The organism is Streptomyces sp. 1331.2 (genome assembly GCF_900199205.1).
Taxonomy (GTDB): Bacteria; Actinomycetota; Actinomycetes; order Streptomycetales; family Streptomycetaceae; genus Kitasatospora.
In genome coordinates this window covers 7,173,559-7,229,890 of sequence record NZ_OBMJ01000001.1, presented here as the reverse complement: position 1 = coordinate 7,229,890, position 56,332 = coordinate 7,173,559, and the positions used below count along the sequence as shown (strand labels likewise).

General features: G+C 73.2%; 51 protein-coding genes and 1 pseudogene. 26 read left to right on the top strand and 26 right to left on the bottom strand.

The annotated features are described in order from the left end of the window. Positions 1-30: 30 nt before the first annotated feature. Positions 31-1,062 (bottom strand): LacI family DNA-binding transcriptional regulator, encoded by a 1,032-nt coding sequence (locus CRP52_RS31395; RefSeq protein WP_257032948.1) that lies wholly within the window; start codon positions 1,060-1,062, stop codon positions 31-33. Between the two features lie 613 nt (positions 1,063-1,675). On the opposite strand from CRP52_RS31395, the gene chvE reads away from it, so the two are divergent. The 3 genes from chvE to mmsB all read left to right on the top strand — a co-directional run bounded on the left by chvE (position 1,676) and on the right by mmsB (position 5,706). Further along, a complete protein-coding gene (gene chvE / locus CRP52_RS31390) occupies positions 1,676-2,770 on the top strand; it encodes a multiple monosaccharide ABC transporter substrate-binding protein (RefSeq protein ID WP_097239482.1) in 1,095 nt (364 codons plus the stop codon). A gap of 149 nt (positions 2,771-2,919) precedes the next feature. Then, positions 2,920-4,467, top strand: a complete 1,548-nt coding sequence (gene mmsA / locus CRP52_RS31385) for a multiple monosaccharide ABC transporter ATP-binding protein (RefSeq protein ID WP_097239481.1) — start codon at positions 2,920-2,922, stop codon at positions 4,465-4,467. Between the two features lie 3 nt (positions 4,468-4,470). Beyond that, positions 4,471-5,706: a multiple monosaccharide ABC transporter permease gene (gene mmsB / locus CRP52_RS31380; RefSeq protein ID WP_097239480.1), complete on the top strand. Its 1,236-nt coding sequence runs from the start codon at positions 4,471-4,473 to the stop codon at positions 5,704-5,706. Positions 5,707-5,784: 78 nt separating this feature from the next. Here mmsB and CRP52_RS31375 read toward each other — a convergent pair whose 3' ends face one another. Further along, positions 5,785-6,147, bottom strand: a complete 363-nt coding sequence (locus CRP52_RS31375; RefSeq protein ID WP_097240485.1) for a DUF1304 domain-containing protein — start codon at positions 6,145-6,147, stop codon at positions 5,785-5,787. Between the two features lie 632 nt (positions 6,148-6,779). Here CRP52_RS31375 and CRP52_RS31370 point away from each other — a divergent pair. From CRP52_RS31370 to CRP52_RS31345, 6 genes are all read left to right on the top strand, one after another. Continuing rightward, on the top strand, positions 6,780-7,826 hold the full coding sequence (locus tag CRP52_RS31370; RefSeq protein ID WP_097239479.1) for an expansin EXLX1 family cellulose-binding protein: 1,047 nt from the start codon (positions 6,780-6,782) through the stop codon (positions 7,824-7,826). A gap of 131 nt (positions 7,827-7,957) precedes the next feature. After that, positions 7,958-8,485 (top strand): SigE family RNA polymerase sigma factor, encoded by a 528-nt coding sequence (locus CRP52_RS31365; protein WP_097239478.1) that lies wholly within the window; start codon positions 7,958-7,960, stop codon positions 8,483-8,485. Between the two features lie 2 nt (positions 8,486-8,487). Beyond that, positions 8,488-9,285, top strand: a complete 798-nt coding sequence (locus CRP52_RS31360) for a hypothetical protein (protein ID WP_097239477.1) — start codon at positions 8,488-8,490, stop codon at positions 9,283-9,285. A gap of 237 nt (positions 9,286-9,522) precedes the next feature. Further along, on the top strand, positions 9,523-9,873 hold the full coding sequence (locus CRP52_RS31355) for a hypothetical protein (RefSeq protein ID WP_143685870.1): 351 nt from the start codon (positions 9,523-9,525) through the stop codon (positions 9,871-9,873). Positions 9,874-10,074: 201 nt separating this feature from the next. Next, a complete protein-coding gene (locus tag CRP52_RS31350; protein ID WP_097239475.1) occupies positions 10,075-10,665 on the top strand; it encodes a carbonic anhydrase in 591 nt (196 codons plus the stop codon). A 98-nt stretch (positions 10,666-10,763) separates the two neighbouring features. Next, a complete protein-coding gene (locus tag CRP52_RS31345) occupies positions 10,764-12,227 on the top strand; it encodes a SulP family inorganic anion transporter (RefSeq protein WP_257032947.1) in 1,464 nt (487 codons plus the stop codon). Between the two features lie 155 nt (positions 12,228-12,382). On the opposite strand, the gene CRP52_RS31340 is transcribed toward CRP52_RS31345, so the two are convergent. The 3 genes from CRP52_RS31340 to CRP52_RS31330 all read right to left on the bottom strand — a co-directional run bounded on the left by CRP52_RS31340 (position 12,383) and on the right by CRP52_RS31330 (position 16,242). Next, entirely contained in the window at positions 12,383-14,407 is a 2,025-nt protein-coding gene (locus tag CRP52_RS31340; RefSeq protein ID WP_097239473.1) for a PTS fructose transporter subunit IIABC, read from the bottom strand. Positions 14,408-14,524: 117 nt separating this feature from the next. After that, a complete protein-coding gene (gene pfkB / locus CRP52_RS31335) occupies positions 14,525-15,484 on the bottom strand; it encodes a 1-phosphofructokinase (RefSeq protein WP_097239472.1) in 960 nt (319 codons plus the stop codon). Continuing rightward, on the bottom strand, positions 15,481-16,242 hold the full coding sequence (locus CRP52_RS31330) for a DeoR/GlpR family DNA-binding transcription regulator (protein ID WP_097239471.1): 762 nt from the start codon (positions 16,240-16,242) through the stop codon (positions 15,481-15,483). The genes pfkB and CRP52_RS31330 overlap by 4 nt, the downstream gene beginning before the upstream one ends. 358 nt (positions 16,243-16,600) lie before the next feature. Here CRP52_RS31330 and CRP52_RS31325 point away from each other — a divergent pair, with 358 nt between their 5' ends. Together CRP52_RS31325 and ptsP are read left to right on the top strand one after the other, a co-directional pair. Continuing rightward, the gene (locus CRP52_RS31325; protein WP_097239470.1) at positions 16,601-16,873 is read left to right on the top strand and encodes an HPr family phosphocarrier protein; all 273 of its coding nucleotides are present in this window, start codon (positions 16,601-16,603) and stop codon (positions 16,871-16,873) included. Further along, positions 16,870-18,531 (top strand): phosphoenolpyruvate--protein phosphotransferase, encoded by a 1,662-nt coding sequence (gene ptsP, locus CRP52_RS31320; RefSeq protein ID WP_097239469.1) that lies wholly within the window; start codon positions 16,870-16,872, stop codon positions 18,529-18,531. The genes CRP52_RS31325 and ptsP overlap by 4 nt, the downstream gene beginning before the upstream one ends. A gap of 107 nt (positions 18,532-18,638) precedes the next feature. On the opposite strand, the gene CRP52_RS31315 is transcribed toward ptsP, so the two are convergent. From CRP52_RS31315 to CRP52_RS40935, 6 genes and pseudogenes are all read right to left on the bottom strand, one after another. Then, the gene (locus CRP52_RS31315) at positions 18,639-19,601 is read right to left on the bottom strand and encodes a Gfo/Idh/MocA family protein (RefSeq protein ID WP_097239468.1); all 963 of its coding nucleotides are present in this window, start codon (positions 19,599-19,601) and stop codon (positions 18,639-18,641) included. 2 nt (positions 19,602-19,603) lie between these two features. Further along, on the bottom strand, positions 19,604-20,935 hold the full coding sequence (locus CRP52_RS31310; RefSeq protein ID WP_097239467.1) for an amylo-alpha-1,6-glucosidase: 1,332 nt from the start codon (positions 20,933-20,935) through the stop codon (positions 19,604-19,606). Next, positions 20,922-22,199 carry an MFS transporter gene (locus tag CRP52_RS31305; protein WP_097239466.1) on the bottom strand — a complete coding sequence of 426 codons (1,278 nt, stop codon included), beginning with the start codon at positions 22,197-22,199 and terminating at the stop codon, positions 20,922-20,924. Before CRP52_RS31305 ends, CRP52_RS31310 begins: the two co-directional genes overlap by 14 nt. Continuing rightward, positions 22,196-23,377 carry a zinc-dependent alcohol dehydrogenase gene (locus tag CRP52_RS31300; RefSeq protein WP_218893141.1) on the bottom strand — a complete coding sequence of 394 codons (1,182 nt, stop codon included), beginning with the start codon at positions 23,375-23,377 and terminating at the stop codon, positions 22,196-22,198. The genes CRP52_RS31305 and CRP52_RS31300 overlap by 4 nt, the downstream gene beginning before the upstream one ends. Before the next feature lie 238 nt (positions 23,378-23,615). Beyond that, the gene (locus CRP52_RS39980) at positions 23,616-24,068 is read right to left on the bottom strand and encodes a GntR family transcriptional regulator (RefSeq protein WP_257032946.1); all 453 of its coding nucleotides are present in this window, start codon (positions 24,066-24,068) and stop codon (positions 23,616-23,618) included. 66 nt (positions 24,069-24,134) lie between these two features. Further along, positions 24,135-24,329, bottom strand: a pseudogene (locus CRP52_RS40935) (GntR family transcriptional regulator); the annotation flags it as partial. A 270-nt stretch (positions 24,330-24,599) separates the two neighbouring features. Between CRP52_RS40935 and deoC the strand changes: the two are divergent. From deoC to CRP52_RS31275, 4 genes are all read left to right on the top strand, one after another. Beyond that, entirely contained in the window at positions 24,600-25,292 is a 693-nt protein-coding gene (gene deoC, locus CRP52_RS31290; protein ID WP_097239463.1) for a deoxyribose-phosphate aldolase, read from the top strand. Positions 25,293-25,373: 81 nt separating this feature from the next. Continuing rightward, complete coding sequence (locus CRP52_RS31285) at positions 25,374-26,357, top strand: aldo/keto reductase (RefSeq protein WP_097239462.1); 984 nt, start codon at positions 25,374-25,376, stop codon at positions 26,355-26,357. A 203-nt stretch (positions 26,358-26,560) separates the two neighbouring features. Further along, positions 26,561-27,646 (top strand): cobalamin-independent methionine synthase II family protein, encoded by a 1,086-nt coding sequence (locus tag CRP52_RS31280; RefSeq protein ID WP_097240484.1) that lies wholly within the window; start codon positions 26,561-26,563, stop codon positions 27,644-27,646. A gap of 120 nt (positions 27,647-27,766) precedes the next feature. After that, a complete protein-coding gene (locus CRP52_RS31275) occupies positions 27,767-28,297 on the top strand; it encodes a GNAT family N-acetyltransferase (protein WP_097239461.1) in 531 nt (176 codons plus the stop codon). A gap of 123 nt (positions 28,298-28,420) precedes the next feature. On the opposite strand, the gene CRP52_RS31270 is transcribed toward CRP52_RS31275, so the two are convergent. The 9 genes from CRP52_RS31270 to CRP52_RS39975 form a co-directional block, all read right to left on the bottom strand. Beyond that, the gene (locus CRP52_RS31270) at positions 28,421-29,185 is read right to left on the bottom strand and encodes a maleylpyruvate isomerase family mycothiol-dependent enzyme (RefSeq protein WP_097239460.1); all 765 of its coding nucleotides are present in this window, start codon (positions 29,183-29,185) and stop codon (positions 28,421-28,423) included. 65 nt (positions 29,186-29,250) lie between these two features. Further along, on the bottom strand, positions 29,251-30,558 hold the full coding sequence (locus tag CRP52_RS31265; protein ID WP_218893140.1) for an aldehyde dehydrogenase family protein: 1,308 nt from the start codon (positions 30,556-30,558) through the stop codon (positions 29,251-29,253). A gap of 145 nt (positions 30,559-30,703) precedes the next feature. Beyond that, positions 30,704-31,003, bottom strand: coding sequence for a hypothetical protein (locus CRP52_RS31260; RefSeq protein WP_179852982.1), 300 nt, complete (start codon positions 31,001-31,003; stop codon positions 30,704-30,706). A 96-nt stretch (positions 31,004-31,099) separates the two neighbouring features. Beyond that, positions 31,100-33,097, bottom strand: a complete 1,998-nt coding sequence (locus CRP52_RS31255) for a GDSL-type esterase/lipase family protein (protein WP_179852981.1) — start codon at positions 33,095-33,097, stop codon at positions 31,100-31,102. Positions 33,098-33,222: 125 nt separating this feature from the next. Further along, on the bottom strand, positions 33,223-34,446 hold the full coding sequence (locus tag CRP52_RS31250; protein ID WP_097239457.1) for an ATP-grasp domain-containing protein: 1,224 nt from the start codon (positions 34,444-34,446) through the stop codon (positions 33,223-33,225). 5 nt (positions 34,447-34,451) lie between these two features. Next, positions 34,452-35,513 carry a phosphotransferase family protein gene (locus tag CRP52_RS31245; protein WP_097239456.1) on the bottom strand — a complete coding sequence of 354 codons (1,062 nt, stop codon included), beginning with the start codon at positions 35,511-35,513 and terminating at the stop codon, positions 34,452-34,454. Positions 35,514-35,551: 38 nt separating this feature from the next. After that, entirely contained in the window at positions 35,552-36,697 is a 1,146-nt protein-coding gene (locus CRP52_RS31240; protein WP_097239455.1) for a glycine amidinotransferase, read from the bottom strand. Between the two features lie 151 nt (positions 36,698-36,848). Then, complete coding sequence (locus CRP52_RS31235; RefSeq protein WP_143685869.1) at positions 36,849-37,946, bottom strand: ATP-binding protein; 1,098 nt, start codon at positions 37,944-37,946, stop codon at positions 36,849-36,851. Further along, entirely contained in the window at positions 37,943-38,233 is a 291-nt protein-coding gene (locus CRP52_RS39975) for a hypothetical protein (protein WP_097239453.1), read from the bottom strand. Before CRP52_RS39975 ends, CRP52_RS31235 begins: the two co-directional genes overlap by 4 nt. Before the next feature lie 457 nt (positions 38,234-38,690). Between CRP52_RS39975 and CRP52_RS31225 the strand changes: the two genes are divergently transcribed. From CRP52_RS31225 to CRP52_RS31195, 7 genes are all read left to right on the top strand, one after another. Further along, positions 38,691-39,989 carry an MFS transporter gene (locus tag CRP52_RS31225; protein WP_179852979.1) on the top strand — a complete coding sequence of 433 codons (1,299 nt, stop codon included), beginning with the start codon at positions 38,691-38,693 and terminating at the stop codon, positions 39,987-39,989. Beyond that, positions 39,986-41,083 carry an SGNH/GDSL hydrolase family protein gene (locus tag CRP52_RS31220; RefSeq protein WP_097239451.1) on the top strand — a complete coding sequence of 366 codons (1,098 nt, stop codon included), beginning with the start codon at positions 39,986-39,988 and terminating at the stop codon, positions 41,081-41,083. The genes CRP52_RS31225 and CRP52_RS31220 overlap by 4 nt, the downstream gene beginning before the upstream one ends. A 185-nt stretch (positions 41,084-41,268) precedes the next feature. Beyond that, positions 41,269-43,173, top strand: a complete 1,905-nt coding sequence (locus CRP52_RS31215) for a carbamoyltransferase family protein (protein WP_097239450.1) — start codon at positions 41,269-41,271, stop codon at positions 43,171-43,173. A 40-nt stretch (positions 43,174-43,213) separates the two neighbouring features. Then, positions 43,214-43,414, top strand: coding sequence for a hypothetical protein (locus CRP52_RS31210; protein ID WP_097239449.1), 201 nt, complete (start codon positions 43,214-43,216; stop codon positions 43,412-43,414). 33 nt (positions 43,415-43,447) lie between these two features. Further along, positions 43,448-44,629 (top strand): cytochrome P450, encoded by a 1,182-nt coding sequence (locus CRP52_RS31205; protein WP_097239448.1) that lies wholly within the window; start codon positions 43,448-43,450, stop codon positions 44,627-44,629. Then, positions 44,626-46,209: an FAD-dependent monooxygenase gene (locus CRP52_RS31200; RefSeq protein ID WP_097239447.1), complete on the top strand. Its 1,584-nt coding sequence runs from the start codon at positions 44,626-44,628 to the stop codon at positions 46,207-46,209. The genes CRP52_RS31205 and CRP52_RS31200 overlap by 4 nt, the downstream gene beginning before the upstream one ends. Beyond that, entirely contained in the window at positions 46,206-46,967 is a 762-nt protein-coding gene (locus CRP52_RS31195; protein WP_097239446.1) for an SDR family oxidoreductase, read from the top strand. The genes CRP52_RS31200 and CRP52_RS31195 overlap by 4 nt, the downstream gene beginning before the upstream one ends. Positions 46,968-47,012: 45 nt before the next feature. On the opposite strand, the gene CRP52_RS31190 is transcribed toward CRP52_RS31195, so the two are convergent. Both CRP52_RS31190 and CRP52_RS31185 read right to left on the bottom strand, forming a co-directional pair. Beyond that, positions 47,013-47,654, bottom strand: a complete 642-nt coding sequence (locus CRP52_RS31190) for a DUF4360 domain-containing protein (RefSeq protein ID WP_097239445.1) — start codon at positions 47,652-47,654, stop codon at positions 47,013-47,015. Between the two features lie 244 nt (positions 47,655-47,898). Then, entirely contained in the window at positions 47,899-48,387 is a 489-nt protein-coding gene (locus tag CRP52_RS31185) for a hypothetical protein (protein WP_179852978.1), read from the bottom strand. A 201-nt stretch (positions 48,388-48,588) separates the two neighbouring features. On the opposite strand from CRP52_RS31185, the gene CRP52_RS31180 reads away from it, so the two are divergent. Beyond that, on the top strand, positions 48,589-49,410 hold the full coding sequence (locus tag CRP52_RS31180) for a hypothetical protein (RefSeq protein WP_097239444.1): 822 nt from the start codon (positions 48,589-48,591) through the stop codon (positions 49,408-49,410). Positions 49,411-49,442: 32 nt separating this feature from the next. Here CRP52_RS31180 and CRP52_RS31175 read toward each other — a convergent pair whose 3' ends face one another. Both CRP52_RS31175 and CRP52_RS31170 read right to left on the bottom strand, forming a co-directional pair. Beyond that, on the bottom strand, positions 49,443-50,171 hold the full coding sequence (locus tag CRP52_RS31175; protein ID WP_257032945.1) for a hypothetical protein: 729 nt from the start codon (positions 50,169-50,171) through the stop codon (positions 49,443-49,445). Between the two features lie 298 nt (positions 50,172-50,469). Next, positions 50,470-51,606, bottom strand: coding sequence for an FAD-dependent oxidoreductase (locus CRP52_RS31170; protein WP_097239443.1), 1,137 nt, complete (start codon positions 51,604-51,606; stop codon positions 50,470-50,472). 197 nt (positions 51,607-51,803) lie between these two features. Between CRP52_RS31170 and CRP52_RS37810 the strand changes: the two genes are divergently transcribed. Both CRP52_RS37810 and CRP52_RS31155 read left to right on the top strand, forming a co-directional pair. After that, complete coding sequence (locus CRP52_RS37810; protein WP_143685868.1) at positions 51,804-52,745, top strand: hypothetical protein; 942 nt, start codon at positions 51,804-51,806, stop codon at positions 52,743-52,745. Continuing rightward, complete coding sequence (locus tag CRP52_RS31155) at positions 52,742-53,245, top strand: GNAT family N-acetyltransferase (protein WP_097239440.1); 504 nt, start codon at positions 52,742-52,744, stop codon at positions 53,243-53,245. The genes CRP52_RS37810 and CRP52_RS31155 overlap by 4 nt, the downstream gene beginning before the upstream one ends. Positions 53,246-53,353: 108 nt before the next feature. Here the strand turns inward: CRP52_RS31155 and CRP52_RS31150 are convergent, their stop codons facing one another. Beyond that, positions 53,354-53,995, bottom strand: a complete 642-nt coding sequence (locus tag CRP52_RS31150) for an L-threonylcarbamoyladenylate synthase (protein WP_097239439.1) — start codon at positions 53,993-53,995, stop codon at positions 53,354-53,356. A gap of 220 nt (positions 53,996-54,215) precedes the next feature. Here CRP52_RS31150 and CRP52_RS31145 point away from each other — a divergent pair, with 220 nt between their 5' ends. Further along, positions 54,216-54,557 (top strand): hypothetical protein, encoded by a 342-nt coding sequence (locus CRP52_RS31145; protein WP_097239438.1) that lies wholly within the window; start codon positions 54,216-54,218, stop codon positions 54,555-54,557. Positions 54,558-54,568: 11 nt separating this feature from the next. Here the strand turns inward: CRP52_RS31145 and CRP52_RS31140 are convergent, their stop codons facing one another. Beyond that, positions 54,569-56,026 (bottom strand): threonine/serine ThrE exporter family protein, encoded by a 1,458-nt coding sequence (locus CRP52_RS31140; protein WP_257032944.1) that lies wholly within the window; start codon positions 56,024-56,026, stop codon positions 54,569-54,571. Positions 56,027-56,332: the final 306 nt, after the last annotated feature.

Here is a 56,332-nt window from a genome sequence, read left to right as displayed (position 1 = left end):
GGCAGCGCCGTCGGCGGCCCCGACGGCCGTTCAACGCCCGGAGACGGGGGCCGCGCTGCGCCGCAGCACCATCTCCGGAGTGATCTGCACATGGGCCGGGGAGGGCGCAGTGCCCTCCAGCGCCCCGACGAGCATCTCCAGGGCCCGTCGGCCGAGTTCGGCGAAGTCCTGCCGCATGGTGGTCAGCGGCGGAGTGAAGTAGGCGGCCTCCGGGATGTCGTCGAAACCGACCACGCTGATCTCCTCCGGGACCGACCGGCGGGCCTCGTTCAGGGCGCGCAGCAGCCCGAGCGCCATGTGGTCGTTGGCGCAGAACACGGCGGTGACGTCGCGCAGTTCCAGCAGCCGCAGCCCCGCCTGGTAGCCCGAGCGAGCGCTCCAGTCGCCGCGCTGCACCTCCGGCACGGGGGCTCCGGCCGCCAGCAGCGTGCGGCGCCACCCTTCCTCGCGGTCCTGGCTCTCCAGCCAGTTGGCCGGCCCGGCCACGTGGTGCACGGTGCGGTGGCCCAGGTCGAGCAGGTGCCCGGTGGCCTCTCCGGCACCGAAGCGGTTGCTCACCGACACCATGGGCACCTGGCTCTGGTTGCCCGAGCCGACCGCGACCACCGGCACCGAGCTGGAGAGCCGGGCCACCGCGCTGACGGAGGAGGTCTGCGGCGCGATCACCACGACGCCCTCCACCCCCTGGTCGCGCAGCCGGTCGACGGCCTCCTGGACCGAACGGCCGTCCAGCGAACGCAGACTGGACACGCTCACGAAGTACCCGGCGCTGCGCGCGGCCTGTTCGATGCCGTCCAGCATCGAGGCCGGCCCGTAGAGCGTCGACTCGAAGCTGACCACGCCGAGGGTCTGCGAGCGGCGGGTGACCAGGGCCCGGGCGGCGGAGTTGGGCCGGTAGTCCAGCTCCCGGATGGCGGCCAGCACCCGGTCCCTGGTGTCCGGCCGGACGTGCGGGGCGCCGTTGAGCACCCGGGACACCGTCTGATGGGACACCCCCGCCAGTTTCGCCACGTCCGCCATCACTGGCTGGCGCTGTTCCGTCCCGGCGTTCTCGGTTCCCACGCGTAGTCCCCTCCTCGGCTGCCGACCACAGTACGCGACCGGGTCCGGGCCGATCCGTCACCCTCGGTCCATCGGGCGGCTACCTTCTTACCAGCCGTTCACGCCGGCCACATGTGGCCATTGCGGTAGGTGAGCGCTCACCGGTTCGCCCGAACCGCCAAATGGACCCGGCCCGGACGTCGCGGACCCGCTTGCTCCCGACACTCCGACGCCTTCCCGGCCGTTGACCGGATCACACCGTCGGAGGCCGGGTCACACCGTCGAGGGCGGGGGCCGAGGGCCGCATACCCACTCCGGGCCCGACCGGAACCCGGCGTTCACCGACGGTTCACCGCGCCCTCGCCTCCCGGACCCCGGCCGGACCTCCCGTTCGGGTGGAGTGCGTCCAGCCGCACCGGGTGCAGGGCACCGGCCGCACACCGCTATCCAACAGTGATCCAAGGGCTCTTGACGCCACCCTTGTTAGCGTTAACACTTCATTTCACGCCAGGCCAGAGCTACTGCCGCCCCGACGTTCCACAGCGCGAGGGAGCGCTCCGGCCGGCCCGCTCGACCGCTCCCGGCCGCCCAGCAGGGGCGCCGGACCCGGTCGCGGAACATCACTGGAGGAACTGTGCGGAAGATTTCGGCGGGCCTCGTCGCCGCGGGCCTGGTGCTCTCGCTGGCGGCATGCGGCCAGAGCGCCAACGGTGCCGGTGACGGCCCCGCCAAGGGCGACGCCAAGGGTGGTCTGGTCGGCATCGCGATGCCGACCAAGTCGTCGGAGCGCTGGATCAACGACGGCAACAACATGGTCAAGGAGTTCCAGGCCAAGGGCTACAAGACCGACCTGCAGTACGGCGACAACGTGGTGGAGAACCAGGTCTCCCAGGTGGAGAACATGATCACCAAGGGCGCCAAGCTGCTGGTGATCGCGGCCATCGACGGTTCCTCCCTGACCAACGTGCTGCAGAAGGCCGCCGACGCCCACATCCCGGTGATCTCCTACGACCGGCTGATCAAGGGCACGGCCAACGTCGACTACTACGCGACCTTCGACAACTACAAGGTCGGCGTCCTCCAGGGCAGCTACATCGCCGACAAGCTCGGCCTCAAGGACGGCAAGGGCCCGTTCAACATCGAGCTGTTCGCCGGTTCGCCGGACGACAACAACGCCACCTTCTTCTTCAACGGCGCGATGAGCGTCCTCAAGCCGTACCTCGACCAGAAGAAGCTGGTCGTGCAGAGCGGGCAGACCGAGTTCAACCAGGTCGCCACGCTGCGCTGGGACGGCGGTGTCGCCCAGTCCCGGATGGACAACCTGCTGAGCAAGGCCTACACCTCCGCCCACGTCGACGCCGTGCTCTCCCCGTACGACGGCATCTCGATCGGCATCCTCTCCTCGCTCAAGGGCGTCGGCTACGGCACCGCCAAGTCGCTGCCCGTCGTCACGGGCCAGGACGGCGAGCTGGCCTCGGTGAAGTCGATCATCGCGGGCGAGCAGACCCAGACCGTCTACAAGGACACCCGCCAACTCGCGAAGGCCGCCGTCCAGATGGGCGACGCGGTGCTGACCGGCGGGAAGCCCGAGGTCAACGACACCAGCCAGTACAACAACGGCGTGAAGACCGTTCCGGCGCAGCTGCTCCAGCCGGTCAGCGTCGACAAGGACAACTACCAGAAGGTCCTGGTCGACAGCGGTCAGTACACCGCGGACCAGCTCAAGTAGCCCGCGGGGCCCGGTCGACGGGCCCCGCGCCGAACCGGCGGTGCGGAACCCCGGGCCCCACGGACCGGGGCCCACGGAACCCGGGCTCCCCGGAGCCCGGGGCCACCTCTCCCCCACTGCACCGCCCCGAACGATACGGACGCACACCCATGGCTGGACCCGTTCTCGAAATGCGGTCGATCAGCAAGTCGTTCCCCGGCGTCAAGGCGCTCTCCGAGGTCAACCTGACCGTCGCCGCCGGCGAGGTGCACGCCATCTGCGGCGAGAACGGCGCCGGCAAGTCCACCCTGATGAAGGTGCTCAGCGGCGTGTACCCGCACGGCGCCTACGAGGGCGAGATCCTCTTCGAGGGCGAGCCCTGCCGGTTCAGGGACATCCGGGCCAGCGAGCAGCGCGGCATCGTCATCATCCACCAGGAACTGGCGCTGGTGCCGTACTTGTCCATCGCCGAGAACGTCTTCCTCGGCAACGAGCACGCCTCGCGCGGCATCGTCAGCTGGCACCGGACGCTCACCCACGCCGCCGAACTGCTGCGCCAGGTCGGTCTCGACGAGAGCCCGCACACCCGGATCGCCGACCTCGGCGTGGGCAAGCAGCAGCTGGTCGAGATCGCCAAGGCGCTGGCCAAGAAGGTCAAGCTGCTCATCCTGGACGAGCCGACCGCGGCGCTGAACGACGAGGACAGCCGCAAACTGCTCGACCTGATCCTCGAACTCAAGGCGCAGGGCATCTCCTGCATCATCATCTCGCACAAGCTGAACGAGATCGCCCGGGTCGCGGACTCCGTGACCATCCTGCGCGACGGGCGGACCATCGAGACCATCGCGATCGGCCCCGGGGGCATCTCCGAGGACCGGATCATCCGTGGCATGGTCGGCCGCGACCTGGAGCACCGCTACCCCGAACGCACCCCCGAGATCGGCGAGGTCGCCTTCGAGGTCGAGGACTGGAGCGTGCGGCACCCGATCGACCAGCAGCGCATGGTGGTCGACGGCGCCTCGCTGAACGTGCGACGCGGTGAGATCGTCGGCATCGCCGGCCTGATGGGCGCCGGCCGCACGGAACTCGCGATGAGCGTCTTCGGCCGCTCGTACGGGCGGTGGGCAGCGGGCCGGGTACGGCTGCACGGCCGGGAGATCCGTACCCGGACGGTGCCCGAGGCGATCGGGCACGGCATCGCGTACGTCACCGAGGACCGCAAGCAGCTCGGCCTCAACCTGATCGACGACATCAGCCGGAACATCTCGCTGAGCGCGCTCGGCAAGGTCGCCCGCTACGGCCGGGTCGACCGGCACGCGGAGACCAAGGTCGCCGAATCGTTCCGGCGCACCATGAACATCAAGGCACCGACGGTGTTCACCCGGACCGGCACGCTCAGCGGCGGCAACCAGCAGAAGGTCGTCCTCAGCAAGTGGATCTTCGCCGAGCCGGAGGTGCTGATCCTCGACGAGCCCACCCGCGGCATCGACATCGGCGCCAAGGCGGAGATCTACACGGTCATCGCCGAGTTGGCCGCCCAGGGCAAGGCCGTGCTCGTCATCTCGTCCGAACTCCCCGAACTCCTGGGCCTGTGCGACCGGATCTACACCATGGCCGAAGGCCGGATCACCGGCGAGGTCGCCCGTGCCGACGCCACCCAGGAATCCCTCATGCGGCTCATGACCATGAGCACCGCATCCAGCAACGAGCAGGTGTGAGGCATGGCCCAGACCGAGATCATCCCGGATTCGTCCCCGAAGGCCCCGCAGGCCGGCCAGGGCACCTCCCTCGGCGGCGTGCTGGCCCGCGCGCTGCGCGGCAACGTGCGCCAGTACGGCATGCTGGTCGCCCTCGCGCTGATCGTGCTGCTGTTCCAGATCTGGACGGACGGCATCCTGCTCCAGCCGCTCAACATCACCAACCTGATCCAGCAGAACGGCTACATCCTCATCCTGGCGATCGGGATGATGATCGTCATCATCGCCGGGCACATCGACCTCTCGGTCGGCTCGCTGGCCGCCTTCGTCGGGGCCGCCGCCGCGGTGATGATGGTCAAGCAGCACCTGCCGTGGCCCGTGGCGATGCTGGTCGCGCTGGTGATCGGCGCCCTCGCCGGCGCCTGGCAGGGCTTCTGGATCGCCTACCTCGGGATCCCGTCCTTCATCGTCACCCTGGCGGGCATGCTGCTGTTCCGCGGCGGCACCCAGATCCTGCTCCAGGGCCAGTCGGTGGCGCCGTTCCCCAAGGGCTTCCAGAGCATCAGCAGCGGCTTCCTCCCCGAGGTCGGACCGCACACCAACTACCACAACCTCACCCTGCTGATCGGTCTCGGCGTGCTGGCCGTCGCGGTCCTCCAGGAGGTGCGCGGCCGGCGGCAGACCGCCTCGTACGGACTGGAGGTGCTCCCGCTCCCGCTGTTCCTGACCAAGCTCGCCGTGATCACCGCGGCCGTGGTCGCCTTCACCCTGCTGCTGGCCAGCTACCACGGCGTGCCGATCGTGCTGCTGATCCTCGGCGGGCTGCTGGTCGGCTTCGGCTACCTGATGCGCAACTCGATCATCGGGCGGCACACCTACGCCATCGGCGGCAACGAGGCGGCTGCCAAGCTGTCGGGTGTGAAGAGCAAGCGGGTCGTCTTCCTCGCCTTCACCAACATGGGCGTCCTCGCGGCGCTGGCCGGACTGGTCTTCGCCGCGCGGCTCAACGCCGGCACGCCGCAGGCCGGCATCAACTTCGAGCTGGAGGCGATCGCCGCCGCCTTCATCGGCGGCGCCTCCGCCAGCGGCGGTGTGGGCACCGTGATGGGCGCGATCATCGGCGGCCTGGTGCTCGGCGTTCTGAACAACGGCATGTCGTTGGTGGGCGTCGGCACCGACTACCAGCAGGTGATCAAGGGCCTGGTGCTGCTCGCGGCCGTCGGCTTCGACGTCTACAACAAGCGCCGGGCCGGTTCCTGACCCTGACCGGTCGTGCACCGGTAGTACGAGGACGGGCGCGGTGTTCCCAACACCGCGCCCGTCCTGCCGTGTCCGGGGTCAGCGGGCCAGCAGCACCAGGACGAGCACGACCAGGGCCGGCACGGTCTGCACGAACAGGATCTTCCGGGAGGACGTCACCGCGCCGAACAGGCCGGCGACGGCGACGCAGGACGTGAAGAAGACCCGCGTCTGGAACCCGACCGGGTCGGCGGCGAACGCGCCCCAGAGCAGCCCGGCCGCCAGGAAGCCGTTGTACAGGCCCTGGTTGGCGGCCAGCGCCTTGGTCGAGACCGCGAACTCCGCGGAGGTGCCGAAGGAGGCCCGGGCCCGCGGAGTCGTCCAGCGGAACATCTCCAGGACCAGGATGTAGACGTGCAGGAGGGCGAGCGCGACAACCGCAATCACGGCAACTGTGGACATGGCGGGCATGTTACGCGTCAGCGCGAGCCCGAAGCGGGCAGGGCCGGAGTGCGGGTGAAGCGTGGACCGGCATTTTGTTCAGGCCCTGTCCTTACCGTCAAGTCCGGGCCCGGGCCGCGTGAACCGCGATCGAGACCACCAGCTGCCGGGGGCGGCGGACGTGGACGAGGAGCTCGTCGGCGAGCTCCCGGACCCGGCGGGCCGTCGCCCCCGAGGCGGCCCGCCGTCCGTCGCCGTCGGACCGTTCGGGACCCTGGAGACGGTGGACACGTCCAGGCCCAGTTGGTCGGCGATCACCCTCAGCGTCACCGGGCGGCTCTCGACACCCACGACCGACTCCTTCTCCTCCACGACCGCCCCTTGCGCGCGACCACCGCACCGGCTCCGCACGACGGCCGCCCGGGGCCGGGACGCACCTCGAAAAAAGTTCTCCCGGAACGCGGCAACCCTTCTGCCGGCGGCGGCAACTGACGGGTGACACCGAGGGGCGAGGCGCCGACAGGGCCCACGCCCCCACGGCGCCTCGAAGAAAAAAGCCCGTGCCGGAGCGGCAACCTTTCCGGCTCCGGCGACCACTGGTCAGCGCAACGTCGAGTCGATCCACCGAGGTCGACCTACCGAAACGGACGCGAATGAAGGCAACGAAGCACGCCGCCCCACCGCCGAACCGCAGGCGCGGGCTAGGGCCTGTCCTGGGCATACCGCTGGCGCTGGTCGCGGTCGGGGTCCTGGTCTGCCTGGCCTTCGCCCTCCTGCCGGGCGGCGGGGGCGGCACCGGCGCCGCGGAGCCGGCCGCCGCCTCCGTCGCGGCCACCGAGCCGAGCACACCGGCCGCCACCGGTGCCCTGACCGATCCCACGCCCTCGGCGGCCTCGCCGTCGGCCGCCGGCGCCACGCCCTCGGCCACCGTCACCCCGTCGCCGTCCGCCACCCCCACGCCGAAGCCGTCCGCTCCCGGCGCCACGACCGCCGGCAGGGCAGGAACGTCCCCATCGGCCGCCCAGGCCGCCGCCGACGGTGCCGGCTCCGGCTCCGGCTCCGCGCAGACCACGGCGTCCCTGGCCGGGCGGATCAAGCCCGGGACGAACTACCAGGGCGTCGCGACCTCCTACGACGCCGCCGACGGCAACGGCGCCTGCTCGTTCGGCCCGTCCGCCGACCTCATGGTCGCGGCGATGAACCACACCGACTACGAGACGTCCAGGGCCTGCGGGGCGACCGTGCTGGTCCGCGCCGCCAACGGGGCGAGCATCACGGTGCGGATCGTCAACGAGTGCCCGCTGCCCTGCGCTCCGGGCCAACTCGATCTCAGCCACGAGGCCTTCGCCAAGCTGGCCGACCTCTCGGTGGGCCGCCTCCCGATCACCTGGACGGAGCTGAGCCCCGGCTCGGCGCCCGCCGCCGTGTCGATCCGGTACAAGACCGGGTCCAGCCAGTGGTGGTGCGGAATCCAGGCGATCGGTCACCGGAATCCGGTGGCGACCCTGGAGGTCCGGGCCGGAGGCGGCTGGCGGCAGCTGACCCGCACCGACTACAACTACTTCCTCTCCCCCGACGGCAGCGGGTGCGGCGGATCGATCAGGGTCACCGACGTCTACGGGGAGCAACTGACCGTCGACGGGCTCGCGGTGAAGCCGGACGTCGTCCAACCCACCCACGTCCAGTTCGCCCGGCATTGATCGCGCCGCTCGCCCGCCGCTCGGCGGTGGTCCCGCTCCGGGGCGACCACCGTCCCGGCCCGGATCCGGGCACTGCTAGGCTCACGCCTATTGTTAACGCTCACATTGCAGGGAGAGGGCGACCGGGGGAAATGCTCCTCGATGACACGTCCGCGGAGTTCCACGACTTCTTCGAACGCCACTACGCCGAACTCGCCCGCTTCGCCCACCTCCTGACCGGCGAAGCGGACGCGGCCGACGACCTCGCCGCGGACGCCCTGATCGCCCTGTGGCAACGCTGGGACCGCCTCCGCACGGCCGACCACCCGATCGCCTACGCCCGCGGGGTGGTCGCCAACATGGCCCGGGCCCGGATCCGCAGCGCGGTCCGCGAACGGCGCCGGGTCCTGCTCTTCTGGTCCCGCGCCCCCGAGAGAACCGACGGCACGGACGTACCCGCCGTGCTGGACGTCCGTGCGGCGCTGGCCCGGCTGCCGTTCCGCAAGCGGGCGTGCGTGGTGCTGCGTCACGCCTTCGACCTCTCGGAGAAGGAGACCGCCGCGGCGCTGGGCGTCTCGGTCGGTACGGTGAAGAGCCAGACCTCGAAGGGCATGGCCGAACTGCAGCGCGTCCTCGGGGCACGTGCGGTCGGCGAACTGGCGACAGGAAGGAGGAAATAACGGTGAACGACCACATCACCCGGCAGCTGCGCGAGGCCGCCGAAGCCCATCAGCCCGACCGCGCACGGATCCTGGCCCGCGTCGAACGCGGCGCGGCCGGCCCTCCCGTCCGCCACCGCACCCCGCCGTTCGCGCGGTCCTGGCCCAGGGCCGTCCTCGGCGGCCTCGCCGCCGCCGGCATCCTGGCGACCGGCGGCCTCGCCGTCGCCGCCATCGTCGGGACGCAGGCCCCGTCGGACACCGTCACCACCGCTCCGGCCGCGCCCTCCCCGACGGCCGCCGAGACGGCCACACCGTCGCCGGCCCGGCCGGCTCCCCCCGTCTCCGCCGCCCCGGCGCCCACGGCCGCGCCGACCACCGCGGCTCCGACGAGCCCGCGACCGACGCCCACGGCGAGCGGCCGGCCCCAGAACGGTCCGCTGTGGTCGGACGGTTCGGTCGACCCGCACACCACGATCTACTGGGGCCAGGACAACCTGGTGCTCAAGACCACCCAGCCGCTCACCTCGCTCACCGTCGAGATGCGCGTCGCCCAGACCGGCGAGGTCCGCGACACCGGCAAGTGGCACACGCTTCCGGGCGACGACTTCACCGTCACCGTCCAGGAGTCCGGCGGCGCGCTGGTGTACCGCTGGGTCCTCAAGCCGGGCCGCACGGTGCCGGTCGGGCAGTACGAGTTCGCCGACCAGTTCAACCACGCCACCGGCGCGCGCAGCACGGCCGGCGACAGCTACCGCGTCGACGCGCAGTCGGCCGGCGGCCCGGCCTCGGTCTGGGGGGACATCGGCCCGACGAGGTGACGCCCGGGAGCGCCCGGCGGCAACGCCCGGGGAATCCGTCGTGGATTCCCCGGGCGTTGCCGCATCACAAACAATTCACCGTTCTCCCGCATTCGGAATGATCTCCGGGAGATCATCAACGGTTCTGCCAAGACAGTTAACATATTGTTTACGGAATTTCGGAACTCCCCGACATGACAACTCGTCAGGATTCATGAGAGTCCCAAGAAGGCGTCAAAGCAGGGAAAGGAACGGGCAATGTCTCCGGTCACGAGGATGGTCGGCGCCGTCGCCGTGACCCTCGTGGCCGTGCTGGGCCTGCTGGCGCTGTCCCAGTCGGTGGCCGCATTCACCCGGGAGAGCAACTGCCGGTCCGTGGCCGCGGAGGCGAAGCTCGTCGAGGAGACGGCACCTCCCGAGATCGCTCCAGGTCTCTGCTCGCCCCGGGCCCGGACCGTCGAAGTCCCACGCCGGCGGCCCGAGTTGATCCCGGCCCTGCTCGACGACGCTCCGGCCGTCACCCACCCGTCCCCGGCCGGTGACCCCGAGGCGCCGCACGGGGCGCTCAGACGGTGCAGAGCGGCGGCCCTCCAGGTGTTCCGCTGCTGATCGGCGCCGATCGCGCCCGCACGCTCGTCGACGGCAGCGGACCCCGACTGTGCCGCCCCCGCACCCGGCGATTCACGACGGCTCACGGCAGTGATTTTCCCTGCCACCGCCGCCGCGCTCCGTGCTGCCTTCTTCCGCATCGAGCGGGCTCGAACCCGAAGTCTCATTCCGACACGACTCCGAAAGGACCGAGGCATCGACATGCAAGCATTCATCGACCACGCCCGCACCTTCCGCCGCCGTGCCGCGCAGGACTCGGACGCCTTCGGGCGACTGGCTGCCGGTCAGAACCCGCAGGCGCTGTTCATCACCTGCTCGGACTCCCGCGTCATCCCCGCCGCCGTCACCGGCGCCCGGCCCGGGGACCTCTTCGAGATGCGGACCGCCGGCAACATCGTCCCGCCGTACCGGCCGGACGTCCCGTCCGCGGAGGCCGCGACCATCGAGTACGCCGTCGAGGTCCTGGAGATCGCCGACATCGTGGTGTGCGGCCACTCGCACTGCGGCGCGGTGGGCGCCGTCGTACGGGGCGACGACCTCACCGGCGTGCCCGCGGTGCGCGACTGGCTCGCCGACGGCACCGCGCTGACGCCGGACGGGGAACCGAGCCACGACCTGGCCGGCCCGGTCCAACGCCACGTCCTGGACCAGCTCCAGAGGCTGCGCACCCACCCGAGCGTCGCGCGCCGGATCGACGAGGGGCGGCTCGGACTGCACGGCTGGTTCTACGAGGTGCACACCGGCGCGGTCCACACCCACCGCCCCGGCACCGACGTCTTCCTGCCGCTGTGACGCCGCGACCCGCCGTGAAACGGCGACCAGCCGTGAACCCCCGGCCCGCTGTGGACCCGCGGCCGGCCACCCCCGAACGTCCCCGGATGAGGGCTCCCATGCGCTTTCCCGCACTCAAGTACGACCTGACCGCCTCGCTCGTCGTCTTCCTCGTCGCGCTCCCGCTGTGCGTCGGCGTCGCCGTCGCCTCGGGCGTACCCGCCGAACTCGGCCTGATCACCGGCATCGTCGGCGGCCTGGTGACCGGTGCGCTGCCCGGCAGCAGCCTCCAGGTCAGCGGCCCGGCCGCCGGGCTGACCGTCCTGGTCGCCGAGACCGTGCAGCGGTTCGGACTCCCGGCGCTGGGTGTCGTGGTCGCCGCCACCGGCCTGCTCCAACTGCTGCTGGGCGCGCTGCGCTGGGGCCGGTGGTTCCGTGCCATCTCCGTCGCCGTGGTCGAGGGCATGCTGGCCGGCATCGGCCTGGTGATCATCGCCGGCCAGCTCTACGCGATGGCCGACCGGCCGGCGCCCGCGAGCGGGATCGACAAGCTCCTCGGCCTGCCCGGCCTCCTCGCCCGGCTCGTCTCCTCACCGGCCGCCGGCCTCTCCTTCGCGATCGGCGCCGGCACCATCGCCGTGATCGTGCTGTGGCAGCGGCTCCCGGCCAGGCTGAGGGTCGTCCCGGGCGCGCTGGTGGCCGTCCTGCTCGCCACCGCCGCGGCCTGGCTGCTCCCCCGTCCGGTGAAGAAGGTCGAGGTCAAGGGCCTGCTGGAGGCCGTCCAGCCGCCGGGCAGCGGCGTGCTCGACCAGGTCACCCCGGCGCTGCTGGTCACGATCCTGGCCTTCACCCTGGTCGCCTCCGCCGAGAGCCTGTTCAGTGCGGCGGCCGTCGACCGGCTCCACGACGGGCCGCGCACCGACTACGACAAGGAGCTCATGGCCCAGGGGGCGGGCAACACCCTCTGCGGCGTCCTCGGCGCCCTGCCGATGACCGCGGTCATCGTCCGCAGCGCCGCCAACGTGCAGGCCGGCGCCAGGACCAAAGCGTCCCGCGTGCTGCACGGCGGATGGCTGCTGCTCTTCGCCGCCCTGCTCCCGGCCGCCCTCGGCGTCATCCCGGTCGCGGCGCTCGCGGGTGTGCTGGTGCACGCCGGGTTCAAGCTCCTGCCGTTCAAGCAGCTCGGACCGCTGTGGCGCGAGCACCGCTCCGAAGCGCTCGTCCTCGCGGCCACCGCGGTGGCCATCGTCACGGTCAACATGTTCGAGGGCGTGCTGATCGGTCTGGGCCTGTCGATCCTCAAGACCGCCTGGGAGACGTCCCGGCTGCACGTGGAGACGGAGGAGCTGCCCACCGGCACCATCCGGGTCCGGCTGACGGGCAACGCCACCTTCCTCCGCTTGCCCAAGCTCCTCGACGCCCTGGAGGCCCTGCCGACCGACCGCGTCCTGGAGCTGGACCTCTCGGAGCTGCGCCATCTCGACCACGCCTGCCAGACCGCGCTGACCACCTGGGTCGAGCGCCACAACGCGAGCGCCCCCGAGGCCGTCCGGCTGATACCCGCCCTGGCCGGCCGGGCCTGATCCCGGCACCGCCGGGCCCGGTCCTTCGGAGGACACGACTCGGCGAACACGTCTCGGCGGACACGACGGGGCGCCCGCTCGAACGAGCGGGCGCCCCACGCCGGTTCGGATTCCGGCTGGTCGGCTGGTCCGGGAGCCGCCCGACAGCCGACGGGTCAGACGGCGGCCGGCTGCTTCACGGCGACGGCGGAGGCCGCAGCCGGCTCGGCGGCGGGCTTGCGCATCCCCTTGAGCAGCACCACCACCGCCGTGGTGACCGCCGTGCCCGCCGCGACCGCGACCAGGTACAGGAAGGGGCTGCCGATCAGCGGGAGCACCCAGATCCCGCCGTGCGGGGCCCGCAGGGTGGAGCCGAAGGCCATCGTCAGGCCGCCGGCGGTCATGCTGCCGGCGATGCCCGCCGGGATGACCCGCAGCGGGTCGGCCGCCGCGAACGGGATCGCGCCCTCGGTGATGAAGGAGGCACCGAGCACCCAGGCGGCCTTGCCGTTCTCCCGCTCGTCGGGGGTGAACAGCCTGCGCCGGACGACGGTCGCCAGGGCCATGCCGAGCGGCGGGGTCATGCCGGCGGCCATCACGGCGGCCATCACCTTGAGGCTGCCGGCGTCCGGGGTGGTCCCGGCGGTGGTGAGCGCACCGGCCGCGAAGGTGTAGGCGACCTTGTTGAGCGGACCGCCCATGTCGAAGGCCATCATGGCGCCGAGCAGCGCGCCGAGCAGGATCGCGTTGGAGCCGGAGAGGCCGTTCAGCCAGTCGGTCAGGCCGCTCATCGCCGAGGCGATCGGCGAGCCGACCACCACGAACATCAGGAAGCCGACCGCCGCCACCGACAGCAGCGGGATCACCACGACCGGCATGATGCCCCTGATCGCCCGGGGCACGTTCCAGCGGATCATCCACAGCACCAGGAAGCCCGCGGCCAGGCCCGACACGATGCCGCCGAGGAAGCCCGCGCCGACCGCCACCGAGACGGCGCCACCGGCGATGCCGGCGGCCAGTGCCGCCCGGTCCGCGATCGCCCAGGCGATGTACCCGGAGAGGACCGGGACCAGGAAGCCGAAGGAGGTCTTGCCGGTCTGGAACAGCATCGCCGCCCAGCTGTGCGAGGAGGTCCAGTCGAAGTGGCCCAGCACGGAGGGCGCGGAGGCGATCTGGTAGCCGCCGATGGCGAAGGCGAGCGCGATCAGCAGACCGCCGGCCGCGACGAACGGGATCATGTAGCTGACGCCCGTCATCAGGTAGGTGCGCAGCCGCTGGGCCCAGTGCTCGCCCGTCGGTGCGGCCACCGGGGCGGCCGGGGCGGTGGCGGGACGTGCGCCGCCGGCGTCGGCCACCAGCCCGGCGGCCTGGGCGATCAGCTCGTCGGCGCGGTTGACGCCGGCCTTGACACCCACGTCCACGGTCGGCTTGCCGGCGAAGCGGGCCCGGTCCCGGATCTCGACGTCATGGGCGAAGATCACCGCATCGGCTGCCGCGATCACCTCGGGGGCGAGCGGCGTCGTCCCGGCCGAGCCCTGGGTCTCGACCTGGATCCGGGCGCCCGCCCGGGCGGCGGCCAGCTCCAGGGCCTTGGCGGCCATGTAGGTGTGGGCGATGCCGGTCGGGCAGGAGGTCACGGCGACCAGCCGCAGCCCGCTGTCGGCGGAAGCAGGCTCCGCGGCGGCGGCCGGCTCCGGAGCGGCGGTCGGCTCCGGAGCGGTGGCCGGCTCCGGAGCGGTGGCCGGCGGTTCCTCGCCGTTGATCCTCGCCGCGACCGCGCTCGGGCTCTCGGCGTCGCGCAGGGCGCCGGTGAAGGTGGGGTCCATGAGCCGGCGGGCCAGCGCGGCGAGGATCTGCAGGTGGGTGTCGTCCGCACCGGCCGGTGCCGCGATCATGAAGACCAGGTCGGCGGGCCGTCCGTCCGGGGCGTCGAAGTCCACTCCCCTGGCGCTGCGGCCGAAGGCCAGGGACGGCTGCGTGACGTGGGGTGATCTGCAGTGCGGGATACCGATCCCGTCGCCCATCCCGGTCGGGGCCTGGGCCTCGCGGGCGGCGATGTCGGCGAGGAAGCCGTCGAGGTCGGTGACCCGGCCCTCGGCGACCAGCCGCTGGGCGAGGGCGCGCAGCGCTTCGTTCTTCTCCTCGGGGGCGAGGTAGAGGTCAACGAGTGCGGGTGTGATCAGTCCGCTGGTGTCGCTCATCGTGTCGGTCCTTCGACTGGTTCCTGACAGTGTCCCTTGCCCCCGGGTATGTGCGCCCTTCCCGTCCCACACGGTCGGGCGGTGCGGTCTCCGGCGCGGGACGCCGGAGACCGTTTCTCAACCGCGGAGCGGTCGTTCGAGCGGGAGGTCCGCCGTCACGACCACCGCGGCCGGGTCCAGATCGGCCGGGGTCGGCATGACGCTCCCCGGCAGTTGTACGGCGGCGGCGCCGTGCGCCAGCGCCGCGGCGAGCGCCCCGGGGCCGGTGCCGCCGGCGCCGAGGAAGCCCGCGAGGGAGGCGTCGCCCGCGCCCACGTCGCTGCGGACGGCGGCTACCGGCGCGCTGCCGTACCAGCTCCCCTCCTCGGCGATCAGCAGCATTCCGTCCGCACCGAGGCTGGCGAGGACCTGCTGGGCGCCGCGTTCGCGCAGTTCCACGGCTGCGGCCACGGCGTCGCCGACGGTGTGGACCGGGCGGCCCACGGCCTCGGCGAGTTCCTCCCGGTTGGGCTTGACCACGTCGGGGCGGGCCGAGAGCGCGGCCAGCAGCGCGGGGCCGGAGGTGTCCAGGGCGATCCGGGCGCCGCCCGAGTGCACCTGGGCGACCACCTCGGCGTACCACTCGGGTGCCAGTCCGCGCGGCAGGCTGCCGCAGCAGGCGAGCCAGTCCACGTCGTTGCCGGCGCCCCGTCCGCTCTTCTGGGCGTCGCGGACCAGCGCCAACAGTGCGGCCGACTCGGCGGCGCTGAGCTCGGGGCCCACCGCGTTGATCTTCGTGAGGCTGCCGCCGTCCTCGGCGATCGAGACGTTGATCCTGGTGTCGCCCGCGATCGCGACCGCGCCGACCTCGATGCCCTGGCGGCGCAGCAGGTCGGCGAGCAGTTGCCCCGAGAGGCCGCCCAGGGGGAGGAGGGCGCTGGTGCGGTGGCCGGCGGCGGTGAGCGCGCGGGAGACGTTGACGCCCTTGCCGCCCGGGTCGAGCCGGTCGTGCGCGGCCCGGTTGACCTCGCCCGGGACGAGGACGCCCAGTTCGTAGGTGCGGTCGAGGCTGGGGTTGGGGGTGATGGTGACGATCATGCGCGGATGACTTCCGGTCCGTGGTTCTCGATCTCGGCGGTCTGCTCGTCGGTCAGCCCGGTGTCCGTGACCAGCACGTCCACCTGGTCCAGCGAGCCGAAGCGGGCGAAGTGGCGGGCGCCGTACTTGGAGGAGTCGGCCACCAGGACCACCCGCCGGGCGCCGGTGAGCATGGCCCGTTTGACGGCCGCCTCGGCGAGGTCCGGGGTGGAGAGGCCGCCCTCCGGGGAGAAGCCGTTGGTGGCGACCACCGCGACGTCCGCGTGGATGTCGGCCAGGTCGCGCAGTGCCCAGGCGTCGACGGCGGCCTGGGTGCGGTGCCGCAGCCGGCCGCCGATCAGGTGGAGGGCGAGTCCGCGGTGGTCGGCCAGCCGGGCGGCGACCGGGAGGGCGTTGGTGACGACGGTCAGCGTGCAGTCGGCGGGCAGCAGGCCGGCGAGGCGGGAGACGGTCGTCCCGGCGTCCAGGATGACGCTGCCCTCGCTGGGCAGCAGGGCCAGGGCCGCCTTGGCGATGCGCTCCTTCTCGGCCGCGGCCGTGGAGTCGCGCTCGGCCAGGCCGGGCTCCAGGTGGAGGGCGCCGGCGGGCAGCGCGCCGCCGTGCACCCGGTGCAGCAGGCCGGCCCGGTCGAGGGCGCTCAGGTCACGCCGGATGGTCTCCTGCGTGACGCCGAAGTCCTCGGCCAGCGTCGGCACGTCCACCCTGCCCTGTTCCTGGGCGAGGCGGAGGATCTCTTGCTGCCGCTCGGGTGCGTACATGTGGGTTTGGGTCCGTTTCATGTCTGTTCACGCTTGGTTCAGGCCGACCATACGCCTTCCGGCCGGAAAAGCAAGAGGTCGGACGGGCTTTCGCGGGCATCTTCGGGGATCTTTGAATTTGCCCGAATGTGTTGACACCGCTCGGCGATCGGACGTAGAACCAATCGAAACAACACGCCAACGGGCGTGAAACCACGGTCGGTCCCGGCCCCCGCCACTGCCCCCGTACCGCCGGAGGCCGGTTCCGACCACGGCGGCCCGCGCCCCACCCCTTCGCGCGGGCCGCCGTACCCCTCCCCCGTCGACCCGGCTCCCACCCGGGTCGGCGGCTCCTCATCCACTCCTCCAAGGACCTCCCATGCACTCGATCCAGGTCACCGTCGGCTCCAGCAGCGGCCTGCACGCCCGCCCGGCCTCGCTGTTCGTCCAGGCCGCCGCCCGTCAGCCGGCCAAGGTCACCGTCGGCCGCCCGGGCCAGGCCCCGGTCGACGCCCGCAGCCTGCTCTCCGTGCTCGCCCTCGCGGCCGGCCACGGCGAGACCCTGGAGCTCACCGCGGTCGGTGAGCAGGCCGAGGACTCGCTGACGGCGCTCGCCGAGCTGCTCGCCACCGACCTCGACGCAGCGGCATGAGCGGTCCGATCCACGGGATCGGCGTCGGCACCGGCAGCGCGGCGGGCCCGGTCGCCCGGATGGCGCCCGCACCCGCGCTGCCCGCCCCGAGGGCCGTCACCGACCCGGCGGCCGAGGCGGCAGCGGTCCGCGCCGCCCTCGCCGCGGTCGTCACCGACCTGACGGAGCGGGCCGCGCGCGTGCACGGCCCCGGCTCCGACGTGCTCGCCGCGCAGGCCATGATGGCCGCCGACCCGGTCCTCGCCGACGAGGCGGCCGCCCTGGTCGAACGGGGCACCGACGGCGCCCACGCGCTCGCCGGTGCCTTCGACGGCTTCCGCGCCGCGCTGGCCGCCGCCGGCGGTCACTTCGCGGAACGCACCGCCGACCTGGACGACCTGCGCGACCGCGCGGTGGCGCACCTGCTCGGCCTGCCCGTGCCCGGCCTGCCCGACCCGGGACACCCGTACGTCCTGGTCGCCGAGGACCTGGCGCCCGCCGACACGGCGCTGCTCGACCCCGCCCGGGTGCTGGCCCTGGTCACCGTCCGCGGCGGGCCGACCAGCCACACCGCGATCCTCGCCAAGGCGCTCGGCGTGCCCGCGGTGGTCGGCTGCGCCGGCGCCGTGGAGCTGTCGGACGGCCGCCCCGTCCTGGTGCACGGCGCGGACGGCCTGGTCGAGCCGGACCCGAGCCCGGAGGCGGTCGAGCGGGCCGCCGAACGGGAGCGCCACCGCCACGAGCTGGCGGCCGGGGTCCGTGGGCCGGGCCGTACGGCGGACGGCCGTCCGGTCGCGCTGCTGGTCAACCTCGGTGCGCCGCACGAGCTGGCCGGTGCGGCCGCCGCCGACGCCGAGGGCGTAGGCCTGTTCCGCACCGAGTTCCTCTTCCTGGACCGTACCGAGGCACCCGGTCGCGCCGAACAGGCCGCCGCCTACCGGAAGGTCTTCGCGGCCTTCGCCGGCCGCCGGGTGGTCGTCCGCACCCTCGACGCGGGCGCGGACAAACCGCTGCCCTTCGCCACGGCCGCCGACGAGGAGAACCCGGCCCTGGGCGTGCGCGGCCTGCGGACGGCCGTCCGCGACCCCGGGCTGCTGGAGACCCAGCTCGCCGCGATCGCCGAGGCCGCCGAGGCCGAGACCGCGCAGGTCTGGGTGATGGCCCCGATGGTGTCCGTCCCGCGCGAGGCCGCCGAGTTCACCGCCCGGGTCCGCGCGCACGGCCTGCCGGTGGCCGGCGCGATGATCGAGGTCCCGGCGGCCGCGCTGCGCGCCGACCGCTTGGCCGAGGTCTGCGACTTCTTCAGCGTCGGCACCAACGACCTGGCGCAGTACGCCTTCGCGGCCGACCGCACGCTCGGCTCCCTGGCCGAACTGCTCGACCCGTGGCAGCCCGCCCTGCTCATGCTGGTCGCAGCCGCCGCGCGCTCTGCGGCCGCGCACGGCCGTCCGATCGGCGTGTGCGGAGAGGCCGCCGCCGACCCGGCGCTCGCCCTGGTGCTGGTCGGTCTCGGGATCACCAGCCTGTCGGCCGCGCCCGCCGCGCTCCCCGAGGTGCGGGCGGCGCTGGCCGCCCACACCCTCGCGCAGTGCCGCGAACTCGCCGAGCTGGCCCTGCACGCCGAGGACGCCGCCGAGGCCCGCGGCAAGGTCCGGTCGAGGATCACCGCAGGTCGGTGAGGAGCCGCCCCGGGGGTGGCACGCGACCGCACCGAAGCGCCGGTGCGGTCGGGTGCCACCCCCGGGGCGCTGTCGGATGCGCTACGGCGCTGCGGGGAGGCTGCCGGTCAGCCGTCGGTTCGGGCCAGCCGGCTGCGGACGGCGTCCAGGGTGTTCGCGATGAGGAGGGACTGCGCGAGGGGGACGAGGTGGGCCGCGGTGTCGCCGTGCACGGCGGAGTCCACCGACTCGACCATGAGCCGGTAGGGGTTCTGGGACGGGTAGTGGCGGTGGGGTCCTCCGCCGGTGGTGGTGAGCGTGCTGGGGGCGGAGCCGGCGCAGAAGGCCGGCGGGGTGAGGGTGATCGAACCGTCCGTGCCGGTGGTGGTGAAGGTCTCGGACATCCCGCCGACGAGCGAGCAGCCGATCTCGGCCGTGCCCCGGTCGGGGAACTCCAGCAGGAAGCGGGTGGCCGAGTCGGCGGAGCCGGGTCGCCAGTGGTCCTGTTCGGCCCGGACGACCTTCGGCGTGCGCCAGCCGAAGGCGGCGAGGGCGGCGGAGACGGCGTAGTAGCCGACGTCGTAGAGGGCGCCGCCGCCGAGCGCGGCGTCGAGGCGGTAGTTGCCGGGGGCGGGGGCGAGGCCGTCGAAGCGGGCGGTGACGGTGTGGACGGTGCCGATCGCGCCGCGGGTGACCAGGTCTTCGAGGTCCCGGGTGCGCGGGTGCCAGCGGTTCCAGGCGGCTTCGACGAGCAGCCGTCCGGTGGCGCGGGCCGTGGCGGTCATCGCGGCGACCTCGGCGGCGGTCAGTCCGAGCGGCTTCTCGCACAGCACGTGCTTGCCCGCGCGCAGGGCGCGCTCCACCCACGGGCGGTGGGCGCTGTTGTGGAGCGCGACGTAGACGATGTCCACGGCCGGGTCGTCCAGCAGCTCGCCGTAGTCGGTGTACACCCGGGCCGGGTCGAGGGCCCGGGCCCGCCCCGGATCGGTGGCGGCGACGGCGTGCAGGCGCGCTCGTTCGGCCGCGTGGACGGCGGGCGCGAGGCTGGAGGCGGCGATCGAACCGGCGCCCAGGAATCCCCAGTTGGCCATGGTCAGCCTTCTTCCCTGGCCGTGGCCGTAGCCGCCGTGGCCGTTGCCGGGGCCGTCGCGGTGACGGTGGCGGCGGCCAGGTCCAGGACGAGGGAGCTCCAGCCGAAGGAGCGCGCGCCGTGCCCGACCGCGTCCTCCGGGCCGTAGCACTCCCGGGTGGTGTCCGAGGCCGCGACGAGCGCGCAGCTGCGCGCCGCGAGCGTGTCGGCCTCGGCCCGGTAGCCGCGTCGGCGCAGGCCCCAGTACAGGTACCAGTTGAGGTTGATCCAGCTGGAGCCGCGGAAGATGGCCCCGGTGCGGAAGGTGGGGTCGTACGAGGGCTCGGTGGCGGCGACGCTGGGCACCGGGTAGGGACGCCAGAACTCCCGTTCGTTCAGCAGGTGTTGCTCGATGACCCGGCGGGCGGCGGATTCCGGCACCGAGTCGAGGAGGACGGGCAGCAGCGAGCTGGCGGTGAGGATCTCGTTGCGCTTGCCGGCGACCAGGTCGAGGTCGTGGAAGGCGCCGCTGGTCTCGTCCCAGCAGTGTCGCATCAGGGCGGCGCCGATCGCCTCGGACTGCGCGGCCAGCCGGTCCGCGGTGCGCCCGTTCGATCCGGTCGTCCGCACCAGCCGTGCCAGGCAGGCCAGTCCGTCCGCGTAGACCGTGTTGACGAGCACGTCGTTCCAGACGAACAGCCGCCGGTCGCGCAGCGGGGTCTCCGGTGTACGGGTGGGCGCGGAGTAGGCCGTGATCAGCGAGCGCATCGCGCCGTGCCAGGCGGCGTGCACGGCATCCTCGGCGGCCGACTCGATGCCGAGGGCGCCGTCGTACTTGGGGCTGCTGTCCAGTCCGGACTCGTCGGGCTGGTAGATCTCCAGCAGGCCGGTGCCGGGGCTGGTGCGGTGCTCCCCGAGCCAGCCGAAGAAGGCGAGCGTCGGCGGCAGGACGCGGCGCAGCCACAGGTCGTCACCGGTGGCCCGGTACACCCGCTCGATGGCGCGGGCCACCACGGGCGGTGCGATGGTGACGGACCGCCACCCCTCCCAGAGGTCGATCCTGAAGTCCTCGGTGGCACGTGGGCGCAGGTCGTCCTGCCAGAGGACCATGTGCGGCAGGAAGCCGGTCGGGGTGACCGCGCTGAGCAGGGAGCGCAGTTCGTCCCGGGCCCGGCGGGTGTCGACGTGGGTGAGGGCGATGGCGTGGAAGCTGCTGTCCCAGGCCCACTGGAAGGGGTAGCTGTCCGGGGAGGGGCAGGTGAAGTCGTAGTGGCGCTGGGCCGCCCGGGAGAATCCGGTGCGGTGGTTGCGGGCCAGGGTGTCGCGGGCCCGGGCGGAGCTCTCAGTGACGGACATGCGGGGTGACTCCCGAGGGGGACACGTCGACGGGGGCCGGGCGCCGTCGCCCGGTGGCGAGCAGTGCTGCGGCGAGGGGCAGCAGGAGGCCGGCGAGGCCGAAGGCCGAGCGCACGCCGAGACGGTCGGACAGCGTGCCCAGCAGCAGGGGCGCGAGCATGATGCAGGTACTGACGGCGAGTTGGACACGGGCGGTGGCCTGGTCGGTGCGGCCGGGTGCCGCGCTCACCGCGAGCGAGAGGGTCAACGGGAAGAGGTTGGCGACCCCCAGACCGCCGAGGACCAGGCCCAGCAGGGCGACCCAGGTGGTGGAGGCGAGCCACAGGGCGAGGAACCCGGTGGCGGCGACGGTCAGCGAGCCGGTCACCAGGGCTGCCGAGCGGGCGGCGCGGGCACCGGCCGTCAGCCGGCTCCCCGCCAGCCGACCGACCAGTTCGCCTCCGTAGAACAGGGCCAGGGCCGCGGATGCCTGACTGTCCGTCAGATGCGCGGTGTCGGTCAGCAGGGGCGCGGCGTAGTAGGCGAGGCAGAACTCGAAGCCCACGACCAGGCCGCACAGGGCGGCGCGGAGCGGGAACGAGCCGCTCGGGCGGTCGGCGTGCGCGGGCTCCGGAGCGGTGCCGGTGGGCGGGGCCGTGCCGGCGGAGGGCGTGGCGTTCGGGCGCAGCGGCTCCGCGCGCAGCGCCGGGTACAGGGCGGCGAGCGCGAGGGCCGGCAGCACCAGGCACCAGTTCCAGGCGGCCCCGGCACTCTCCAGGCCGCTGATGACCAGCGGCGCGGCGAGGGCGCTGACGCTCGCGGCGGCGTTGGCCTCGACCAGGGCCCGCGCCCGCAGCGACTCGTGCCCGCCGTGGTGCTCGGCGAGCACCGCCAGGGCCGTGGTCTGCAGCAGGGCCCCGCCGATCCCGCCCAGCACCGCCGCGGCGAGGGTGACGGTGGCCGAGAGTCCGGTCGCCAGTAGGAGCGATCCCAGGGCCAGGGCCGCGAGTGCGGACCAGAAGAGCACCCGGTGGTCCAGGCGCGTGCGCAGCCGGCGGAACAGGAGGTTGGTGAGCATCGCGCCGGCGGCGAAGGCGGTGGAGTGCAGGCTCATCAGCGCGTAGGACAGCCGCAGGTCCTGACGCAGGAGCGGCAGCAGCGGGCCGAGCGCGTAGAGGACGTAGGCGTAGACGGCCAGGCCGCCGTAGGCCGTGGCGGTCAGCCGGTCCCGGACGAAGGCCGGGGGCCCCTGGTCCCGGGTGACCGGCACCGAGGCGCCGGTCACCCCGGTATCCCGGCCTGCTCGGCGAAGTCCTCGGCGGAGGCGGTGGCGGCCGTGGCGGCGGAGGCCGTGGAGGTGGTGACGGCGGGGATGGTCGCGGCGGCCGTGCGGCGCACGTGGTCGAGGAGGACGGACGGCGCCAGCAGCGAGGTCTTCATCGACGCGCCCCGGCCGTACCCGGTGAACGCCTCGCGGACGGCGGCCTCGTCGTCCAGGCAGGCCCGGGTGGTGATCAGCGGGGCGGGGTCGACCAGGCCGGACTCGACCAGCCGCAGGGCCACGGCGGTGACGTGCGCGGAGCGGGCCATCGGGAACGAGCGGACGTCGAAGGGGGTGGAGAGCAGCTTCAGGCCCTTGGCCAGGATCATCCAGGTGTTCAGCCGCTGCGGGACGGCCGTCGCGCCGTAGATGACGTACGAGCCGCCGGGGCGCAGCAGGCCCATCGCGATCTCCCGGATGTCCTTGTCCGGGGCGTCGTCCCGCCCGGCCGTGCGGGCCGGCGCCGCGATGTGCGGCAGGGCGTCGAACACGTAGTCCGCGTAGTGGTCGTGGTGCTCGCGCACATACGCTTCGAGCTCCGCCGCCTGGGTGTCGGTGTTGAAGGCGTGGGAGGCGCCGTGCCGCAGTGCGACGTCCATCCGGTCGCCGTTGCGGTCCAGCACGGTGATCGAGCCCGCGCCGAGGTGGCGGTGGAGCACCTGGACGGCCAGCTGGGCGCTGGGGCCGCAGCCGAGGACCACGCAGGTGTCGCCGGGCTTGGGCGGGTTGAGCAGCAGGGAGCGCAGGACGGAGGTCAGCGGCTCGATCACGGAGGCCAGGTCCGAGGGCACGTGCGGCGGCAGGACCACCGCCGCGGCCTGGTCGGCGTCGTAGAAGTTCCGCCCGGTGTACCAGGACGTCTCCACGCCGCGCCGGCCCGGGAAGAGCGGCCGCAGTGCCCGGTACTCGGCCATCCCGCCGAAGTCGGTCTGCCCCCAGTAGGTGACCCGGTCACCCGGTCGTACGTCGTCCCGGAGCCGTTTGCCGACCTCGACCACCCTTCCCACGTATTCGTGCCCGGGAATGATCGGCCAGTCCTCGGCGAAGAGGTGGCCGCGGAAGTAGGAGACGTCGGTCGAGCAGATCGAGACCGCCTCGGTCTGCAGCAGGATTTCGTCCTCGCGACATTCCGGATCGGGCACGAGGGTTCGGTTGATTTCTCCGGGAGCGGTCATGAGGTACGCGTACACGGTTTTTCCCTCCACGCATTCATGTGATTCCACCGCTGGCACCGGCGGGCCGGATCGCCCGCCGGTCGTTGCAGTCCCCCGTCGGAAATTCCTTCCGCGCGGTCGGGTCGGAGTTCTTTTCCGGAGTCGGAGTCTTTCAGGAGCAGGCGTCTTCAGGAGCCGGAGTTCTTTTCAGGACTCGGAGTTCTTTTCAGGAGTCGACTTCGAAGGCGACGTCCAGGGCGTACCGGTCGCCGACGTACCGGGTCTCGGTGAGTTCCAGGGGGCGCTCGTCCTGGTCCATGATCAGTCGCTCCTCGACGAGCAGGGCGGTGCCCGGAGCCACCGCGAGCAGCTCCGCCTCCCGCTCGCCGGCCGTCGCGGCCCTGATGGACGAGTGTCCGCGGGTCGGCGTCCGGCCGAGCCCGGCGAGCGTCTCGTGCATCGAGGCCGTCCGGAAGTCGATCTCCAGCAGGGCGGCGAGGTCGTCGGGGAACACCGCCCGCTCCAGTGCGGTCGGCACCCCGTCGGCCAGCCGGACCCGGTCGACCTCCACGACCTGGGCCGCCCTGCGCAGCCGGAGCCGGTGGACCTCCTCCGGCAGGGCCGGCCGGAGTTCCGCCGAAATCAGCTGCGAGGAGGGCTTGCGGCCTTGTCTGCGCATTTCCTCGCTGAATCGGACCAGGTTTTCCGCGCGACGGTGCGTCGGCGGTTCCGCAACGAATGTCCCGCGCCCGGACACCCGGTAGACCAGACCTTCCGTGACGAGCCGTTGAACGGCCGCCCGTGCGGTCATGCGGCTCACCCCGAATTCCTCGCACAGTTCCGACTCCGAGGGGAGCGGGTCATGCGGTCGGTGTTTGGCGATCCGATTCCGGAGCGCCTGTTCGATCCGGTGGTACCTGGGCGCGAAATCCGTTTCCAAAAGGGGGCCTCCGAAATTGAGAGTACGCCGTCTAGCTGTCTAGTCAACCAGCGTAGACCAGCACAGAGCCGGACATTCCGCGGCGAAAGACACCAAGGGCAAGAGGCGTGCAGGGTGATCCTCGTCACATCGGGGCCGGGTGCGCGGCGCCCGCCACCTCGCGTCTGCCTGTATAGACAGCTAGACAGGCAGGGGCTACCGTCGGACCGTCCGCGCGGTCGCGCCCCGAGCGCGGTGCGACGCACAACGCCTCACCCCTAGGACAGGCTCATGGACTCCACCGGCATCGACGTCCGACAGCTCGCCAAGATGATCGACCACTCCCTCCTGCGGCCCGAACTCACCACCACCGAGGTCCTGCACGGCTGCGAACTCGCCGCGGTCTACGACGTCGCCTCGGTCTGCGTGCGCCCCGCGGACGTCACCCTCGCGGTCAAGGCGCTCGCCGGCACCGCGGTCGCCGTCGGCACCGTCATCGGCTTCCCGCACGGCGGCACCACCACGACGGCCAAGGCAGGCGAGGCCGCGGACGCCCTGGCGGCGGGTGCGACCGAACTCGACCTGGTGCTCAACATCGGCCTGCTGCGCAGCGGCGAGGACGACGCGGTGCGGCAGGACATCGCCGCGGTCGTGGACACCGCGGGGGGCGCCGCCCTCACCAAGGTGATCTTCGAGAACGCCTACCTCGACGAGGACGCCAAACTGCGCGCCTGCCGACTCAGCACACTGGCGGGCGCGGACTTCGTGAAGACCTCGACCGGCTTCGCGCCCGGCGGCGCCACCCTGGAGGACGTCCGGCTGATGCGGGCGAACGTCCCCGCGCACATGAGGGTCAAGGCCGCGGGCGGGGTACGCACCCTGGACCGCATGCTCGAGTTCGTGGCCGCCGGCGCCGAACGCTTCGGCGCGACCGCCACCGCCGCCATCCTGGACGACCTGGCGGCCCGCCGGTCCGCCTCCTGACCCACGGGACGGCGTGGGCCATCGCGTGGGTCGGCAACCGACCCGGCGGCGCCGGCGGGCGCTTCGTGAGAGGGTCACGCCATGGAACAGCGCGTACTCGGCCGTACCGGCCGTCCCGTCTCGATCGTCGGACTCGGCACCTGGCAGCTCGGTGCGGATTGGGGGGACGTCCGGGAGGAGGACGCCCTGGCCGTACTGGAGGCCTCCGTGGAGGCGGGGGTCACGCTCTTCGACACTGCCGACGTCTACGGCGACGGCCGCAGCGAGCGGCTGATCGGCCGCTTCCTGAAGGAGCGCCCGGACGCGAAGGTGTTCGTCGCCACCAAGTTCGGCCGCCGGGTCGAGCAGCGGCCCGAGCACTACCACCTCGCCAACTTCCGTGCCTGGGCGGACCGTTCGCGGGCCAACCTGGGCGTGGAGCGGCTGGACCTGGTGCAGCTGCACTGCCCGCCGACACCCGTCTACTCCTCGGACGAGGTGTTCGACGCCCTGGACACCCTGGTGGCGGAGGAGCGGGTCGCCGCCTACGGGGTCAGCGTGGAGACCTGCGCGGAGGCGCTGACCGCGATCGCCCGCCCGGGCGTCGCGAGCGTGCAGATCATCCTGAACGCGTTCCGGCTCAAGCCGCTGGAGCGCGTGCTGCCCGCCGCCGAGGCGGCCGGGGTCGCGATCCTGGCACGGGTGCCGCTCGCCTCGGGGCTGCTCTCGGGCCGCTACACCGAGCGGACCGTCTTCGCCCCGGACGACCACCGCACCTACAACCGTCACGGCGAGGCCTTCGACCAGGGCGAGACCTTCTCCGGGGTGGACTTCGCGACGGGCGTCGAGGCGGCCCGGGAGTTCGCCGCACTCGCCCCCGAGGGCGCGACCCCGGCGCAGGCAGCGCTGCGCTGGGTCGTCCAGCAGCCCGGGGTGACGACGGTGATCCCCGGCGCCCGCAACGTGGCGCAGGCCCGGTCCAACGCCGAGGCCGCCGCGCTGGAGCCACTGCCCGCGGCCACCCTCGACGCGGTGCGGGACCTGTACGACCGCCGCATCCGGCCGCAGGTGCACGACCGCTGGTAGCCGCGGGCGGGGCTGCGACAGGGCCAAGGGGGTGTCCCCTCTGACCGACGCCTTGGATCCTGCCGGACACCGGCGCGGAGGGGGGCGCACGTCCGGCGCGCGACGCTGTTCGCGCGCCCCCTTTGTTTGTTCAAATGCCTTACCAGGAAGCCGAGTCGGGTAGTTTGGGCACCCCGGATGAACACATTCCACGGATGGGGATCATGGTGGACACCAACGGCAGGGCAGTGATCGAAACCGAGCCCATCGGCAGCCTTCCGCGGCCTGCCGAACTGCTCACGGCCATGGCCGACCACGCGGCCGGCCGGATCGGGGACGCCGAACTCGCCGCCGCCCAGGACAGTGCCGTTGCGGACACCATCCGCCGCCTGGAGGAGATCGGCTCACCGGTCGTCACCGACGGCGAGCAGTCCAAGCCCAGCTTCGCCACCTATCCGCTGACCGGCCTGGACCAGCTGGCCCCCGACGGCGTCGTCATCCCCTTCGCCGACGGGCACCAGCGCCAGCTGCCCCGCCTGACCGGCGGGCCGCTGCGCTACGGCGTCCACGCCGACCAGTACCTGCGGGCGGCGCAGCGGCACGCGACCGTACCGGTGAAGCAGGCCGTCATCGCGCCCTCGGCGCTCAGCCTGCTCTACCCGGCGGACGGCATCGACGGCTACCCGCGCGAGGCCTTCCTGGCCGACCTCACCGCCGAGGCCGAGGCCGACATCCGCGGCTGTCTGGACGCCGGCGCGCACCGCGTCCAGATCGACTTCACCGAGGCCCGCCTCGCCCTGAAGCTCGACCCGAGCGGCGGCCTGCTGGGGCAGTTCATCGAGCTCAACAACCGGGTCCTGGACCGCTTCACCCCCGCCGAACAGGCCCGGATCGGCGTGCACACCTGCCCCGGCGGCGACCAGGACTCCACCCACAGCCTCGACGTCGACTACAAGGCCCTGCTCCCCGAACTGCTCCGGCTCCGGGTCGGCGCGTTCTACGTGCAGCTCGCCAGCGAGCCCGACCAGGACGTCGTGCTCTCCGTCCTCGCCCAGCACCTTCCCCCGCAGGCGCGGATCTTCATCGGGGTCACCGACCCGATCGACCCGCGGGTGGAGACGGTCGAGCAGGTCCGCGACCGTGTCCTGGCCGCGGCCCGGCACCTGCCCGTCGAGCGGCTGGGCACCTGCGACGACTGCGGGTTCTCCCCGTTCGCCGACGACACCTCCACCTCTCGCGAGACCGCCTTCGCCAAGATCCGCGCCCGCGTCGATGGCACCGCCCTGGCCGCCGCCGCACTCGGCATCTAGGCCGCACCGCCCCGGGGCGCCCGTGCCGTGCCTGCACGGGCGCCCGCGGTCACCGTCCGTACGACGGACCGCCGGGGAAATACCGTGGCCGGGGCTCTGCCACGGTGATAACCATGTGACATGCTACATGGCGCTCAGATCACCCTTCGGGCCCGGCAGGAAGCCGACCTCCCCGTGTTCCAGGCCGAGTTGTACGACGATGTCGCCACCCGCTCACGGGCCGACAACCGGCCCTGGCGGCCCGTCCCGCCGGGCTCGGCGCAGTCGCCCTACGCGGTCACCGGGCCGTCCGACGAGTCGGCGTGCTTCTCCGTGGTGGTGACGGCCTCCGGGGAGCTGGCCGGTGAGGCCCTGCTGTGGGGCATCGACACCCACAACCGCAACGCCCACCTGGGCATCGCGCTGCGGCCGGGCCACCGGGGGCGCGGGCTCGCGACGGACGTCCTGCGGGTGCTGTGCCACTACGGCTTCCCGGTGCTCGGCCTGCGCCGGCTGCAGCTGGAAACCCTCGCGGACAACACGCCGATGCTCCGGGCCGCCGCCGCAGCCGGGTTCACCGTCGAGGGGACGCTGCGCCGATCGGCCTGGGTGTGCGGGGAGTTCGCCGACCAGGTGGTACTCGGGCTGCTGGCCGAGGAGTGGCGGGGATAAGCCGGGCGAGAACGCGCCGACACCGCGCCGTCGACCGGGGGGTCCGGTCGATGGCGCGGCGTTGGCCGGCCGTTCCGCAGGTCAGCGACGTCGAGGAGAGCGTCTGCGCTGCCGGCGGTCCGCTCAGAAGGCGGAGTTGGTGAACCACAGCTCCAGCAGCTGCTCGTCGCCGGTCACGGCGACCTCGGCTGCCGAGCGGTCGAGGCGGCCGTAGAGGAGGAGCAGCAGGTCGGCGGCGGTGGCCGAGACCGTGGCGTCGGCAGCCGGCTCGGCCGCCGCCGCACCGCTCTCCAGGCCGAAGCCGTCGGGGCGCAGGCGCACCAGCCAGTCGCCGTCCCCGTCGGTGCGGGTGAAGCGGATCGTCCGGTTCTCGCCGCGCAGTTCGGCCGTCCCCGGAGCGAAGAAGGCCGCGTACGGCAGGTTCGTCAGGAACTCGTCCACTCCGTCCGCGGCGAGCGCCGGGTCGAGCTCGGGCTGCAGGCCCAGCGCGAGTTCGGCGTCGACGCGGTGGACGAGGGTTTCGAAGAGCATCCGGCGCACCCAGAACCGGGCGTGCTGGTCGGCGCCCCACGCCCACATCGGCGCATCAAGGTCGGTGTCCGAGAAGGTCGCGTCGGCCTCGGCCGCGGACTCGGCGAGCCACGCCGGGTAGTCCTGCGTCCGCTCGGGGAGCTTCAGTTCGACGTCCCGGCTGGTGGGCGGCGCCTGGATGCGCCGACGGAGCAGGACGGTGAACCAGCGCTGGACGCTGCCCGCATGGCGGACGAGGTCGGCGAGGGTCCAGCCGGGACAGCTGGGGACCGGGATCGCCGGATCGGCGGCCCGCACCGCGGCGACGAACCTGGCGGTTTCGGCGGAGACGGCGGCGACGTGCTCGTTCGGGGTCATGGACGGGCGCTCCAGGGCAGGACGGAAGGACGGGACGGAAGGAGGGGGGAAGAATAAGGCCGGACTCAACCCAGCGGCTTGTCGACCACGGCCTTGAGGTGGCTGAACGTGTCGATCGAGTACTCGCCGTGGTAGCGCCCCATGCCGCTCTCGCCGACGCCGCCGAAGGGCAGGTCCGGCATCGCCAGGTGCGAGACCGGCAGGCCGAAGGTGAGCGCGCCGGAGGAGGTCTCCTCGGCCAGCCGCCGCTTGGTGTCCGCGGACTCGGTGAAGGCGTACAGGGCGAGCGGCTTGTCGCGCTCGTTGATGAAGGCGATCGCCGCGTCGAGGTCGGGGACGGCCAGCACGGGCAGGATCGGGCCGAAGATCTCGGCGCTCATCACCGGGGCGGTCTCGGGGACGTCGGCGAGGACGGTCGGGGCGAGGTAGCGCGCCTCGCGGTCGTGTTCGCCTCCGACGACGGTCCGCCCGCCGTCCAGCAGCGCGGTGAGCCGGTCGAAGTGGCGCTCGTTGACGATCCGCCCGTACTCGCTGTTCTCGGCCGGGTTGTCGCCGAACAACTCCCGCACCGCGTCGGCGAGTTCCTTCTCCAGGCCGGGCGCGGCGTCGCCGACGGCGAGGACGTAGTCGGGGGCGACGCAGGTCTGGCCGGCGTTGAGGAACTTGCCCTGGGCGATCCGCCGGGCGGTGACGGCGAGGTCGGCGCCGGGCTCGACCACGACCGGGCTCTTGCCGCCGAGTTCCAGGGTGACCGGGGTCAGGTGCTTGGCGGCGGCGGTCATGACGATCCGTCCGACCGCCCCGTTGCCGGTGTAGAAGATGTGGTCGAAGCGCTGCTCCAGCAGGGCGGTGGTCTCCGGGACGGCGCCCTCGACCACCGCGACCGCCTCCTCGCCGAGGTAGCGCGGCAGCAGTTCGGCGATGGCCGCGGAGGTCGCGGGGGCGAGCTCGCTGGGCTTGACCAGGGCGGTGTTCCCGGCGGCGAGGGCGCCGACCAGCGGGGCCAGGGCGAGCTGGAGCGGGTAGTTCCAGGGCGCGATGATCAGCACCACACCGAGCGGGTCGCGGACGACCCGGGCTTCGGCGGGGTGGAAGACCTCCGGCACGGCGGCCGGCCGCGGCTCCAGCCACTGCGGCAAGTGAGCCACGGTGTGGTCGAGTTCGCGGATGGTGAAGCCGATCTCGGTGCGGTAGGCCTCGGTGACGCTCTTGCCGAGGTCGGCGTGCAGGGCCTGCTGGAACGCCTCGGCCTGCTCGGTGAGCATGGTGCGCAGGGCGGCCAGCTTGTCCAGCCGCCAGGCGAGCGGCCTGGTCCGGCCGGTGGTGAACTCGGCCCGCAGGCGGGCGACCACAGAAGGGATGCTGTCGTTCATGAGGCTCTCGCGGTCTTGAGGCGTGATTGGCGCTTGACACATGGAACTTTCACCACATGAAGCAATAGCGACCCTAGGGATGAAAGGTTGAGTTTGTCAAGCATCCGCCCGCCCCGGACACCCCGCCCGCCCCGGACACCCCGGACTACGCCGCGCCGCTGACGCCGGGGGCGACGAACCGCCGGTGGAGCGGGTGGAACTCGACCGTCGGCTCACCGGTGATGCCCGCCTTCCCGATCTCGGGTGCCAGCCGGTCGGCGAAGAAGGCCTCGAAGGCCTGCTGGGACTCCCACACGTCGGTCACGTTCAGGCCGTCCCCGTCGAACCAGGCCACGTGCAGGTGGCCACCCGCCGGCGCGACGTCCTCCCAGCGCACCGCGTCACGCACCACGTCGTACTGCTCCGGGGTCGTCCCGGCCCAATGCATCGACATCACCACGGCCATGGCCCTGCTCCTTCGCGCTCACACGCCCATCACGGGGCTCGACCCCCCACACCTCAAGCCAACTCCCGCTCCCCTCCCGCCGCACCCCGGGGACCGTCAGCCGCCCGCGGTCAGGGACGCCCGCAGCCCGGCCAGCTCCGCCGCGTAGTCGGCCCCGGCCGCGCCGGTCACGGTGAACTCGGCCTCGACCAGGGCCACCGCGTGGCGTTCGTGCACCTCGCGCAGGCGGGTCAGACCGGTGAGCAGCGCGAGGGCACCGGCCTCACCCTGCGCGTCCCGGTGGGTACGGGCGATGAGCACCGCGGTGTACAGGCCCTCGGCGAGGGCGTCCAGGTCCGTCGCCGGGTACAGCATGCTGGGGCGGGAGTGGGTGCCGAAGCGGAACGCCTCGCGCAGGTACCAGTACCGGATGGTGGCGATCCGGTCGGCCCGGGTGTCGGCGAAGAGGGCGGTGTGGTCGGCGAGCCGGGCCCGGACCTTGGCGAGGATGCGCCGCCCGTACGCCCGGTCGGTGGCCGGTTCGCCGGGCGAGCCGGGTGCGCCGAGCGAACCGGGCAGCCCGGCCGGCCCGCGCCACAGGATCCGCTGCCGGTGCACCTCGGAGTCCAACGGCCAGGCAGCCGCCGCCTCCTCCGGCAGTCCGTCCGTGCCGCTCGACTCCGCGGCCGCCGCGAACTCGCACAGCAGCCGGGAGACGTAGAACTCGGGAAAGCTGCCGATCTCGGATCCGTGGGCCGGCGGCATGCGTTCCAGGTCCGCCAGGGAGGCGATCAACGGGTGCCGCGCCGCGTGCCGCAGGGTGTCCAGGACCTGAGCCTGGAGGTCCGAGTCGGGGACGGGCCAGGTGCCGGTGCCGACCACCGGGTCGCCGCCCAGCTCGCGCGCCCGGCGCAGCAACTCCCCTGCGGTGCTGCGCACCTGCTGCGGATCGACGTCGAAGCCCATCCGGTAGTAGTCGGCCACGCCGGGGCCGAGGTCGAAGAAGGCGTCCGGGTTCGGGTGGACGCAGACGTACCCGGCGTCGGGCTCCTCGCCCGTGTCGTACGGGGCCAGCCGGGTCGCGAGGGCGGTCGCGATGACCTGGTGGCCCGCTGCGGTCGGGTGGCAGTAGTCGACGAAGTCGGTGGGCTTCAGCAGCTCCGCCAGGTCGAGGACGTCGACGTTCGGGTCCGCCGCGAGGGCCGCCGTCTGCTCGCGGTAGGCGCTCTTCACCCGGTAGAGGTTCGTGTCCCCTTCGAGCGCGAGGTGCGCGTAGTGGCCGGCCTCCCGGTGGTCGCCGCGGCGGGCCAGGATGCGGCTGAGGTTGTAGGCCGCGATCGCACCGAGCGGGGTCCGTTCCTGCGCCGTCCGCCGAAGGATCTCGGCGGCCTCGGCGGCGGCGCCCCGGCGGTCGAGCAGGACGGCGAGGTTGTTCAGGGCGATGGGCCGGACGAACGAGCCGGTCGTCGCCGCCTTCCGGTAGCGGCGCCCGGCCGTGTCGAGGTCGCCGCGCTCGTGGGCGCCGAGGGCCGCGAGCAGCTCCCGTGCCTCCGGCCCGGAGCCGGTGGCGAGGTCGGCCACCCGCCAGTCCAGGCCGACGATCCTGGTGAACGGGGCGTGGGCGCCCATCAGCCCCGGAGGGAACCGCTCGTTGGCGACCGGGTTGACCAGGATCACCCGGGTGCCCCGCTGCCGCGCGCGGTCGGTGATGGCCTCCAGGTTGCGGCGGAAGTCCCGGACGGTGGTGGCGATGGCCGGCGCGGTCTCCTCCTCGGCCAGCACCAGCTGTTCGCGCGGCCGGATCCGGGCCACCGGCTGCGGTACGGGGCGCTCGGGCGCTCGTCGGAACAGGTCCCGCCGACGGTGGTACGCGCCCTTGTAACGCGCCGACCGGGCCGCCTCGTTGTTGCCCAGGTAGACGATCAGGACGTCCCAGCGCTGCCGGGACAGCGTCTGCAGGTAGTACCGGGCCGCGTCGGCGCTGGTGAATCCGGGGATGGCGTGGTTCTCGATCCGGTGCCGGCCGCGCAGCCGTTCCGCGAGCAGGCCCGGATGGACGACCTGCGGAGCGCCGATGCCCGCACTGCTGGAGTCACCGAGGACCAGGATGCGCACGTCGGACCTCCTCCACCACGACCGCTCTCCTCGACACGAACGGCCTCCTCGACCGCGTCGGACCACGTCGGACCACCTCGGTCACGACGGCCCGCTCGACCACGACCGGCCTGACCGACCACGACTCACCCACCGGCGCTGACCTCCAGGGCCCGCGCCACGACCGCCCGGAGCACCGCCTCGCAGGCCTCCCGGTCCGCCGCCTCGACCAGGGCCCGGCCCGCACCGGCCAGGGCGCTCTCCCGCATGCCCGGCAGCGGTTCGCCGTACGGGACGCCCAGCTCCACCTCCAGGACTCCCGGTATCGCGAGGAGGTCCTCGGGCCCGAGCCGGTTGCACCGGCCGGGCACGGTGGGCAGGTGGGTGAAGCCGAAGGAGCGGTCCGTGGTGGCCCGGAACTCGGTGGGGTCGCCGGTGACCGTCTGCACCGATGCCCCGAAGAGGTCGATGCCCAGCGCGTGCCGGGCCAGGTGCTTGATCCAGCTCCCGCCGGGCCTGGCCGCCAGTTCCCCGGCGGTGAACCGGCCGGGGCCGCCGAAGGCCTCGAAGTGGAACGCGGCGTCGGTCAGCCCGAGCGCCCGCAGCGCGGCGAGGGTGAGTTCGGCGGCCTCCCGCTGGAGGCCCGGGTGGGCCCGGTGCGGGAAGGTGGCGGTCGCGATCGGACGGTCGTCCCTGGTCTCGATCACCGGGGCCAGGTACTTCGAGACCAGCAGGGCCTCCAGCCGGCCTCGGCGCACCACGCCGTCGAAGTGCCACTCGTCGCCCCGGTTGTACTCCTCGACCACGAGGTCGTCGAGGCTGTCGTCGTCCCGGGCCAGGTTCCGGATCACGCTCGCCAGGCTGCGCAGGTCCGGGGCGACGGCACAGCCGCGGGTGCCCGCCGAGCTGACCGGTTTGACGACCAGCGGCCCGGTGAGCCCCTGCGCCACGGCCAGGGCGACGGCCCGTTCCGGTTCGGCCGCGGTGTGCGGGGCCAGCACCCAGTTCGCCGTGGGTACGCCCGCCGCCCGCCACGCGGCCTTCTGGACCGCCTTGTCCCGGCAGCGCAGGGCGACGTCGGGGTCGAGCGCGCGGGCGCCCAGAGCGGCGCCGAGGAGCGCCGCCGGGACGACCGCGAACTCGGCGATGGTGGCCACCGCGTCCGCCTCGGCCGGACCGGTGCGGGCCAGCGCGGCGAGCATCGCCTCGGTGGAGCCGTAGGAGTCGACCTGGACGCACGCCGTCACCCGGTCCCGCAGGGCGGCGGCGCGCCCCGCCTCCCAGGGCTCGTGCAGCACCGTGACGCGGTGCCCCGCGGCGGTGAGTGCCGGCAGCGGTTCGGCGCGGGCGCCCAGCAGCACGATCCGCATCGGCCTCACCCCAGGCCGCCCGGCAGGTCGCCAGACAGGCCGCCAGACAGGTCGCCCGCCGGGTCGCCCGTCAGGTCGCCGAGGATCGCTGCCATGTCCTCGTAGGTGCCCTGCACGCCCTCGACGTCCCCGAGCCGGTGATGCTCCAGCCGGATCGCGCCGAGGTGGCGCGCCTCGTAGACGCGCCCGCGCCACTGCGCCTCGGCGGAACCGTCCGGAGCGCCGTACCCGTCGGCGTCCCAGAACGCGTCCCGCTCGGTGCCGGGCTTGGCGTGGGCCATCCGGATGGTCCAGTCCGCGGCCGGGTCGCCCCACAGGGTGCGGTCGAGGTCGAGGACTCCGCTGACGGTCGGTTCGGGGGCGTCCTCGACGAGCATGACGTTCACGATCCACAGGTCGCCGGCCAGCAGGCGGGGTTCGGTGATCCGGTCCAGGACCTCGCTGCGCTCGGCCGCGACGGCGGCGACCTTGCGCAGGTCGGCCGAGTCCAGTCCGGCCCCGTCCAGGTCGGCTGCGATGTCCGCCAGCGACGCGGCGACCGCCTGGCTCCACCGCGCGTACCCGGGCCCGTTCACCGGCCCGAAGTGCGGGCCGCGCACGGCGTGGACCTGCCTGGTGATGGCCCCGAGCCGGCGGAAGAAGCCCGTCCAGGACTCCCGCGGGTACGCGATGAGCCCGCGCGGGCCGAAGGCCGCCGCGCCGTCGAGCAGGGTCTGCACCATCCAGTCCCGGCCGATCAGTTCGTGCGACCAGTCGGCCGCGATCACCTTCGGCATCAGCGAGGCGATCGGCGACAGCCAGGGCAGGCTGGCGTACTCGTTGCGCATCAGCTGCCGCTCGGACCGGAACTGCCGGGCGGGCTCCGGCGCGACGCGCAGCACCACCGGCCGGTCCTGCCCGGTGACGGTCAGCCGGTAGGTGTTGTTGTACATCCCGCCGTCCAGTTCGACGGCCGAGACCACCCGGGCGTCGCGGCCGAAGACCCGTGCGCAGACGGCCTGGATCTCCGCCGCGCCCACCGACTGCTGGAAGGCCCCGGCCGGGCGTTCGACGGTCCGCAGTTCCATGGCGCTCTCCCCTGTTCGACGGTGCGTCGGGTGCCCGGTCATCCGAGGTAGTCCTCGCGGCCCCCGTCACGCCGGGTGTCCAGCGTGAAGCAGTGGAATCCTCCCCCGAACAGGCGCCGGTGCCGGTGCCGGACCGGCACCGTGGTGAAGCCCGCGCTGTCGAGGGTCTTGCGCAGTCCGGGGCAGTCCTGGTTGACCAGGACGGTGTCCGGGTCGAGCGACAGCACGTTGAGGTCGATGTACGGGCTGGTGAGGACCAGGTCGCGCTCGTCGTAGCTGGGGAACGCGCCGGGGTCCGGTTCCGGCGGCACGATGAACTTCCAGGACTGCAGCGGCTCGGGCAGCAGTTCGCGGATGCCGTCGTGGCGGGCCAGGAAGACGCCGGGCCGCAGGGCCAGCAGCATGCTGTCGATGTGGTTGTCCGCCATCCGGTGCACCCGGTGGATGGTGAAGCGGCCCTCCACGTGGCGCTCCAGCCAGTCGACCGCCATCCGGTGGTTCTCGGTGGCGATGTTGACCACCAGGTCGCGGCCCAGCCGCAGCACCTGGGCACCGTCCAGGATCATCTCGAACCCGACGTCGTACGGCGACGGTTGGGGATCGGAGATCGGCTCGGTCGGCCCGCCGAGCGTGGTGGTGGCGTGCCGCGCGTAGGAGAGGTCGAAGGAGAGGTCGGTCAGGACCGGGCGCGGCATGGTCGTCCACCGGGCACCGGCCCGGTGGTAGCGGCTGAACACCGGCGCGAGCAGCCTGGTCTCCAGGTACCGGGAGCGGATGGCCGGCGGGGTCTCGATGATCTCGTCGCCGAGGATCAGGGTGTTGTCCCGGATGTTCAGGGCCGGGGTGGGGGCGGCCTGCCAGCCCAGGCCTGCGATCGGGGCCGCGTCCGGCGGCAGCGGCAGCGGGCGGTGCACCCGGACGCCGGCCTGCCGCAGCGTGTCGGCCAACGCCTCGACGTCCTCGTGGAGTTCCTCGGTGTACCGCCGCCGGATGCGCCAGCTCTCCACCGCGGGGTCGTCGGCGACGGCCAGCCGGGGGTAGGCCCAGTCGGAGCGGAACCCGGTCAGGTTCTCGTGGTGGAACAGCTCGAAGGTGACGTCGCGGTCGTGCGACAGGTAGTTCTCCGCCGAGCCGACGATGATCTCGCGCAGCGGGGTGAAATCGTCGTAGGTGTGCAGTTGCAAAGGAGTTCTCTCTCTTCCTCGGCTGGTCTTCGAGCGGCTGAACGGCGACCCTTAGTCCGGTAAAGCGGAGGCCAAGTCTGCGCTTTCCTCCTTTCCCTACCCGGTTTCCTGTCCGGCTTCCCGCCCGGTTTCCCGGTCCGGCCTCCGGGGGTTAATCCCGCCGGAATTCCCGCTCCAGTTTCCGGTGGATTTCCCGGCGGTCCCGTTCGCGCTCGTAGACGATGCAGAACATGACCGCCATCGGCACGACCGGCAGCGAAACGATGACACCGGTCCGGCTCACCGGGTCGTAGCGGCAGCCGATCCGGTCGCAGACCCGGAGGAATTCCGCGATTCCGTCGATGCGCCAGCTCGCCGGCGCGAGGCACTGCGCCACGGAACGCAGCGGTTCCTTGTCGACGCCGACGATGCCCTGGGCGATCGCCCAGTAGACCGGCGTCGCGCCGGACACCCGCGCATTGACCTCGGTGAAGACGAAGTTCCCGTCCTCGGTGAGCACCGCGTCGGCGGACAGCGGCCCGCGGTAGCCGATCGACCGGTACGTCTCGGCGAGCTTCCGGCCCGCCGCCACCAGCCGCTCCCGGACGGGGTCGGCGATCGGACGGTAGGGGATGATCTCGTTGGCGAGCCTGCGGTCCACGTACTCCAGGGCTCCCACCGCGAGCAGATCGACCTGCGCGTCGCGGACGTCGAACTCGGCGTACACGGTCTCGGCCCGCGGCTGGAACTCCTCGACCACGACCGCCGAGCTGCCTCCGGCCGAGGCCCATTCCCACCGCTGCGCCCAGTAGTCCCGTACGCCCTCGGGGCCGGGCGCGAGCCGGTGGAGGTAGCGGGCGCCGGCGTGGCCGACCGCCGGCTCGCGGTCGCTGCCGTCGCCGTCGCCGCCACTGCCACTGCCACTGCCACTGCCACTGCCACTGCCACCGTCGTGGTCGCGCAGCACGAGCTCGTTCCCGGAGGCGGCGGCGTTGCGCGCCTGCTTCACCATGACCGCCCCGGACCGGCCGGGGTCGTCCAGCAGCGCGGTCATCGCGAACACCGCCTCCTCGGCGGTCTGGCAGACCTCGCCGGCCGCCGTCGGCGCCCCGCAGGCGGCCGCCAGCGCCCGGAAGTTCGCCTTGCTGTTCGTCAGGTTGGCGCCGTCCTGGGCGAAGAACCCGGCCGCCGGGAACCGGTCGGACAGGCCCAGTCGCGCGGCGAACCGCGACACGTACGGGGAGGGCCACAGCGCCACGATCTCCGTCACCTCGCCGAGCCCGCCGGCCACCCGGGCGAGGAAGGCCTCGTCGAGGAGGCTGCGCGGGTCGATGCACCGGTCGCCGAACCTGCCGGGGGCGGCACGTGGATGTCCAACGAGGAGGGGTCGACGCCGGTCAGCCCGGCCAGGTGCCCGAGGAACGCGGCGTCGGGTGCACACGGGAGGACGACCGTGTCGCCGTCGCCGGCGAGCCACAGGATCCGCTGGGCCCAGGCGCGGTGGTCCGTCCGGGGGAAGACGAGGTCGTCATCCGAGTTTCCAATGAGAATTCTCAAGCGGATTCACCTTCCCTGAGCGGGGGGTGGGGTCCGGAGTCCGGACCCCACCCGGATTCTCATGATCAGTAGTCGTAGCTCATGGCGAACCCCCCTCTCCCGGGAATGCGACGGATCCGCGCCCGGGCCGGACACGGACATATGTGCGCCGTCCGCGCAATGGCAGCCGAAATCGACTCCCCCACCTCGAACAAGCCCGGTCACGCTAACTCATGCCCACGACAACAACAAGACTTTCGCCCGGGACAATACGTGGGGCACACTCAATAGCATCGACGTGATGCGCATCACATCGACCGGGGCGGGTGCGGAGTTTCACCTCCCCGCCGCTGGGAATGGATTGCCCCCGGAGCCGGCACTGACTTCCACCGGCGAAATCCCTTTCCCAGGTGCGAAGCGCCCGATTCGCCCGCAATCCTGTCGCGACCGCCCACAAGAGTGTGGAACTGGAAACGCCATGAGCCCCCCACCGAACCCCCCGCCGCCCGCCCGCCTGCCGGAGAAGGGACGGAATCCGCTCCGCCGCCCCGCTTTCCGCTGGTTCTTCGCCGGCCGGGTCGTCTCCGTCATGGGCGGCACGATGACGCCGGTGGCACTGGCCTTCGCCGTGCTCCAACTGACCGGCAGGCCCGAGGACCTGAGCCTCGTCCTCACCTCCGCGATGGTGCCGATGGTGGCGCTGATCATCCTCGGCGGCGGGGTCGCCGACCGGCTCCGCCGGGACACCCTGCTGCGCCTCACCAGCCTCGGGTCCGGACTGGCCCAGGCGGCCGTCGCCCTGTGCGTGTTCACCGGCCGGCCCATCGGGTACCTGATGGCACTGGCCTTCGTCAACGGCGCCCTGCAGGCCTTCAACGGCCCGGCGATGAGCGGCATCGTGCCCCAACTCGTGGACGCCGAAAGCCTCCAGCAGGCGAACTCGCTGCTCGCGACCTCGCGCAACGCCGCCGCCGTCCTCGGCCCCACCCTGGGGGGCGTCCTGGTGGCCACCGTCGGCGGCGGCTGGGCGATCGCCATCGACGCGGCGTCCTTCTTCGTCTGCGCCGCCTGCCTGACCCGGGTCTCGCTGCCCGACCGGGCGGCCCGGCCCGACGGTCGCCTGCTGCACGAACTGCGCCTGGGCTGGACGTACTTCAGGTCCACCTCGTGGATCTGGTCGGTCACGGCGGCCTTCACCGTGATCAACGCCGTCCAGATGGGCGTCTGGCAGGTGCTCGGTCCCGTGATCGCCAAGCAGGGCATCGGGCCGGGGCCGTGGGGCGCGGTGCTCAGTGCCAAGGCCGTCGGCCTGCTGCTGATGAGCGCCGTCCTGATCAAGCTGACGGTGCGCCGACCGCTCGTCACCGGCCTGGTCTGGATGTCCGTGGCGGCGGCGCCGCTCATCCTGCTGGGGGCCGGGTCGGACGCCTGGTGGCTGGGCGTCGGCGCGTTCGTCGCCGGCCTGGGCACCGGGTTCATGGGCGTCGTCTGGGACACCATGCGCCACCAGCACATCCCCCCGGAGATGATGTCGCGCGCCACCTCCTACGACGACTTCGGCTCCTTCGCCGCCATCCCCGTCGGACAGTTGGCCGTGATCCCGCTGGCCACCCTGTTCGGCACCACCCGAGTCGCGCTCGTCGGCGGACTGCTCCTCCTGGTGGTCGCCCTGCTGCCGATCGCCCTGGTCTCGGTCCGCCGGCTGGGCGTCGACGCCGAGCCGTCCGACTCCGCGGCACCGGAACGCGCCGCCGTCACCGGAGGCTCGGGCGGATGAGGAAGCCACCTGCACCGAACCAGGTCCAGCTCCTCACCCCGCAGATGGCGGTGTACGACGAGTTCGACGATCCGGCCCACCGCAACTACCAGCCGTACCTGATGTACTTCCACCGGACCGACTTCCGTTCCCCCGTGGTCAACACCGACCGGCTGGGATTCCGCCTCTCGCACGGGAGCGCGGCGGTCGCCTCGGTCGCCCACCGGCGCCCGACGGGGCGGGTGAACCTGGTCGCCGGGGCGTCCATCGGCTTCGGCATCGGCGCCGGCCGGGACGAAGCCACCATCCCGTCCCGGCTCTGGTCCCGCTACGCGCCCTCGACGCCGTGGCTGAACTTCGGCGCGGTCCGGTACAACCCGGCCCAGGAGGTCCTGCTCTACCTGCTGCACCGCCACCTGCTCCCCGAGCTGGGCGAGGTGCTGGTGTTCTCCGGCTTCAACGCCCTGCACCTGGCCCGGCTGCCGGCCCGGCAGCAGAACGAGCACGGCGCCTTCTACCTCTGCGGCGAGTACTACGAGCAGATGGACGCGCTGCGGGCGCGGCACGTCGGCCGGTTCGGGTTCGGCCGCCGCCGCCCCCGTACCGCCCCTGCCGTACCCCCCGGACCCCCCGGACCCCCCGGACCGACCGGACCGACCGGACCGGGGGCCGACGCCGAGGAGGAGCCGCCGACCCTCGCCCGGACGATCGCCACCGCCGTCGACCTCACCGCCCGTCACCTGGCCTCCTGGCAGCAGCTGCTCGCCGGCACCGGCGCACGGCTCACCTACGTCCTCCACCCGCCGGCGACCTGGCTGCGCGAACAGCCTGCCCCGCAGGAGCGCCTGCTCTTCGCCGACCAGGACCGCACCTCACGCCGCGGCAGCTGGGACGCCCGGTACGGCGCCCTGTCCTCGATGGAGACCGGAGCCTCCTTCTCCGCCGCCATGCGCCGCGCCTGCGCCCGGATCCGGGTGGACTTCCTGGACCTGACCCCGCTGCTCCGGGCCGAGGCCACCGAACACGACTGGCTCTACATCGACCGCGGCCACATGACCGACCGGGGCTACGACCTGACCAGTCGGGTCGTCGCCGACGAACTCGGGCTCCGCTGAGCGCAGTTGCCGTCCCGCCACCCCTCACGAGAGGAACGCCATGACGAAGATCATCCGGGCGCTGTCCGCCCTCCTGCGCAGGCTCGGGCCGCGCAGGGCGAAGCGGAGGGACGACGACTCCATCTACCCGCTGTTCTGACCGCTCCCACCCGTACGGCAGCCCTGCCTCGATCAGGAGAACGCCCATGCCCGATCCGGTACTCGGTATATCGGCCTTCTATCACGACAGTGCCGCGGCACTGACCTCCGACGGGACCGTGCTGGCAGCCGCCCAGGAGGAGCGGTTCAGCCGGCACCGGCACGACCCGGCGTTCCCCGCCCGGGCGGTGGAGTACTGCCTGCACGAGGGCGGCCTGCGCCTGGACGACGTCTCGGCGGTCGCCTACTACGAGGACCCGCAACTGAAGTTCCGGCGGGTGCTGGCGACCTTCGCCGGGGCCGCCCCGTACGGGTTCGCCTCCTTCCGCTCCACACTGCCGCAGTGGCTGTCCTGGAAGCGGCGGGCCACCGAGGTGGTCCACCGGGAACTGGCCGCGCTCGGCGCGGGAGCGGTGCCGCCGATCGTCTGCCGCCGCCACCACGAGTCCCACGCGGCTTCGGCCTTCCTGCCCAGTCCGTACGAGTCCGCCGCGGTGCTCTGCATCGACGGGGTCGGCGAGTGGGCGACGACCACGATCTGGCACGGCCGGGACCGCGAGCTCCGCCAGGTCGCGGAGATCGCCTTCCCCCACTCGCTGGGCATGCTGTACTCCGCGTTCACCTACTTCTGCGGATTCAAGGTGGACTCCGGGGAGTACAAGCTGATGGGCCTGGCGCCCTACGGGAAGCCGCGGTACGCCCCGCTGATCCGCGAGAAGCTGATCGACGTCCGGGCGGACGGCTCGTTCCGCCTCGACCTGGGGTACTTCGAGTACCTGCGCGGGCGGGTCATGACCGGAAAGCGGTTCGAGAAGCTCTTCGGCGGGCCCCGCCGACAGCCCGAAGGGCCGCTCACGGAACGCGAGTTCGACCTGGCCGCCTCCGTCCAGCAGGTCACCGAGGACGTCGTCCTGAAGCTGGCGGGCACCGCCCGGCGGCTGACCGGGGAGAGCCGGCTCTGCCTGGCCGGCGGGGTGGCGCTCAACTGCGTGGCCAACGGCAGGCTCGCCGACCGGCGGGTGTTCGAGGAGATCTGGGTCCAGCCCGCGGCCGGCGACGCGGGCGGGGCCCTCGGCGCCGCACTCGCGGTCGGCGTGGCGCGGGGAGCACCGCGCCCGCACCTCGGCACCGGGACCGGTCGTAGCTCCGGCAGTGGCACCGGTAGCAGCACCGTGACCGGCACCGGCACCGGCACCAGCACGGACGCGATGGCGGGAGCCCTGCTCGGCCCCTCGTACAGCGACCGGCAGATCGCCGACTACCTCGACGGCGAGGGCATACCGCACCACCGGCTGACCGACGAGCAGCTGGTCGAGCAGGTCGCCGCGCAGCTCGCCGCCGGGCAGGTCGTCGGATGGTTCCAGGGGCGGATGGAGTTCGGGCCCAGGGCGCTGGGCAACCGGTCGATCCTCGGCGACCCCCGCAACCCGGCCATGCAGTCGGAGATGAACCTGAAGATCAAGTTCCGCGAGTCGTTCCGGCCCTTCGCGCCGGCCGTCCTCGCCGCGGACGCCAAGGACCACTTCCAGCTCAACCAGGACAGCCCCTACATGCTGCTGGTGGCCTCGCTCGCCCCGGCGCAGCAGCTCGACGCCGCCGATGCGGACGCCGGCCTGACGGGGCTGGACCTGCTCCGGGTGCGGCGCTCCACGCTGCCGGCCGTCACCCACGTCGACCTGTCGGCCCGGGTGCAGACCGTCGACGAGCACACCAATCCCGCCTTCCACGCGCTCCTCTCGGCGTTCAAGGGCCTGACGGGATGCCCGGTCCTCGTGAACACCTCGTTCAACGTCCGCGGCGAGCCGATCGTCAACACCCCGGCCGAGGCGTACGCCTGCTTCATGCGCACCGGCATCGACGTCCTCGCGCTCGGCCGCTTCCTCCTCCTCAAGGGCGAGCAGCCGCCGTGGCGCGAGGACGGCGAGTGGCGCGAAGCCATCCCGCTGGACTGACCGGCCGGCCCGACCCCAACCACCACCGGAGGACGCTTCCGTGCGCAGGCTCCTGCTGTTCGTCGTCTACTTCCTCGTCGTCACGCCGGTCGGCCTGGTCGGGCGCTTGGTCCGCGATCCGCTGCGCCGCTCCCGCGGTCCGCGGGTGCGCAGCTACTGGAGTCCCCTCCCGCCTGTCCGGTCCCCCGACCGATTCCCCGACCGGTCCCCCCGCCGGTCCTCCGCCCGCAGCCGCGGCTGATCCCCCGACGGACCGTCCGACCAAGGAGAACCGGTGCCAGAACACCTCCCCTACGATCCGCTGGATCCATCGACCCTCCACGACCCCTATCCGGTCTACGCCCGGCTCCGCCGACACGCTCCCGTCCACTGGCACGAAGCCCTCGACTGCTGGGTGCTGACCCGCTACGACGACTGCCTGGCCGTGGTCCACGACCACGAGCGCTTCGCCCGCGACCGCCGCCGGGTCGGTGCGGAGCTGCCGGCCGCGCTGGAGAGCCTGCAGACCCTGGACCCGCCGGAGCAGATCCCGCTGCGACGGCTGTACCTGGCGGCCCTGCGGCGGTTCGACGCCACCGCGCTGCGACAGCACTTCGGGCAGCGGCTGTCGGCCCTGCTGACGGCACCACAGGCGGCGCTGCCCGAAACGACCGACGGCGCGCCCGGGTTCGACTTCGTATCGTCGGTGGCGGTGCCGCTCTCCCTCCTGGTGAGCTGCGAACTGCTCGGGGTCCCCGCGCCGGACCCGGCCGGGTTCGCCGAGGACGCCGACGCCATCGTGCTCGCCATGGACGCCCACCGGGCCCCGGAGGTCTACCGGCGCGGTGCCGAGGCACGGGCGCGGCTCGACCGGTTGATCGGCTCCTGGCTGCGCGACCCGGTGCCCGGCAGCCTGCTGTCCCACGTCCTCGATCCGGCCGCGGCGGGCGACATCCCGGAGCACCACATCCACCACACCGTGCGCGTCATGCTGATGAGCGGCTACATGGCGATGTCCTCGTGCATGGGCAACCTCGTCGCCGCGCTGCTCTCCCACCCGACGGCGGCGCAGCAGTTGCGGGACCGTCGCCTGCTGCGCACCGGCGTGGACGAGTTGCTGAGGTTCGACAGCCCGGTCACCGGGACGACGCGCTTCGCCACCGTCGACGTGACGGTCGGCGGCCGGTCGATCCGGCGCGGTGACGGCGTCCTCTGCCTGTACGCCGCCGCCAACCGCGACCCGGACCGGTTCCCGAAGCCGGACGAGCTGGTGCTCGACCGCACCCCGAACGACCACTTCGGCTACAGCTGGGGCACCCACGCCTGCATCGGCCGGGCCGTCGCCCAGGGCCTGCTGGAGGACCTGGTCACCGCCGTCGTCTCGCTGCCCCGCCCGCTGACGCTCGCCGCCGCCCCGGTGCGGCGGCCCACCGCCACCCTGCGCGGACTGAGCTCGCTGCCCGTGACCGTCCGATGAGCGGTCCCCTGGACGGTCCGGTGAACGGCCCGGACGTCGACGTGCTGATCGTGGGGGCCGGGCCGGTGGGGCTGGCCCTGGCGTACGAACTCCGGTTGCACGACGTGACGGTGCTGGTCGTCGACGGTGCGGGGCGGGTCGGCCCGGTGCGCAGCATGGGGCTGCACCCGCGCACCCTGGCCATGCTCGACCGCCGGGGCCTGCTGGAGGACTTCCGGAAGGCGCAGGCCGGGGAGCCCGATCTGGCCCGGTTCCGCGGCGGCTACGCGGGCATCTTCCTGCTCGGGCAGGACGATCCGGCCGCCGAGCAGCCGCACGGCCTGGGCATGTCACGCGAGTTCATCCGCACCGTGTACCGCCACCGGCTGGCCGTACCGGACGAACCGGTCCGCTACCACTGCGAGTTCGTCGACTACACGGAGACCGCGGACGGGCTCATCGTCCGGCTCGACGGCACCCACGGGACCGACGGAACCAACGGCACCGGCGCCCCGGAGCTGATCAGGACGCGCTACCTCGTCGGGTGCGACGGCGGCGGCAGCCTCGTGCGCCGCCGGGCCGGCATCGGCTTCCCCGGCACCGAGGCGTCGGTCACGGCCCGACTCGGCATGATCCGCATCGAGGTGGATCCGCCCGTCGAGATGGGCTGGCGCCGCACCCCCTCGGGGTGGATCGCCGGCCTGCCGTTCGGCCGGATCATGACCTACGAATGGGAGCCGCCGCCCGATCCGGAGCTGCCCATGACGACCGCCGAGCTGCAGGCGAGCATCGAGCGCGTCCTGGGCCGGTCCGTCACCGTCACCGAGCACGACCCGGGCACGATGTCCCGGTTCGGCGACAGCGCGCGGCAGGCCGAACGGTACCGGCACGGCCGGGTGTTCCTGGCCGGCGACGCCGCCCACATCCACCTGCCGGTCGGCGGGCAGGGCGTCAACCTCGGCCTGCAGGACGCCATGAACCTGGGCTGGAAGCTGGCCGCGGCCTGCCAGGGCTGGGCCCCGCCCGGTCTGTTGGACAGCTACCACGCCGAACGGCACCCGGTCGGGGCCGCCGTCGTCCAGAACACCCGGGCGCAGAGCGCCCTGATGCGACCCGGGCCGCAAACCGACGCGCTGCGCGAACTGTTCGGCCGGCTGCTCACCGACTTCGCGGCCGTCAACGCGATGATCAGCGAACAGATCACCGGTGTGGGCCTCCGCTACCCGGCCGGGCCCGGCGACCATCCCGCCGTCGGGTCCTTCCCCGAGGACCGCCCGCTGACGGTCGCCGGCCGGCCGACCCGACTGGTTGAGTTGCTCCACCCCGCGCACGGCCTGCTGCTGGAGTGCCGTGCGGCCCCGGGGCTGGCGCCGGCCGCGGAGCCGTGGTCCGGCCGGGTGCGCCACCTGCGCGTGGAGGCACAGGATCCGCTCCCCGCCGCCGTGCTGCTGCGCCCCGACGGCTTCGTCGCCTGGGCCACCGACCGTCCGCTCGTCGCCGGGGAGGACGTCGAGGCCCTGCGGACCGCGCTCTCCCGCTGGTTCGGCGAGCCGCCGGTGCCGGGCACCGCCGCGGCGTCCTCACGGGGAGCGGCCAGGTGACCGGACCGGAGGGCAGGACCGCGGTGGTCACCGGCGCCGGCCGCGGCATCGGCCGCGCCATCGCACTGCGGCTCGCAGCCGAGGGCGCAGTGGTCGCCGTGCACTACGGCACCGACGAGTCGGCGGCCGCGGAGACGGTCCGCCGGATCCGCGCCGCCGGAGGCCGGGCCTTCGCGGTCCGGGCGCGGTTCGGCGAGCCTGGCGACGCCCGGACGCTCTGGGCGGGCGTGGACGCCGGGCTCGCCGCGCTGGGGCTGGCCGGCGGCGTCGACATCCTGGTCAACAACGCGGGCGTCACCTCCGGCGACCTCCGCGCCACCACGCCCGAGGAGTTCGACCGGGTGTTCGCGGTGAACGTCAAGGCCCCGTTTTTCGTCGTACGCGAGGGCCTGGACCGGCTGCGCGAGGACGGACGGATCGTCAACGTCTCCTCGGTTGCCACCCGGGTCGCCTATCCGCAGCGAATGGTCTACGCGATGACCAAGGGAGCGTTGGAGACCTTCGGCCTGGCTCTGGCGAAGGAGCTGGGTCCACGCGGGATCACCGTCAACACCGTCTCCCCCGGCGTGATCGAGACCGACCTGACCGAGTCGGCCCTCCGCGACGACGCCGCCCGGGCTCGCACCGCCGCGTGGTCGGTCTTCGACCGCGTCGGCCGGACGGCCGACGTCACCGCCGTCGTCGCGTTCCTCGTCTCCCCCGAAGCGGGCTGGGTGACCGGCCAGGTCATCGACGCCAGCGGGGGCCTGGGGCTCTGAGCCCGCCCGTCGCCACCCACCCCGCCGGGGGTCGGCGCTCGCGGGTCAGGGGCAGTGCTTCCAGGCGAGGTGGTAGACGGTGTTGATGTCGCCGTCCGTCGAGTCCATGGTCATGAAGCTGGTGGTGCGGGTCGGGTCCGAGCTGCCGGGGCTGACCCGCAGCTCGGTGTTGATGTTGAAGTTCCGCTCCTCGCCGCAGGGGGCGAAGACCAGGGCCTGGACGTCGACGGTGTCGGTCGCCTGCCAGTTGTCGTCCTTCGGGCCGTCGAAGCGGTGGTTCTGGTAGGAGGTGTCGGGCAGGCCCTGGAAGTAGTAGCCGGCCCGCTGGGTGCCGCTGGCGCCCTTCTCCAGGTGGGCGTAGCCGCGGTAGTCGGCGGAGGCGATCGCGTAGGTGAAGCCCTGCGGGACGTGCACCCGCAGGTTGAGCTGGCAGTTCTTCCGGAAGTCGGTCGGCTTGGACCCCAGCCCCACCTGGGCGAGGTAGCTGCTGTACGTGACGGTGAAGGCGGTGTTGTCCGGGGAGACGGCCACGGCGGCCGTTCCCGCCGGACAGCCGGAGCCGTTGACCGTCGCGACGTCGATGACGATCCGGTCCGGCGGGGTCGGGAGCGAGTCGAGGCCGAAGGCCGACGGGCCGGACAGCGTGGCGGCGGCGACGGCCGCGGCGGCCAGCGCACGGAGCAGCATGGGCTTCCCCTTCGAACGTGCACGGAGTCGGAGGCGGCGCGGCGGGGTCCGAGCCCGTCGGACGCCGGCCCCGACTTGACATGTCTATGTCAGCACATCGGGGAACCGCTGCCTAGCCACGCGACACCGAAAGGCAAGCCCTCTGGCCCCGGCCGCCACACGGCCGAACTCCGGCCCCGGGAAACCGAGTTCGGCGGCCCGCGGCGGACAACCGCGAACCGCCCGAACTCGCCGCTGCAGGCCGTCAGCCGTACAGCGCCACCCTGGGCTGGATCGTCCCCGGCCCCGCCTTGAGGACGGTGAGCCGGTAGTACTGGGTCAAGGTGTGGTGGCTGTGCAGGACCAGCTTCGCCCGGGTGAGGTCGGTGTACAGCGTGCCGGTCTGGCTCGCCAGCCGCACCGGCGTCCAGTGGCCACCGCGCAGCACCTCCAGCTTGACGTCCGCCGGCGCCAGGAAGGGCCCCTGGTCCGGTGACTCGACCAGGATCTGCGGCGCGATCGTCCGGTCCGCCCCCGAGTCGTTGCGGTAGGTGACCGTGATCCGGTGCGCCAGGTGGTCGGACGGCAGCGGACGGGCCGCCAGGTCCACGAAGGAGGTCGGCGCGGCCGCGGCCACCGCCTGCGGGGCGGAGGCCACCGTGGCCGCGGTGGCGGGCGCCGTGAACGCGGCGGCCGGCAGCGCTGCCAGGGCGGCCAGGGCCAGCGCCCGGTGGAGGAACTTCCTGGTGGGCATGGCGCCTCCTCGAATCGGCGGACGGTCGCCCCCGGTCCCGGACCGTACCCGTCCACCCTGCACTCCGACGGCCCACCGCGCATCCGCGCCGGACCGCCACCTCCTCGCGGGGCCCGCAGCAGCCGGCTCCGGGCTGCATCGTGGCAGCCTCGAGGAACCCGGTAGATTCACCCCCACACCACCGATGACCAGGGAGTCTTCGTGCCCGACCGGCCCAGCCTGCTGTACGTGACCGACCTCGCCTACCCGGCCCGAGGGCGCCGCTACGGCGACGAGGACGTCCTCCTGACCTCCCGCCTCCGGGAGTGGTTCGACCTCGCCCTCTGCCACCCGCTCGACGCCCTGGCCCTGATGGAGCGCTTCGACGCGGTCGTGGTGCGCAACAGCGGACCGGTGCTGCACTACCGGGAGGAGTACGCCCGCTTCCGCGCCCGGGCCCTGGCCGACGGCGTGCGGGTCTACAACCCGCTGACCGGGCGCGGGGACATGGCCGGGAAGCAGTACCTGCTGGACCTGACCGAGGCCGGCGAACCGGTCATCCCCACCGTCGACCGCCCGCAGGACCTCCCCCGGCTGCCCGCCGCCGACGCCTACGCGGTCAAGCCCAAGGAGGGCGCCGACAGCATAGGCCTGCGCTTCCTCCCCCGCGCGGAGCTGGACGGTCTCGACTGGGGCGGAGTGCTGGTCCAGCCACGGATCGACTTCCGGTACGAGGTCTCGTTCTACTTCGTGGACGACGCCTTCCAGTACGCCCTGTACGCGCCCGACCCGGCCCGGCGCTGGGTGCTGGAACCGTACGAGCCGGGCGCGGCCGATCTCGCGTTCGCGCGGCGCTTCGTCGACTGGAACACGCTCGACCACGGGATCCAGCGGGTGGACGCCTGCCGGGCGCCGGACGGGCGCCTGCTCATGGTCGAACTGGAGGACCTCAATCCCTACCTGTCCCTCGATCTGGTCCCCGAGGCGACACGGGAGCGCTTCGTCCGGGCCCTGGCCGACTCGCTGCACCGCTTCCTGGCCTGACCACGGGGGCCACGACAGCAGGCTCCCGGGCCTCAGCGCCGGGGGACTCCCCCGACGAAGTCCTTCAGGGCGTCCATCCGGGTCCGCCGGCCGGGCGGGTAGCGGCGCAGCGCGCGCTCGGCCCGTTGCGAGCCCGGCCGGTAGCGCCAGCGGGCCCACGGCGAGTCCGGTTTGGCCAGGCGCAGGCAGGCGACCAGGGCGACCAGCGGCACCAGCAGCCCGATCACCCCGAGCGCCGTCTTGCCCTTGAGGATCGCCCCGACGGTGAACACCAGGTCGATCAGCAGCACCACGGCGAACTCCAGGTGGGCGGTGGCGCCCTGGCCGGTGTCGGCGAACGGGTTGACCCCGGCCACCAGCAGCAGGCCGACCGCCACCGCCAGGAACGCCGCGTCGACGGACTTTCGGCCCTCCCGCGTCCAGTAGACGTCCTTCAGGTGCAGCCAGAGCGCGTACTCATCGAGGGTGAGCGCGGCACCGGTGCCGAACAGCGCGGCCAGGATCTGCGCCCCGGGGGTGTCCGGCCGGTAGGCGAACTCCATCGCGCCGGCCACCAGCATCGCGAGGATCCCGTACACCTGGTGGTGGACGTGGGTGCCGCCGACCTCGACGTTGCGGAAGGGCCCGCGGCCGGCCCGGATCAGCCGGGTGATCACCCGGGTGCCCACGAAGGTGAGCACGAACGCGCCGACCATCCACAGGCCGATGCCGTGGTTGGGCACGGTGACGACCACCTCGACGTCGGCGTCGGCGGAGCGCACGGTCGCGGTGCCCGGTCAGTCGCCGCGCGCGGGCCCGCCGCGCGGGTGGCACCCGCCGGACCGCCCGTCCCGCCACGGCCTGCTCTGCTCCGGCACCGCGCACCTCCGACCCGGCAAGACCGGGCAAGACCCCGCAAGACCGGGTCTGACCCGCTCTGACCTGGCCTGATCCCACCTGTTCCGGCAGCCCCGGCCGGTCCGGGGCCATCTCGCTCAGCGTATCCGGATCCGGCCCACCGAGCCGGTCGGCCGATCCGGAGCAGCACCCCCGCCCGCACCGCCCGCGCCGCCCGTCGGCTCACCGGCGCGCAGGGGTGAAGTCCGGCAGGCGCTCCAGGCTTTCGGCGACGGCCGCGAAGCCGTACTCCAGCATCCGCTGCTCGTAGCGCTCGACGGCGGCCGGGAGTTCGGCCTCGCCCCGCTGGACGGCGGTGAGCGAGCGGGCGAGCAGCGCGGCGTCCCGCAGGGCGGTGTTGGCGCCCTGGCCGCCGCTGGGCGGCATGACGTGGATCGCGTCCCCGAGCAGGGTGACCCGGCGGCTGCCGCCCCAGTGCGGCACCGGCTCGGCGTAACGGACCGTCAATGGAGAGCTGTTGACGACGTCGGCCGCGCGGACCAGGTCCACGAGGTCCGGGTGCCAGCCGTCGAGCAGGGCGAGCAGGTCGCCGCGGACGGCCGCCCAGGGCCGTGGCCCGGCGGGCAGGTCGTCGGTGGGCATCACCACCCAGCGCAGGTAGTCGCCGGTGTCGGGCAGCCGGACGTCGGGCGCGAGTTCGGCGGCCGCGAGCCGCGGCGGCCGGCGGAACTCCATGCGGCCGAGCAGCATGCTCGCGCCGGGGCCGTGCACGACGGTGCCGAAGCCCGGGACGAGCGCGGCGAACCGCTCGGTGAGCGGGGTGCGCCCGAGGACGGCGTGGCCGGGGAGGGTGACCACCTCGGCGCCGGGCAGCAGTTGGCGGCGCACCGCCGAGCCCACGCCGTCCGCGCCGACCAGCAGGTCGCCGACGGCGCTGCCGCCGTCCCCGAAGTGCGCCTCGACCGTGCCGTCCGCCCGCTCGGTGTAGCCGACCACGGGCTTGCCGAACTCGACGCGGTCGCCGAGCCCGGCCAGCAGCAGTCGGCGCAGCACGTACCGGTCGGCGGCCGTGCCCTCGTCCGCGCGGCCGAGGCTGCGGACCTCCCCGAGCAGGTGGTCCACGGCCCGCCGTTCGCCCGCCATCGGCCCGGAGACGGCCGCCAGCAGGGCGTGCAGCCGCTCCGGCAGGCAGGCGTTCAGGGCTGCCAGGCCGTGCCCGTTCAGGGCGATCCGGAAGCCCTGGTAGCGGCTGTCCGGCCCGTCCTCCCGCTCGTGGACCCGGACGTCCACACCGGCCCGCAGCAGCCCGTGCGCCAGGCAGAGCCCACCGAGTCCGGCCCCGGCCACCAGTACCTTCATGTCCGCTCCCCTGTCCCTCTCCGTGTTCGTCCCCCGTCGGGGTCGAGCCTGCCGCAGGCAGCCGACCCGGTGTCAGTGAGTTCTGTCGCCGGACCCGCATGACAAACGTCACCGGCGACGGCCGGAGGAGGCGCGGAGCGCACGGCCCGTACCATGGCGACCTTCGGAACGACGGTGTGTGGAGAGGAACGAAACACGTGCGCGGGGGCGAGCTGGTGGGCGGTCTGGGGCGGTTGGTCGGAGCGGCGGCGGGGGCCGCGGCCGAGTTGGGCGAGGCCGGGCGGCAGGCCGTGCTGCGGGGCGGTCGGGCGGCGGCGGGCGGGCGCTGGGCGCTCACGGCCCTCGGCTCCGTCCCGCCGCCGTCCGTTCCCGCCACCGAGCCGTGGAAGCTGTCGGTGGGCACCCTGATCGGCCGCCACCCGCGGACGCCGACTGTGGTGCACAAGCTGCTCGGCCTCCTCGACGGCCTCGGCGCCGTCCACCTGGGGCCGACGGAGGTCGGTTTCGACGGCGAGGAGATCGCCTGGGACAAGGTCGTGGAGATCCGCACCCGCAACGCCTTCGAGGTGCTCACCACGACCGCCCTGGAGCAGGAGGTGGACCGGGTCCGCGAGTTCCTGCCGCCGGTGCCCGGCCGCAAGTGGGTCGTCACCAAGGCCGGCGAGGCACTGGCCACCGTCGTCCTCGCCGCCCTCGAACGCGGCTCGGTCGACCAGCGCCTGGACGAGCTGACCGTCCCGGCGCGGATCGTCCACCGCGGTCTGCTCGGGCGCCCGCGGACCCTGGACGCGGGCGTGTTCGCCGCCGCCGTACTGGTCGTCACCCCCCCAGGCCGGCGAAAGCCTGGTCGCCACCGCCCGCAAGCGCGGCATCCCCGTGCTGCCCGCCGAGCCCGCCACCGAACCGGGCCGGGCCGGGCACGTCGCCACGCTGCGCGAACGCACCGACTCCGTCGCCCGGTTGCTGGGCCGCATCGAGCAGAGCGGCCCGCAAGCGCCGGAGGCCGTGGAGACGGCCGAGCGGCCGCGCCTGTCGCTCGACAAGACCGCGGGCGAGGACGGCCGGGCGCTGCAGGATTGATCCCCGCAGCATTAATCCCTGCAGGTCGGAGCCGCCCTCGGTTACTCTCCCGCCCATGACTTGGCTGCCTGCGGATTTCGTCCATCCCGTCCACGTCCCGCTGCCGGGCGGCGGCTACCACCTGCGTCCGATCTCCGGGGCCGACACCGAGCTCGACTACCCGGCGGTGATGGGCTCCCGGGAACGGCTCTGGGCCATCTACGGCGAGGCCTGGGGCTGGCCCGCCGCCACCATGACGTACCAGCAGGACCTGGACGACCTGGTCCGGCACGAGCGGGAGATCGCCGCTCACGTGTCGTTCAACTACGCGCTGTTCGACGCGGCGGAGACGGCCCTGCTCGGCTGCGTCTACATCGACCCGCCGCAGAAGGCCGGTTCGGACGCCGAGATCTCCTGGTGGGTGGTGGACGACCGGGTCGGCACCGAGTTGGAGCGGGCCCTGGACTCGCTCGTCCCCACCTGGATCGCCGAGGAGTGGCCCTTCCGGCGGCCCTGCCTGATCGGCAGCGAGGTCTCCTGGCAGGAGTGGCTGGCCCGGCCCGCGGCCGCCGGTGCGTAGGCCCGGACAGGCCCTGGAGGCCTGAACGCGCCTGGCCGGCCCGGGATGCGGCCGGCCAGGCGAACACGGACGTCCCGACGCTCGACCGGCTGTGCGGGTCCTGATCCGTCAGCGCTCCTGCAGGTCCGGGACGACCTCGCGCAGGCGGTCGGCGCCGATCGCGCCGGCCCGCAGCAGGACGGGCACCTCGCCGGTGATGTCCACGATCGAGGAGGGCACGGCGGCCGCCGTGGGGCCGCCGTCGAGGTAGACGGCCACCGAATCGCCCAGCATGCCCTGGGCGGCGTCGCAGTCCTGCGGGGAGTCGTGGCCGGTCAGGTTGGCGCTGGAGACGGCCAACGGCCCGGTGGCGTCCAGCAGTTCGATGGCGACGGAGTGCGCGGGCATCCGCACGGCGACCGTCCCGCGGGTCTCTCCGAGGTCCAGCTCGACCGAGGCCAGGTGACGGGCGACCAGGGTCAGTCCGCCCGGCCAGAACGCGGCGACGAGTTCGCGCGCCCGCGCCGTCACCTCGACCAGGCCGTCGAGGGCATCCGGGGAGCCGACCAGCACCGGCGAGGGCATGTTCCGGCCCCGCCCCTTGGCCGCCAGCAGGCGGGCGACCGCCTCCGGGGAGAAGGCGTCCGCACCCACTCCGTACACCGTGTCCGTGGGCAGCACGACGAGTTCGCCGCGGCGCACCGCCGCCACGGCCTCGCGCAGCCCGGCTGCGCGCTCGGACGGGTCCGAGCAGTCAAAACGACGAGTCATCAGGGATCTCCACCAGCGGGCGATCGGCCCGCACCGTTCATCCGGCCCGGCCACCTCACCGACCGGGCACGACCTGGTCAGACTACCGGGCCGGGCGCCGCTCCCCCGCCGGGCCCTCACCGGGCGGCCCTCCTCCGCCGGTCGGGTGGAACGGGAGCGGTCGTCACCCAGCGTGCCCGCGCCGGGAGCGGACGGCGGCGGGCGGACGTAGGTTGCGGACATGACCAGTGACGAGACGATCCCGGCCGTGGGAGTGCGCCCGCTGGACGAGGTGTTCGCTGCGATCGACACCGCCAACCGACGGCCCCGGCCGTGGACGGGCTTCGAGCACGGCGTACTGGGGGCCTACCGGTGGGCGGCCGGCGCTCAGGTCGCCGCGCCCGTCACCGCCGTCGCCGCGGTCGGCGCGAACGGTCCGTGCCGCGCGCAGCTGCTGGCCGAGTGCCAGGCCGCCGCGGTGGGCCTGCGCCGCGCGCTGGCGCAGGAGGCCGACCACATGTACGTCCTCGGGGCCCACCAGGCGCTGGCCTGGCTCTGCGGGCTGCACGAGGACTGCCCCTGACGAGGCCGCCCTCACCGCCGGTGACGGCCGCCCTGGCGACGGGGCGGCGGCGCCGGACGCGACGCGGGGAGGAAGAGCCGGGCCAGCTCGCGGCCCAGGTTCACGCCGATGGCCAGGGCCATCGCCATCGCCGCGGCGCGCCCGATGCCGCTCAGCCCCGTCTCGGGCTGGCCCCGGACGAAGGCGAGCATCCCGAAGTACAGCACCGATCCGGGCAGCAGCGGCCCCAGCGCCGCCGTGACGTGCGGCAGCGCGGAGCTTCCCCGGCACCGGGCCATCAGCTGGCCGGACAGGCCGACCAGCCCGGCGGCGAGGCCGGTGGCCAGGATCGGCTCGACGCCGGCGTTGGCCAGCACCCCGTACGTCGTCCAGCCGGCCGCGCTGTTCAGCATGACCGCGGGCAGCGTGCCCGGCTCGGTGTTCAGCAGCACCGCGAACGCGAGGGTGAGCAGCACCGCCGCGGCGAGCTGCAGCGGCGGGTTCACCGCTGCCGCCGGGACGTCCTGGGCGGCCAGGTCCGCGCCGTTGTTGACGCCGACGTAGAGCACCGTCATCACCCCGATCACCACGCCGGCCATCAGGTAAAACGCTTCGAGCAGGCGCGCGGCGGCGGTGAGGTAGAAGCCGGCCAGGCCGTCCTGGGCCGCCGCGACCATCGGCCAGCCCGGCAGCAGGGCGAACAGCCCGCCGGTGATCACCACCGATCCGCGCAGGTGCAGGCCGTTGAAGGAGAGCAGGATGCCGATCACGGCGGCCGGGGCCGCGGCCACCACGAACTGGTAGAAGGGCGGGAGGTCGTGGCGCGCCACCAGCGCCGAGAGCCGGTCGCCCGCCAGGGCCGCGACGACGGCGCTGGCGAACACCAGCCAGGCCCGGGCGTCGGTGCGGCCGCCGACCAGCAGCGTCGCGGCCCCGGCCAGCAGGCCGCAGCAGAGCAGGAGGACCCGGACGGAGTAGCGGCGGTCGCGCCGGTGCACGGCCACCAGGCGGTCGTGGGCGTCGCGGACGGCGATCCCGCCCGCCGTGATCTCGGTGACCAGCCGGAAGACCGCGGCCAGCCGCGCGTAGTCCCCGGCCGGGCGGCGGACCGAGCACTCGGCCGTCAGCGGCGGCCCGGAGGAGCCCGGCTGATAGGAGATCGACACCCGGGTGAAGGTGACCTGCGGGTCGCAGGGATGGACCCGGTAGGCCCGGGCGACGGCGAGCATGGCCGCCTCGACGTCCTCCGCGGCCTCGCCGCTGGCCAGCAGCAGTTCGCCCACCAGCAGCGCGAGTTCCAGGACCCGGGCCGGCTCGGCGGTTCCGGGCGGCTCCGCGCCGGAGGGGGCCGGCGCCAGCCGGCGGTCGGCGGTGGGGGTGCGCAGCAGCGGCAGCATCCGGTCGGGCCAGGGGGCCTCGGCGTCGCCGTCGGCGGGCCCCGGCCGGTCGCCGTCGGTGGGGACCTCGGGTGCCGGGGCCTGCTGCGGCACGCGCTCGGACCGCCTCGGACGGTCTTGCGGACCGGCAGGCGCGCCGAGCTCATCCTGTTCCGACATCGCGACTCCCTGACCCCACCCCCTTCCACCCTCTGCCGCTGATCAACTACCCGGAGTGATGGTTCCGTGAACGCCCGACACCCCCGCTCACCCTCCCGAAACGGAGTGCGACAGGCCGTACACGCCCCATTCCCGGGCCGACAGGCTGCGGGACTGCGACGAGGGTTTCGAGCTCGGCCCGGCGGCCGGGCCGGCCGGAATCGAGGCCGCCCTCCTCGGCTGACGGGCCGTCGGCCGTCC

Excerpts from the sequence above, each read along its gene's own strand:
- mmsA (WP_097239481.1), top strand. The coding sequence starts at position 2,920 with ATGGCTGGACCCGTTCTCGAAATGCGGTCGATCAGCAAGTCGTTCCCC.
- mmsB (WP_097239480.1), top strand. The coding sequence starts at position 4,471 with ATGGCCCAGACCGAGATCATCCCGGATTCGTCCCCGAAGGCCCCGCAG.
- CRP52_RS31375 (WP_097240485.1), bottom strand. The coding sequence starts at position 6,147 with ATGTCCACAGTTGCCGTGATTGCGGTTGTCGCGCTCGCCCTCCTGCAC.
- CRP52_RS31370 (WP_097239479.1), top strand. The coding sequence starts at position 6,780 with ATGAAGGCAACGAAGCACGCCGCCCCACCGCCGAACCGCAGGCGCGGG.
- CRP52_RS31365 (WP_097239478.1), top strand. The coding sequence starts at position 7,958 with ATGCTCCTCGATGACACGTCCGCGGAGTTCCACGACTTCTTCGAACGC.
- CRP52_RS31355 (WP_143685870.1), top strand. The coding sequence starts at position 9,523 with ATGTCTCCGGTCACGAGGATGGTCGGCGCCGTCGCCGTGACCCTCGTG.
- CRP52_RS31350 (WP_097239475.1), top strand. The coding sequence starts at position 10,075 with ATGCAAGCATTCATCGACCACGCCCGCACCTTCCGCCGCCGTGCCGCG.
- CRP52_RS31345 (WP_257032947.1), top strand. The coding sequence starts at position 10,764 with ATGCGCTTTCCCGCACTCAAGTACGACCTGACCGCCTCGCTCGTCGTC.
- CRP52_RS31340 (WP_097239473.1), bottom strand. The coding sequence starts at position 14,407 with ATGAGCGACACCAGCGGACTGATCACACCCGCACTCGTTGACCTCTAC.
- pfkB (WP_097239472.1), bottom strand. The coding sequence starts at position 15,484 with ATGATCGTCACCATCACCCCCAACCCCAGCCTCGACCGCACCTACGAA.
- CRP52_RS31330 (WP_097239471.1), bottom strand. The coding sequence starts at position 16,242 with ATGTACGCACCCGAGCGGCAGCAAGAGATCCTCCGCCTCGCCCAGGAA.
- CRP52_RS31325 (WP_097239470.1), top strand. The coding sequence starts at position 16,601 with ATGCACTCGATCCAGGTCACCGTCGGCTCCAGCAGCGGCCTGCACGCC.
- ptsP (WP_097239469.1), top strand. The coding sequence starts at position 16,870 with ATGAGCGGTCCGATCCACGGGATCGGCGTCGGCACCGGCAGCGCGGCG.
- CRP52_RS31315 (WP_097239468.1), bottom strand. The coding sequence starts at position 19,601 with ATGGCCAACTGGGGATTCCTGGGCGCCGGTTCGATCGCCGCCTCCAGC.
- CRP52_RS31310 (WP_097239467.1), bottom strand. The coding sequence starts at position 20,935 with ATGTCCGTCACTGAGAGCTCCGCCCGGGCCCGCGACACCCTGGCCCGC.
- CRP52_RS39980 (WP_257032946.1), bottom strand. The coding sequence starts at position 24,068 with ATGCGCAGACAAGGCCGCAAGCCCTCCTCGCAGCTGATTTCGGCGGAA.
- deoC (WP_097239463.1), top strand. The coding sequence starts at position 24,600 with ATGGACTCCACCGGCATCGACGTCCGACAGCTCGCCAAGATGATCGAC.
- CRP52_RS31285 (WP_097239462.1), top strand. The coding sequence starts at position 25,374 with ATGGAACAGCGCGTACTCGGCCGTACCGGCCGTCCCGTCTCGATCGTC.
- CRP52_RS31280 (WP_097240484.1), top strand. The coding sequence starts at position 26,561 with ATGGTGGACACCAACGGCAGGGCAGTGATCGAAACCGAGCCCATCGGC.
- CRP52_RS31275 (WP_097239461.1), top strand. The coding sequence starts at position 27,767 with ATGCTACATGGCGCTCAGATCACCCTTCGGGCCCGGCAGGAAGCCGAC.
- CRP52_RS31270 (WP_097239460.1), bottom strand. The coding sequence starts at position 29,185 with ATGACCCCGAACGAGCACGTCGCCGCCGTCTCCGCCGAAACCGCCAGG.
- CRP52_RS31265 (WP_218893140.1), bottom strand. The coding sequence starts at position 30,558 with ATGAACGACAGCATCCCTTCTGTGGTCGCCCGCCTGCGGGCCGAGTTC.
- CRP52_RS31260 (WP_179852982.1), bottom strand. The coding sequence starts at position 31,003 with ATGGCCGTGGTGATGTCGATGCATTGGGCCGGGACGACCCCGGAGCAG.
- CRP52_RS31250 (WP_097239457.1), bottom strand. The coding sequence starts at position 34,446 with ATGCGGATCGTGCTGCTGGGCGCCCGCGCCGAACCGCTGCCGGCACTC.
- CRP52_RS31245 (WP_097239456.1), bottom strand. The coding sequence starts at position 35,513 with ATGGAACTGCGGACCGTCGAACGCCCGGCCGGGGCCTTCCAGCAGTCG.
- CRP52_RS31225 (WP_179852979.1), top strand. The coding sequence starts at position 38,691 with ATGAGCCCCCCACCGAACCCCCCGCCGCCCGCCCGCCTGCCGGAGAAG.
- CRP52_RS31220 (WP_097239451.1), top strand. The coding sequence starts at position 39,986 with ATGAGGAAGCCACCTGCACCGAACCAGGTCCAGCTCCTCACCCCGCAG.
- CRP52_RS31215 (WP_097239450.1), top strand. The coding sequence starts at position 41,269 with ATGCCCGATCCGGTACTCGGTATATCGGCCTTCTATCACGACAGTGCC.
- CRP52_RS31200 (WP_097239447.1), top strand. The coding sequence starts at position 44,626 with ATGAGCGGTCCCCTGGACGGTCCGGTGAACGGCCCGGACGTCGACGTG.
- CRP52_RS31190 (WP_097239445.1), bottom strand. The coding sequence starts at position 47,654 with ATGCTGCTCCGTGCGCTGGCCGCCGCGGCCGTCGCCGCCGCCACGCTG.
- CRP52_RS31185 (WP_179852978.1), bottom strand. The coding sequence starts at position 48,387 with ATGCCCACCAGGAAGTTCCTCCACCGGGCGCTGGCCCTGGCCGCCCTG.
- CRP52_RS31170 (WP_097239443.1), bottom strand. The coding sequence starts at position 51,606 with ATGAAGGTACTGGTGGCCGGGGCCGGACTCGGTGGGCTCTGCCTGGCG.
- CRP52_RS31155 (WP_097239440.1), top strand. The coding sequence starts at position 52,742 with ATGACTTGGCTGCCTGCGGATTTCGTCCATCCCGTCCACGTCCCGCTG.
- CRP52_RS31150 (WP_097239439.1), bottom strand. The coding sequence starts at position 53,995 with ATGACTCGTCGTTTTGACTGCTCGGACCCGTCCGAGCGCGCAGCCGGG.
- CRP52_RS31145 (WP_097239438.1), top strand. The coding sequence starts at position 54,216 with ATGACCAGTGACGAGACGATCCCGGCCGTGGGAGTGCGCCCGCTGGAC.